Annotated in this window: 41 protein-coding genes (2 of these 41 running past the window's edge); 16 read left to right on the forward strand and 25 right to left on the reverse strand. The window is 62.4% G+C overall.

Annotation, left to right across the window (positions count from 1 at the left end; translation table 11 throughout):
- The 13 genes from BLQ70_RS15085 to BLQ70_RS15145 all read right to left on the reverse strand — a co-directional run.
- Positions 1-394, reverse strand: the start of a protein-coding gene (locus tag BLQ70_RS15085; protein ID WP_170843423.1) for a glycosyltransferase family 4 protein. The gene continues 2,108 nt to the left of window position 1, outside the view; the window shows 394 of its 2,502 coding nt (coding positions 1-394); it begins with the start codon at positions 392-394; its stop codon lies beyond the left edge, outside the window.
- A 295-nt stretch (positions 395-689) separates the two neighbouring features.
- Positions 690-1,205, reverse strand: coding sequence for a hypothetical protein (locus BLQ70_RS25370; RefSeq protein ID WP_139163552.1), 516 nt, complete (start codon positions 1,203-1,205; stop codon positions 690-692).
- 11 nt (positions 1,206-1,216) lie between these two features.
- A complete protein-coding gene (locus BLQ70_RS25375; protein ID WP_139163553.1) occupies positions 1,217-2,464 on the reverse strand; it encodes a hypothetical protein in 1,248 nt (415 codons plus the stop codon).
- On the reverse strand, positions 2,464-4,968 hold the full coding sequence (locus BLQ70_RS15100; protein ID WP_091858048.1) for a glycosyltransferase family 4 protein: 2,505 nt from the start codon (positions 4,966-4,968) through the stop codon (positions 2,464-2,466). The genes BLQ70_RS25375 and BLQ70_RS15100 overlap by 1 nt, the downstream gene beginning before the upstream one ends.
- Before the next feature lie 417 nt (positions 4,969-5,385).
- Entirely contained in the window at positions 5,386-5,835 is a 450-nt protein-coding gene (locus tag BLQ70_RS15105) for a hypothetical protein (RefSeq protein WP_091858052.1), read from the reverse strand.
- Positions 5,832-6,815: a class I SAM-dependent methyltransferase gene (locus BLQ70_RS15110; RefSeq protein WP_091858055.1), complete on the reverse strand. Its 984-nt coding sequence runs from the start codon at positions 6,813-6,815 to the stop codon at positions 5,832-5,834. The genes BLQ70_RS15105 and BLQ70_RS15110 overlap by 4 nt, the downstream gene beginning before the upstream one ends.
- Before the next feature lie 433 nt (positions 6,816-7,248).
- A complete protein-coding gene (wecC, locus tag BLQ70_RS15115) occupies positions 7,249-8,511 on the reverse strand; it encodes a UDP-N-acetyl-D-mannosamine dehydrogenase (protein WP_091858058.1) in 1,263 nt (420 codons plus the stop codon).
- Positions 8,511-9,626 carry a non-hydrolyzing UDP-N-acetylglucosamine 2-epimerase gene (gene wecB, locus BLQ70_RS15120; RefSeq protein ID WP_280140813.1) on the reverse strand — a complete coding sequence of 372 codons (1,116 nt, stop codon included), beginning with the start codon at positions 9,624-9,626 and terminating at the stop codon, positions 8,511-8,513. Before wecB ends, wecC begins: the two co-directional genes overlap by 1 nt.
- A gap of 425 nt (positions 9,627-10,051) precedes the next feature.
- Positions 10,052-12,946, reverse strand: coding sequence for a glycosyltransferase (locus BLQ70_RS15125; RefSeq protein WP_091858062.1), 2,895 nt, complete (start codon positions 12,944-12,946; stop codon positions 10,052-10,054).
- Positions 12,943-15,138 carry a tetratricopeptide repeat protein gene (locus BLQ70_RS15130; protein ID WP_091858065.1) on the reverse strand — a complete coding sequence of 732 codons (2,196 nt, stop codon included), beginning with the start codon at positions 15,136-15,138 and terminating at the stop codon, positions 12,943-12,945. Before BLQ70_RS15130 ends, BLQ70_RS15125 begins: the two co-directional genes overlap by 4 nt.
- An 8-nt stretch (positions 15,139-15,146) precedes the next feature.
- Entirely contained in the window at positions 15,147-17,147 is a 2,001-nt protein-coding gene (locus BLQ70_RS15135) for a heparinase II/III domain-containing protein (protein ID WP_170843424.1), read from the reverse strand.
- Positions 17,134-19,068, reverse strand: coding sequence for a heparinase II/III domain-containing protein (locus BLQ70_RS15140; RefSeq protein WP_170843425.1), 1,935 nt, complete (start codon positions 19,066-19,068; stop codon positions 17,134-17,136). Before BLQ70_RS15140 ends, BLQ70_RS15135 begins: the two co-directional genes overlap by 14 nt.
- A 91-nt stretch (positions 19,069-19,159) precedes the next feature.
- A complete protein-coding gene (locus BLQ70_RS15145) occupies positions 19,160-23,434 on the reverse strand; it encodes a methyltransferase domain-containing protein (protein WP_091858073.1) in 4,275 nt (1,424 codons plus the stop codon).
- A 313-nt stretch (positions 23,435-23,747) separates the two neighbouring features.
- On the opposite strand from BLQ70_RS15145, the gene BLQ70_RS15150 reads away from it, so the two are divergent.
- Genes BLQ70_RS15150 through BLQ70_RS15165 form a run of 4 tightly spaced genes read left to right on the forward strand, consistent with a single transcriptional unit; the run spans position 23,748 to position 27,710 of the window.
- On the forward strand, positions 23,748-25,157 hold the full coding sequence (locus BLQ70_RS15150) for a cytochrome P450 (RefSeq protein WP_244512032.1): 1,410 nt from the start codon (positions 23,748-23,750) through the stop codon (positions 25,155-25,157).
- Positions 25,158-25,159: 2 nt separating this feature from the next.
- The gene (locus BLQ70_RS15155) at positions 25,160-26,008 is read left to right on the forward strand and encodes a lysophospholipid acyltransferase family protein (RefSeq protein WP_091858075.1); all 849 of its coding nucleotides are present in this window, start codon (positions 25,160-25,162) and stop codon (positions 26,006-26,008) included.
- A 39-nt stretch (positions 26,009-26,047) separates the two neighbouring features.
- Positions 26,048-26,863, forward strand: a complete 816-nt coding sequence (locus tag BLQ70_RS15160; protein WP_170843426.1) for an SDR family NAD(P)-dependent oxidoreductase — start codon at positions 26,048-26,050, stop codon at positions 26,861-26,863.
- Between the two features lie 58 nt (positions 26,864-26,921).
- A complete protein-coding gene (locus BLQ70_RS15165; RefSeq protein ID WP_091858081.1) occupies positions 26,922-27,710 on the forward strand; it encodes a hypothetical protein in 789 nt (262 codons plus the stop codon).
- A gap of 25 nt (positions 27,711-27,735) precedes the next feature.
- Here BLQ70_RS15165 and BLQ70_RS15170 read toward each other — a convergent pair whose 3' ends face one another.
- The 4 genes from BLQ70_RS15170 to BLQ70_RS15185 all read right to left on the reverse strand — a co-directional run bounded on the left by BLQ70_RS15170 (position 27,736) and on the right by BLQ70_RS15185 (position 39,374).
- Positions 27,736-29,061 carry a glycosyltransferase family 4 protein gene (locus BLQ70_RS15170; RefSeq protein WP_091858084.1) on the reverse strand — a complete coding sequence of 442 codons (1,326 nt, stop codon included), beginning with the start codon at positions 29,059-29,061 and terminating at the stop codon, positions 27,736-27,738.
- A gap of 121 nt (positions 29,062-29,182) precedes the next feature.
- Positions 29,183-30,535 (reverse strand): aminotransferase class I/II-fold pyridoxal phosphate-dependent enzyme, encoded by a 1,353-nt coding sequence (locus BLQ70_RS15175; RefSeq protein ID WP_091858088.1) that lies wholly within the window; start codon positions 30,533-30,535, stop codon positions 29,183-29,185.
- Positions 30,532-37,968 (reverse strand): type I polyketide synthase, encoded by a 7,437-nt coding sequence (locus BLQ70_RS15180; protein ID WP_091858090.1) that lies wholly within the window; start codon positions 37,966-37,968, stop codon positions 30,532-30,534. The genes BLQ70_RS15175 and BLQ70_RS15180 overlap by 4 nt, the downstream gene beginning before the upstream one ends.
- Before the next feature lie 116 nt (positions 37,969-38,084).
- Complete coding sequence (locus BLQ70_RS15185) at positions 38,085-39,374, reverse strand: glycosyltransferase family 4 protein (protein ID WP_139163557.1); 1,290 nt, start codon at positions 39,372-39,374, stop codon at positions 38,085-38,087.
- A 181-nt stretch (positions 39,375-39,555) separates the two neighbouring features.
- Between BLQ70_RS15185 and BLQ70_RS15190 the strand changes: the two genes are divergently transcribed.
- Positions 39,556-40,218, forward strand: a complete 663-nt coding sequence (locus tag BLQ70_RS15190; RefSeq protein ID WP_091858096.1) for a CDP-alcohol phosphatidyltransferase family protein — start codon at positions 39,556-39,558, stop codon at positions 40,216-40,218.
- A 38-nt stretch (positions 40,219-40,256) separates the two neighbouring features.
- Here the strand turns inward: BLQ70_RS15190 and BLQ70_RS15195 are convergent, their stop codons facing one another.
- On the reverse strand, positions 40,257-42,032 hold the full coding sequence (locus tag BLQ70_RS15195; RefSeq protein WP_139163558.1) for a WcbI family polysaccharide biosynthesis putative acetyltransferase: 1,776 nt from the start codon (positions 42,030-42,032) through the stop codon (positions 40,257-40,259).
- Positions 42,033-42,276: 244 nt separating this feature from the next.
- Between BLQ70_RS15195 and BLQ70_RS15200 the strand changes: the two genes are divergently transcribed.
- The 4 genes from BLQ70_RS15200 (at position 42,277) to BLQ70_RS15215 (ending at position 46,216) form a co-directional block, all read left to right on the forward strand.
- Complete coding sequence (locus BLQ70_RS15200) at positions 42,277-44,028, forward strand: fatty acyl-AMP ligase (protein ID WP_091858101.1); 1,752 nt, start codon at positions 42,277-42,279, stop codon at positions 44,026-44,028.
- Between the two features lie 55 nt (positions 44,029-44,083).
- Entirely contained in the window at positions 44,084-44,329 is a 246-nt protein-coding gene (locus BLQ70_RS15205; protein ID WP_170843427.1) for an acyl carrier protein, read from the forward strand.
- A gap of 154 nt (positions 44,330-44,483) precedes the next feature.
- The gene (locus tag BLQ70_RS15210) at positions 44,484-45,380 is read left to right on the forward strand and encodes a metal-dependent hydrolase (protein ID WP_170843428.1); all 897 of its coding nucleotides are present in this window, start codon (positions 44,484-44,486) and stop codon (positions 45,378-45,380) included.
- An 11-nt stretch (positions 45,381-45,391) separates the two neighbouring features.
- A complete protein-coding gene (locus tag BLQ70_RS15215; protein ID WP_091858108.1) occupies positions 45,392-46,216 on the forward strand; it encodes a class I SAM-dependent methyltransferase in 825 nt (274 codons plus the stop codon).
- Positions 46,217-46,240: 24 nt separating this feature from the next.
- Here BLQ70_RS15215 and BLQ70_RS15220 read toward each other — a convergent pair whose 3' ends face one another.
- From BLQ70_RS15220 to BLQ70_RS15240, 5 genes are all read right to left on the reverse strand, one after another.
- Entirely contained in the window at positions 46,241-47,017 is a 777-nt protein-coding gene (locus tag BLQ70_RS15220) for a sterol desaturase family protein (RefSeq protein ID WP_210184305.1), read from the reverse strand.
- Between the two features lie 91 nt (positions 47,018-47,108).
- A complete protein-coding gene (locus BLQ70_RS15225) occupies positions 47,109-48,050 on the reverse strand; it encodes an FkbM family methyltransferase (protein ID WP_244512033.1) in 942 nt (313 codons plus the stop codon).
- Positions 48,051-48,310: 260 nt separating this feature from the next.
- Positions 48,311-50,215, reverse strand: a complete 1,905-nt coding sequence (gene cysC / locus BLQ70_RS15230) for an adenylyl-sulfate kinase (RefSeq protein ID WP_244512034.1) — start codon at positions 50,213-50,215, stop codon at positions 48,311-48,313.
- Entirely contained in the window at positions 50,212-51,105 is an 894-nt protein-coding gene (gene cysD, locus BLQ70_RS15235) for a sulfate adenylyltransferase subunit CysD (protein ID WP_091858114.1), read from the reverse strand. Before cysD ends, cysC begins: the two co-directional genes overlap by 4 nt.
- An 81-nt stretch (positions 51,106-51,186) precedes the next feature.
- The gene (locus BLQ70_RS15240; RefSeq protein ID WP_244512035.1) at positions 51,187-52,311 is read right to left on the reverse strand and encodes a polysaccharide biosynthesis/export family protein; all 1,125 of its coding nucleotides are present in this window, start codon (positions 52,309-52,311) and stop codon (positions 51,187-51,189) included.
- Positions 52,312-52,720: 409 nt separating this feature from the next.
- Here BLQ70_RS15240 and BLQ70_RS15245 point away from each other — a divergent pair, with 409 nt between their 5' ends.
- On the forward strand, positions 52,721-53,020 hold the full coding sequence (locus BLQ70_RS15245; RefSeq protein ID WP_091858121.1) for an acyl carrier protein: 300 nt from the start codon (positions 52,721-52,723) through the stop codon (positions 53,018-53,020).
- Positions 53,017-54,216: a beta-ketoacyl-[acyl-carrier-protein] synthase family protein gene (locus tag BLQ70_RS15250; RefSeq protein WP_091858124.1), complete on the forward strand. Its 1,200-nt coding sequence runs from the start codon at positions 53,017-53,019 to the stop codon at positions 54,214-54,216. Before BLQ70_RS15245 ends, BLQ70_RS15250 begins: the two co-directional genes overlap by 4 nt.
- Positions 54,217-54,369: 153 nt before the next feature.
- Here the strand turns inward: BLQ70_RS15250 and BLQ70_RS15255 are convergent, their stop codons facing one another.
- Positions 54,370-54,594, reverse strand: a complete 225-nt coding sequence (locus tag BLQ70_RS15255) for a helix-turn-helix domain-containing protein (protein WP_170843430.1) — start codon at positions 54,592-54,594, stop codon at positions 54,370-54,372.
- Between the two features lie 114 nt (positions 54,595-54,708).
- Between BLQ70_RS15255 and BLQ70_RS15260 the strand changes: the two genes are divergently transcribed.
- From BLQ70_RS15260 to BLQ70_RS15280, 5 genes are all read left to right on the forward strand, one after another.
- A complete protein-coding gene (locus BLQ70_RS15260) occupies positions 54,709-55,017 on the forward strand; it encodes a hypothetical protein (protein ID WP_091858127.1) in 309 nt (102 codons plus the stop codon).
- Between the two features lie 194 nt (positions 55,018-55,211).
- Complete coding sequence (locus BLQ70_RS15265; protein ID WP_091858130.1) at positions 55,212-55,952, forward strand: ERF family protein; 741 nt, start codon at positions 55,212-55,214, stop codon at positions 55,950-55,952.
- A 2-nt stretch (positions 55,953-55,954) separates the two neighbouring features.
- Complete coding sequence (locus BLQ70_RS15270) at positions 55,955-56,578, forward strand: lambda exonuclease family protein (RefSeq protein ID WP_091858132.1); 624 nt, start codon at positions 55,955-55,957, stop codon at positions 56,576-56,578.
- Positions 56,578-56,973, forward strand: coding sequence for a hypothetical protein (locus BLQ70_RS25380; protein ID WP_139163559.1), 396 nt, complete (start codon positions 56,578-56,580; stop codon positions 56,971-56,973). Before BLQ70_RS15270 ends, BLQ70_RS25380 begins: the two co-directional genes overlap by 1 nt.
- A 94-nt stretch (positions 56,974-57,067) precedes the next feature.
- On the forward strand, positions 57,068-57,364 hold the full coding sequence (locus BLQ70_RS15280; RefSeq protein WP_091858136.1) for a hypothetical protein: 297 nt from the start codon (positions 57,068-57,070) through the stop codon (positions 57,362-57,364).
- Positions 57,365-57,375: 11 nt separating this feature from the next.
- Here the strand turns inward: BLQ70_RS15280 and terL are convergent, their stop codons facing one another.
- Positions 57,376-57,671: the 3' portion of a phage terminase large subunit gene (terL, locus tag BLQ70_RS15285; protein ID WP_091858139.1), read on the reverse strand. The gene runs 1,141 nt beyond the window's last position; 296 of the gene's 1,437 nt are visible here — the last part of the coding sequence; its start codon lies off the right edge, out of view; its stop codon occupies positions 57,376-57,378.

A 57,671-nucleotide genomic window follows, 5' to 3' on the forward strand; every position in this document is an offset into this window, starting at 1 on the left:
GCGCACAAGGCCAGGCAAATAGCAGCCTCCCATCGCGCTCGATCGCCAGATGAACAGCCGCTCCCCACCGCCCGAGGACCCAGCCTTTGAGCCGCCCATCGGATACCGTTTCAATGGCCCCTCTCGACGCGATATCGGAATGCGTCAGACTAGTGGGCAGAGGAACGACACTTCCTGCGATATGCGCTTCGATCGCTCCCTTCGGAAGAAGGCCATCGAAGTGAAGAGCGAAGCCGTGCGCGCCGTCGCCCACCGCTGCGAGTCTCAGATCCTCACGAAACACATTTGCCCGGCCTGCGGCCAACAATCGATCGCCGCACCAAACTTCGACAGACAGCCTTGTCTCGGGATCATCCGGATCAAAAGCCCAACCGGTCCAAACGCCATCGACCAAGGCCTCGAGACGGCCGACAAGGCGCGCACGCGCCTGCCTGCCCCTCTGTCCGAAAGCAGGCGATGACGCCGAGGCTGAAGGCGTTGCTCGGCTCATGGTGCTTCCGTGGCAGGCACGTCCTTGTCTAGAAGTAGATCCAACTCCTCGCGGGCAATCAACATGGCCAGACGCCGTTGGGTCTCGAGCAGTTCCTGACAAGTTTCGACATCGACGGGAATTGGCTTAGCGGGCGCCGGCGCGTCCAGAAATGAAACGGTCATCGAGCCGGACGGAGCGGAAAGGTGAAGGCGATCAGTCATAGCCAATACGGAGAGAGATGCAGAAGACGAAGGCGATTGAGTTCGGCTTGGGCAACTATGCCTAGCTCCTGCTCCGGAGCTTCGGCGATAACGGCTTGGTAGAACGCCGCCGCTTCACCATGATCTTGGAGATTCAGCAATGCGCGAGCGCATTGCAAGCGAATGTCGGCACGCGCCAGCCCTGCCGGTTCAATGCACTCCGCGACACGATAAACAATAGTGGCTTCCTTCAATCGCCCAGCGTCCTTCAACATGTTGGCGCGTTGGACACGAAGATCGTTACGAACAGGCATGAGAAACAGAGCAGCAGCATAAGCTTCGGCCGCCTCAGCATAGCGACCAGCGTCACGTAAAGCGTCGGCCGTGATCACCGCGTCCTGCTCGCTGGCCGGACGGCTCCTTGAACCATCATCAAGCCCTTGACCATTGGCGGCGATACGCGCCGATTTCGGGATCCAGTCATGGATGCTGGCGCCAACCCCTCGGAAAATCCCAGCGAGCCAGCGATACATTCCAATCCCTTTCATCGGCCTTCGGCCAAGCCAAGCACACCGTTTGGTCGCCCCCAAAACAGGCCAAGCGTGACATCTTGTGTCCAGCTTTTGGGATCACTGGTCCGATCGAGACACAGCGCGGCAGAGGCTGGCAAAACCTGGCGCAGAGCGCAATGATAGGCCGCGCAAAAGGTTGCGCTATAAGGCCAGCGTCCACCGCCTTGGCAGCTTTCCGCTTCTCTTGAAGCGGCCGCAGCCATAACCTCGCGAATTTTAGCCGCACCGAGTCCCGCCCGCCGGAGAGCCTTCGGCGCGACAGCGCCGATCAACGCTAGAGCCCGTGCCTCCAGACCCAAATGCTCAAAACAGCTATTGCCGGACCCTGTATCGACCCGGCAACGCCAGCCCTTCGAGCCATTCACCTGAGCCACAGAAATATAGCCGCCACGCTCAGTAACGCGGTCATCGCCGCGTCCATAATAAGCTAGATTGGCAGAGCCCTGCGCTTCGTTCAGTTCGTCATGTTCTGCCCGCAACAAGGTCGCAAGGCGCTCAGCATAGCGCGGATTGGGCTCCTGTGAATTCGCGAGCGCCAGAACTGCCGCCATCATCATATTGATGTTCTTGACATGAAAGCCAGCGTCGCATGGCCCTTTCGTCTTGAAATAGTAGAATCCACCGCCAGGTATTGGCGCACCAAGGTTCCAGGTCGCTGTGAGCATCGCTTTCACCGCGTCCGAAAAGCGCGTTTCGCTAGTCACCTGATGCAAATCGAGCAGAAAGTGGCCGATCCGAGCATCATCATAGAGCTCATCGGCATATGGCCCGTTGCGTGGCAGAGTGCAGTTCCGCGAAAATGTCGTATTGGATCCGTCGCCCGGACGGCTTGTTCCTGCGGCGGGCGACCAAAAGCGCCCCCAGCCAATCTTGCCATCATTGTCGAGATCGGCATTGACGAGCAGATCATCGCCCGCTTGTCGGGCCATATTAAGGAATTTATCCCCACCGCCAGCTCGATAAGCTTCAAGCAGCAAATGGGCTGTAACGGCAACCGTCGAGGCAGCCCGTTCATCGGACCGCCTCTGCGGAGCAAAGCGATACAATGTCGGTCGCGCATATTTGCCGGCGCTCTCCAAAGCCCGAGCCAACAGTACGGTTTCAATCTCTTTCGCGCTCTGCCCTTTCGAGAGCTCCGGTGTCTGCCCAACAGCCGAAGCGGCAAGCGCGAGGCCAACTAGCCACGCAAGAGCACCGATCATGCCGCTTTTTTTGCGCATCACATTTTTTTTCCGGCGCGCAGATCGCGCCAGCCTTCGGCGATGCGGGCCGCGATGATCTTCCAGTCGTGTTCGGCCTCGACGAATGCTCGCCCAGCTGCCCCCACGACCGCAAGGCCGCCGCGATTCGCCGCTGCCTTGCGCAACGCCGCCTTCAGAGCCTCAAGGTTACCCTTCTCGAACAACCAGCCCGTCCGCCCCTCCTGGATGATTTCGGCGATGGCCGCGACGTCCGAGCCGATCACGGGCTTGCCCATCGCCATCGCCTCGAACGGCTTCAGCGGCGAGACCATCTCGGTGATCCGAGTCGGTGTGCGCGGGAAAACCGCAACGTCGATTAGGGAATAATAACGCGGCGCCTCAGCGAAGGGCACGCGCCCCGTCAATACGATCGACCCAGTCCGATCATTCGCGGCGACGAAGGCCCGCGCCTCCTCGTAGACCGGCCCGTCGCCGACCAGCAGCAGGCGGAAATCGAGGCCCTCCCCCGCAAGATCCACCGCCGCACGGCAGAGGTCCATGAGCCCTTCGTACTTGGCGAAGGTGCCGATATAGCCGAAGACGAGCCGTCCACCGATGCCGAGCTCGTCAGCCAGCGCCATGTCCCGCGATAGATCGTGGAAACGGGCCGTCTCGACGCCGTTCGGGGCGATCCGCATCCGCGAAACGTCAACCCCGCGCGATGCCATCTCCTCCCGAACCTGATGCGTGATCGTGAAGACCAGATCCGCGTGGCGCGCAACATGCGCCTCCATCGCTGAAAAGAGATCGAATTGATCGCTCTTCTCATAGGCGGGCTCGTACGAGGCGTGCGTCACTTCCCACAGGCCGCGTATTTCATAGCAGAACGGCAGACCGGTGAGCCGTGCAGCACGCAAGGCCGGCAAGGCCGCCAGCCAGTTCGAGGCCGAGTGAATGATGTCGGCACCGCTCGCAGCGGCAAGATGCGCAATCCGCTCCGCACATTCCTCGACATAACTCGTCAGCGGCATCGTGCCTCGATTGGCGAGCGGCCCTCCGAGCCGTGCATAGGTTACGCCGTCGCATTCCTCGACGGCTGCCTCGGCGGGCCGCTTTCCTTCCGCATCCCAGGGATAGCCGAAGCGAGTAACCGCCAGCACGTCCTCGCCGGCCGCCTGCAATCCCCGCAGCAGGTAATGCGAGCGCATCGCGTAACCGTTACTGTCGTAAGGCGGGCTGCGCCAGAGAACGTAGAGACCACGACGCTTGAGACCCGAAAGCCGAACCGCAGGTGCAGATGGCAATCTGGCAAGCCGCGAGCGATCCGTCCAAGACGACAGCAGGGCTGCGTGCCGTGACTGCTGCACGGTTACTGCCCCGGCGACGAGCAGCGATCTCTCGTAGGCGACAGCGGCCGCCTCCAAGAAATCGTAGCGACGCAAAATCTTCGAAAGACTTCGCAGTAACTTGATACGGCTCTCGTCTCCAAGAACAGCCTGCCAGCAGGCAGGCTGTTCAATGACGGCAAGCCAAGCCGGGAGAAAATTCTTATCAGCCCAGCTATCAAAGGCCTTATCGGTCAAATGCTCGATGGCATTGGCGAGATCATCGAGCACGCTGGCGAAATCGCGCTCTACTTGCGGTCGCACGCGCCGACCTCGGCCAGTCCGCCTCGGCTTCTGAGCGCCCCGACTAGCCCAGGAAGCCACGCCCGATGTCTGCTGCCTGGACTGTTCCAGCACAGACAACCGATCCAGTAAACTTTGCAGGAGAGCTGCCGAAACGCGCACAGGCTGCTCGCCAGCCGTAGACCGGCGCCCCAGTGCAGCCGAACGCAAGCCTTCGATCAGACCTTCGCGCGCTTCTCGCGGGCCAGGAAAACAGGGCTTGAATGACAGCATCGCGTCGCCGACCACGATGGCATTGTCGACCTCGACAAGATGGCTGGGAAAAGCCAAATCGACCCCTGCCCCTGCGATTGTCAGACGCAGCCGATGCGTCTCAACACGACCTTGGACAATATGCCCAATCGGTATGGAAAAGGCATGCTTACCCGAGCCGATGCCAGCCCGGCGCAGATCATCGCGCTCCAAGCCGCAGGGCCATTCCAGAAGGAGCACGCCGTCAAGGCGCAGTTCGATAGCCGCCGGCGCATAATCCTCGCCATGTGCCCAGCCAATCAATCGGCCAGAGCGTAACCCGTCGATTCGACCCTCCGGTGGCCGCGCTCGTCGAAGAATGGAAGGCAGGTTCGCAACGGAGCTTACGGGCCGAACCTCGACTGTCTCCGACTTAGAGAGAGCTCTTTCCAGCACGATCTCGAAAGCATGCGCGCCATCGCCGACGCAGGCGAAATCAAGATCCTTTCGATAACGATCCGCCCTCGCCCGGCCGATCACCTCGTCACCACTCAGCGCCTCCACCTCGATCCGCGCGTCAGGCCTGGCCTGGTCGAACGCCCAACCCACCACCTTCTGGCAGTCGATCCGCTCCAGACATCCCACGACGTCGGCACTGACGGACATGTCGATCGCCGCAATCAAAGGCTACCTCCCGATAGAATACGGTTGAACGTCCCATTCAGGATCCTCGGTGCCTTCATCTCGCGCAGCATCGAGAGCCCCAGCCAGCCGCTCCCGTAAAGCCTCGAGCCTCAGGCGCCGCTCGGTATTCAAAAGCTTGATTAGAACGCGCATATCGAGGGCAATCAGAGTATCGCCCGAAGGAGATTCGAGGAAATTTCTAGATAGTTCATCCGTCATGGTACGTTAACCCAGTATTCTCAGGCACAGCAGGGACCGCGCGATCGGCAGTGGCGCATACACCTGCCAAGGACATTATACCAGCCTCTGAACCGTTGTCTCATTTCTCCGAGGCGCGGCTATGGCTCAAGCACTTGACTTACCAGTTATCATCCGCGCTCCAGAGTTCACTTCAATCGAGGTGCTGAAGCCTCGTCTTCAGCCAAGAGCTGCCAACTCGACCGCAGCAACATTGGCACATTCGCCCTTGGCAATGCCGAGACATTGCCAATAGGCGTCCCGCGCCTCCCCTCTCCGTCCGCCTTGATCAAGCGCCCGAGCCATCTGCAACAAGACGTCAGCACGCACATCGTCGCCGACGCTGAACGCAAGCGCGATACGGTACACATCCGCTGCGCGCTCACAGCTTCCACTGTCTTTCAGCATGTTCCCCATCTGCACCCGTAGATCATTGCGAGCGGGCTGAATGCGGAGGGCAGCCTGATAGCCTTCAGCCGCCTGAGCGCAAAGCCCCGCATCTCGCAATGCATCGGCCTCAGCCACGAGGTTTTCGATTAGCGACAGCGCGTGTCGCAGCCTCCCATCACTGTCCAACCGGCGCGATGACGGCCGGCCGACCAGTGAACGGAAAACCTCGCCCAGACTCATGCCACGCCCTGATCAAGCTCCGCCTCTTCCGGGCTATGCACCGCCAGAGGTGGGAAGCTCTCAACTATCAGCCTCTGCTTGGGCCGGAACGCAGATTCACGACGAGCGGCAGCGCCTGTAAAAAAGTAGGAGCCGTACTTCAATTTAACAAAATCATCCGACCGCGTGGCGACGTCATTGTCAAAATCATCGCGGAACTTAACGATACGCTCTCGCGCCAGTCGAGCGATGTCTGTGCCCGGGTATGCGAAATCGCGGGACTTTTCAAAGATCGACTTAATTTGCCTACGAATTTTCTGGGCTGTGAAACGGCGCAAGACATCTTCGTCGTCAAACAACTCCATTTGCTTGAAGCCGAAATGTGAAAAAAGCGCCATAAAATACGGAAAAGGCCTGTAGAATATCGAAGCCCTCTTCGGGTAAAGGTAAAACCAACAATCTGGATCCAGCAGAGTTAACGCAAATATCTTACGATGCCCCTCCGAAAGGATGAACCTTGGCGACATCCCATTCGGAACTTTAAAGTATACAGCTCCATCATCGTCAAGAAGATAATCGAGCGTTTCAAACAGCGTTGTCGTATCGTATATATGCTCAAGAACATCGTTCAAGATAACAAGGTTGAACGACTTTGGCGGGAACGCTCTCCGTAGTGAGCTCCCGGCAGCATCGTGAACCTCGAAACGAATGTCGTGGACCCCACTGGCATTCGCCTTGGCATACTCGATCAACTTTGGGCTGACGTCGATGCCAACCACCTGCGCACCCCGATCGGCCAGCGCAAGCGCGTATCCACCATAGGCGCAGCCGACATCCAGCGCGCGTATACTCCGAAAATCGACATCGAATCGCTGGTCGAGGAGCGAGGCAAAAGCCTCACCGCGCTCATTGGTGCTAACCGGAAATGAAAGCGGCGTTTCAGAAAGCAGAATCTCGGGAGTCTTTTTGACGTCCCGAGCGTACATCTCAATGAAATTCATATAAGCCACGATAAAAGACCCCCTTTTTCGGATCTCGAGCGGATGCGGAGGTATGTCAACACTGTCACTGTCGACAGTTTGACCCGGCCCACGCAGCAACACGCAAAACACCACACCACGCTCGCGAAGCTAGCTCCCACTTTATAGCCTAATGGTCAAGCTCAAAGGTATGCCGCAACTCTTCCAAAAACCGAGCAAGCGAAGTCCTCAGTCGCAGGTTCTCACATTATATTTCGAAGGTTCCAGACACACTCGAACCCAGTCAAAACCTCATTTACAGGCTCGCCCCTTTTCGGTTGTGTCTGTGTTCCGGTCAGCCTTGCATGCGCAGCGTGGACAACCGGAAGCCGCATCGAGATTACAGCATAACCCGCTCGCTTACACCGCCCCAGTCCCGAACGTGGCAACACAGGCCCTTGCTCACATTGCGCGGTCAAGCGCGGTCATACATGAGTCCGATCGTATCGATCACGACCTTATTGAAGAATAGCTTTGGATCGAGGCGCTGGAAGGCACGGTGCCCCACAAGACAGACGATGATATCCGCCTCGGCGCGCGCTGTGTCGAGATCGACGAGCGAGACGTTTGCGTGATCGGCCAAGCTTGACGGCAGCACTTTCACCATCGGGTCACAAACGAGTATTTTCTGCTGCGAATTCGCAGCCAAGTGCCCGATAATCTCGAGGGCCGGACTCTCGCGCAAATCCTCGACATCATTCTTATAGGTGACGCCGAGGCAGGCGATCACGGGGTCGCGAAAGCGCGAGGCAGCCTTCTCAATCTTTTCCGTTACGTAACGGGTCTTTTCGAGATTGACCTCGCGACTTTGGCGAATAACCCGACTTTGCTCGGGTGCGCTGTCGATGACGAACCAGGGGTCGACGGCAATGCAATGACCGCCAACTCCAGGTCCCGGCCGCAGGATTGACACGCGGGGGTGCTTGTTTGCGAGGTTGATAGCCTCCCAGACATCAAGATCGAGATGATCGCAGATCATCGACATCTCGTTTGCAAAGGCAATATTGACGTCACGATACGAATTCTCGATCAGCTTGACGAACTCAGCCGTGCGGCTGTCTGTCAGAAACGTCTGACCTTTGACAAAACTATCGTACACCGACCGCGCCGCGTCGGCGCACATCTCGCTGATACCACCAACCACACGATCGTTGGCGACAAGCTCGCGGATCATCTGTCCAGGCAGAATGCGTTCGGGACAGTGAGCGATGCGCAATTGTCCCGGGGAACCCGCCTCCTTGAAGCGAGGGGTCCGCAGATCGGCGCGTGCTGCACAGATGCGATCGCAAATGCGCTCTGTTGTCCCAACCGGAGAGGTCGATTCGAGGATGACGATGTCGTCTGCCTTCAAGAGCGGAATGATCGAGTCGGTCGCCGCATCGACATAGGACATATCTGGCTTGTTCCCATCTTTGAACGGAGTTGGGACGGCCAGGATGTAAACATCGGCAGATTCCTGCGCCCCCAGGGTCGCGCGAAAGCGCCCGGTCTGAGCCGCGGCCGCCATCAGCATACCGAGGTCAGGCTCCTCGAAATGAGCGCGGCCGGCATTCAGGCTCTCGACAACATCGGGATTGATGTCGACGCCAACAACTTCGTGGCCGCGGCTGGCGAACATGGCTGCAGTCGGCAGGCCGATATAGCCCAACCCAACTACGCAGATCTTCTTTTGGCTCATTACGCCAACTCCATCTCAAGGCGCTCGACAATACGTTGCGCTGCCGCGCCGTCCCCGTACGGGAAGACAGGCCGAGCACGGCGGCTATATTCTTGGGAATCGTCAAGCAAACTGCCGACCTCCCGACGTATGACATCGGGATCCGTCCCAACAAGACGGGCAACTCCGGTCGCAACAGCCTCCGGGCGCTCGGTGACGTCACGCATAACGAGAACCGGTTTGCCGAGAGCCGGCGCCTCTTCCTGCATCCCGCCGGAATCCGTCAGAATTATCGCGGCCCGCTTCATCAAATAGATGATGTCGCGATACTCAACCGGGTCAATCAGATGGACCCCCGCGCGCGCACCTAGACGCTCCGAAACGATGCGGCGGACATTCGGGTTGAGATGCACCGGATAGAGAATCTCCACGTCATCACGCTCGGCGATCGAAGCCAGTCCTGAGCATATGCGCTCAAATCCTTCCCCGAAGCTCTCACGCCGATGGCCCGTCACAAGCACGAGACGCTTGTCAGAATCGAGGAAGCCATATCGTTCACTCAGCGTCATCCCCAACGCAGCGTCGGCCTCGAGGATTTTTGCCATCTGCAGCACAGCATCGATGCCGGTGTTTCCAGTCACCAGGATGCCATCCGGCCGCGTGTATTCCCTCCTAAGGTTTTCGGCAGCAGTCTCCGTGGGAGCGAAAAGCAGATCGGCGATCGCATCGATTGCGACGCGATTGAACTCCTCCGGCCATGGATTTCGAAGATCATGGGATCGCAGCCCCGCCTCGACATGGCCGATCCTGACGCGCGCGTAGAAGGCAGCAGTCGCCGCGGCCATCGCCGATGTTGTATCGCCGTGAACGAGCACCATCGCCGGACGCTCGGTCTCAAAGACCTCGCCCATCCGCGTCATGACGCGGGCGGTGATTTGCGCCAAGCTCTGGTTAGGCGTCATAAGATCGAGATCGACATCAGCTTTCTCGCCAAACGCCTGAAGTACTTGATCAAGCATGGAGCGGTGCTGCCCGGTGACGGCGACCCTGACGTCAAGAGCCGAAGAGGCACGCAAAGCTTTGACGACCGGCATCATCTTGATGCCCTCTGGCCGCGTACCAAAAACCACGAGCACCAATGGCCTCCGGGTCACTTTGCTCTCCTATCAAAGCCGATTCGAATCTCAGATGCTCTAGGTGACCGCTCTATCACCTGCATCAGGGATTTACGACATTTCGCTCAGCAGCGGCATTAAAAGTCACGCCGTGCCTTTTTGACCACAGCCTCATTCGAGATCAAAAATTTGGCCTTGAAACTCGATATGACTTTCCAACCAGAAATAATTCGGGGAATTTAGTTTCGCCTATTTTTTCGATTAGGTATCTTTAATCAAGACAAATTACATTCCCTTAATCGAAAAACAGCCCTATACAGCAAACCTTATCTTACAGAAATCTAGATTTTATTTCAATCATAGAACGACAACACATAGACGATGTCTCCCGACCTTTGACGACTGACTAAAGGAAAGCCCCGTCAGGAACACGAAGCTTCCGTACATTATCGGGTGCCGGCGATATCGAGTTTCGCGCCGATCTCGACATAGAGCTCGCCGTAACGGGCAGCCATCGCCGCCGTTGTAAGCCGAGCCCCTTCCCCCCGACACCAGGCGCGCGCCGCCTCAGCTGCCTCAGAAAGGCGTTCCGGTGCGCCAACAAGAGTAGAGAGCAGGTCCAAAAGGAGCTGTGGGTCGGGACGCTCGAGGACCCAGCCGGCACCGCTACCGCGCACCCGTTCCGCCGTAGCGCCGAAATCGAGCGTCACGGCCGGGAGCCCCGCTGCCCACATTTCGGTCAAGGCGTGACACCATGTTTCCGGCCAAATCGATAGGACGAGCCCGATATCAGCGTTCAACTCGTTGAGAAGAGCGGGCAAATCGTCACGACGAAACGGCCCATGTCGATGCAAACCAGGGCGCTCCGGTAGATCACACTCGCCCAATACATGCACTTCGAACTGAGCGCCTCGATCTGCTTCGAGCAACGCTTCAATCAGATCACGCCCCTTGGCCGGGGTCAGGTTGCCGATCGTCAGCAACCGCAGCTTCCGCCCCCCCGCATAAGCCAGGCTCGGATCACGAGCTTGCGCCAAAGGAAAATCCCGACCGTGAGGAATCAGCGCGAAGCGCGCCACTTCAAGTTGCGGAAGGGACCTAATCAGCAAATCGCGAGCCGAAGCGCTCGTCGTCACGAAAGCCGAGCAGGGCAACAGGGCGTGCGCGAAGTTTGCACGCCATTGATGGACGAAACGATGCTTCAGGGGAGGATGCGCCGCACCCGGCCAAAGGTCCGGCTCGCAAGGTGTCGAGCCATCGGTGCACAGACCGCCGCAATGACGCCCCTCACCATCAATCAGCTTCACCGTCGGGCAAACTGCGTAAAAATCGTGGAAAGACAAGACAACAGGGATACCGAGCCCTGAGGCAAGTCTGGGCAATGCGAGTCCGTGCCAAGCAAGATGGCGGATATGGACGATCTCAAAATGTCGCCTCAGAAGCCACGTCCAGACGATTTCGTCGTACTCGCTCGAACGGTGAGGCGCAAATGCAATCGGATTCGCAAGAGTATAGGAGTCTTCAAGGCGGTCATTTTCAGGAAAAGCTCTGAACAGTCGCAAAGTCCGCCCATCGCAATGAAGCAACCACGGCTCGACAATACCTTCGAGGCCGCCCATCAGGTCTCTATTCGTCAGCGGCGTACCGCCGGTCAGTGTGGACACGACGAAAAGTGCGCGCGGTGCGGTGCTTTCAGCGGATGCAGCCGATCGTAGCGCTCCGACAAGGCGCCTGCGCACATCAGACACGACGATATTGCTGGCAAACCGGTCGGCAGCACCGTCGAATTCGGCATGTCGGAGCGTAAGATCGCGCCAATCCGGCAGCATGGCGGGATCTGAGCCGGCCGCACGCGCAGGCGAAGCGTAGGTGCGATCGTCGAGAACGACGGGGCGCCCCCGCAAAAAGGCACGCAAGCACCAATCGAGATGGGCTGCGCCGATATCAGCGTGAAAAACTTCGGCCTCGAAGAAACCGATCTCAGCGAGCGCATCGGCGCGATAATAGAAGCACGAACTCTGGACAGCCGGCAGATCGGGCAGATGGGCGCCACTGGCGTGGCGAACGAGGCGGCTTGCTCGCAAGATCGCAGCGGCGTGAGAAGCTGACGATGGATCGGCAGCAGCAAGAGGGTCATCAGCCGGCGCAAGCAGCGCAAAAGGACCTTCAGCCGCCGAGACGGCGCCCGCTCCAGCTGCCTCGGCACGCGCGTAAGCGGCTGCCCGTAATCCGCCGAGCCAGCTTGGTCCAACTCTTGCTCCGGGAGCCAGCCAGACAAGATCTTTGCCTTGAGCCGCCAAGATCGCTCGATTTGCAAGTGCGACGGCCGCCTCGCCGGGATGGGCGACCAGATGAACGATGTTGTGGCTCCGCTCTTCAAAAAGATCGACAACAACGGCAGAGTTTTTGGCCTCGTCGGGCTCGACAAGGATCAACTTGGTGCGAAGCTCCGAACTTGTGGCAGTTGCCTGAAGCAGAGCTTCGATATCAGCGCGGGCAACCGCAGAGGAGCTATCCAGCACCAGGACCACGGCAATCTCTCGGCCCTCCATGGCGCGCTGCATCGCATAGGCTTGAAGATGGCGGCGCGCGGAGGTCGTGGCGCAGAAGGCCCCCCCGGCAAGAGTTGCCCCATCCGTCATCTGCAATTCCACGGTAGCCCCGTCAAGACCGGGAGGCAGACACAGCCGAAACCCTCCGCCAACAAGGCCAGGACACAGGGCAGTAAGATCGGGGCGCGGGATGTCGGCAAGGATACACTTCAACCGGTCGCCGTTAATGAGGACTTCGATCTCAAGCGGCTTTCCAGGCTCGGCCGCATTGAACGCGAACCCTGTTACGCATTCACCGTCGCGGTGCTCCACCGCGCCTTGACCTCGCACCGCGGAAGAGGCGTGCTGTGCCGTTTGCAAAGGCAGCTTAGCAAGTTCGATGACTGCAACGGTGTCCTCCGGATCAAGACGTGAAGCTTCGACAAGAGCCACGCGGGCGCGAGCAACCTCACCGGCAAGGCGGAAAGCACGCCCAAGTTGGAGGTGAGTGTCTGCGGTAACGCGCAGAGCCAGAGCACCGGCATAAGCTTCCACTGCCTCACGAAACTGACCTGCATCCTTAAGCATGTTGCCTAGCTGCACGTGAAGATCGTCACGATCCGGTAGCCGGGCGAGCGCCACCCGATACAACGTGGCGGCCTTGGCCGGGTCACCGGAATCCCGGGCGGCGTCTGCAGATGCCACAAGCGCTTCGGCAGTCCCTCGCGCTCGTCCAAACCAGAATGCAGAAAATCCGCGCCGAAACCATCGGCGCAGCGATCTCGCCCCCCCCTTTGCGTCAGGCTTCATGCAACTCTCTCAAGGCGCCATCGGCTTGGGTCTGCAGAAAGCGATAAATGATCCAGCAACCGCTCAGCGCTCGGAAAGCGGATCAGGCAGAACGGTTCGATCTCATCAAGAAAGAGCGGATGAACGCTGGGATCGATGTCGAGCCCCCTCCCCCACCGGCGACGCATGACTGCTAGCTCTGCTTGCTGCCGAGCAGCTTTCTCAGGGTGCTCATGATCGCGCCCCCTTGTCTTACCTTCATGGTGAACCAATTCGATCTCGGGCTGATAGACGACTTTGTAGCCCTGGGCACGAACCTTGAAACAGTAGTCGGTATCCGAGAGGGAGATGGGCAACTCGACCTGGTCGAAGCCGCCGATCTCCGTGAATAAGGTACGCCGGGTCGCGAGGAACGCGCCAATAACGGCGGCACATTCACGCGGCGCAGCCCACCGTCCACCAGGGCCCGCCTCGGAGCCAGGCTGTCCAACACCTTCGTTGGCGACCGAACCGCGCCAGCCGGCAATCGCTCCGGCATGCTGAATGGTGCCGTCAGGATAGAGAAGGCGCCCACCAACCACCCCGACTAACGGATCGGCAAAGGCCCGGCGCAGAGCGTCATCCCAGCGGGCGGTCGACATGCGCATATCGTCATTGGCAAAAACCAGCAGGCAGGCCGTTCCACCGAGAGCAGCCTGGGCGTTCAGGCGCGCCCAATTAAAGGCAGCGTCACTTCTTTGAATATGAACATTTGGGCGGACTGCGAGGCTTTCGAGCGCCGCCTTCGTATCGGGGCGGACACTCGCATGATCGACGACGTGGATCGAAACGTCCTGCGGCCTTGAGGCCAATCTCACCAGACTATCGACAAAAGGAACAAGATCCTGAGGATTGTCGCGACTCAGTATCATGACGTCGATACGGTCTGCAGGCGGGTCGTCGTGCATCCCGCGGTCGCCGGACCTGACCCACGGCAGCTCGGTTTTGCCGAGCCGGCGGACTATGGGTACCGGCAGGTAAGCGAGTTTACCTTCACGCGCCAACTGCAGGCGCAATGTATGAAGTTCTTCTGTTCCGCCCCGGACGCTGTCGGCGATCGCATCAAGCACCGGCGGGACGAAAAGCGAACGGCCGGCCGACGGGCAAACGGCCTCGAAAAGCGGATCGCACCCCGCACCAAGTGCAATTCCTTTAGGAACGAATTGCCCTGACGCCGCATCGAGCTCACCAAACTCCTCGTCACAATAGATGGCGACGGGTCGACCTAGCTGAGCTAAACGCTCACGCGCAGCGATCAGCCAACCGACCGCTTCGGGATGGAGGAAGCGGGAATGAGCCAAATGCAGCTTCCAGCCTCCCGCGATCTTGCTGGGTATCGGCGCGCCGCTCGCCAACCCAACGATGCGAGGGTCGAGTTCGGCCGCACGAGCAACCGCTTCGGCGCGCATACCGGAACCGACGCAGGCAACGAGATGCCATCGCTCATCCCGCTGGGCTCTCAGGCTTGCAAGTAAGGCAACGAAAGCTTCGGCGGTGGCCGCTTCGGCATCCACAAGCAGGACGATCGGGCCGCCAGGCGAAGCTGGCGGTGCCGGCAGGTCCTGAACCTGCCGCAGGATATCGTAGCGATGAAAGGGCACAGCGGACAGGGTTGCAATAGCAGGCAGTCGAGCGAGGACATCGTCGATGCGCTGGCGCAATGCAGTCAATTCGACCGCCATCTCCTGTGCGCTTACCATGCGTTTCCAGCGGAGATCGGATGCGTTGCCGGGCCCATCCGTCTCGAAGCCGAGAGCCACAAGTTCCAGGGCGGCATCATCCCCTGTCGGATCGATGGCAAATGCTCGTCGCAGCGGAGCCTCGGCTTCAGCCCTACGACCGGCAAGTTTCAATGCCCGTCCCAATTGAAGCCAGGTGTCGGCATCGTCAGGGCGGCGTTCAAGGGCGTAGCGATAGGCGGTTTCAGCCCCCGCCCAATCGCCTGAATCCTTGCGCATGTTGCCAAGCTGGACAGCGAGATCAGCGCGCTCGGGGGAAAGCGCCAACGCTCGCCCGTAATAACCCGCAGCTTCTGCCACTCGTCCGGCATCGCGCAGGCCATCGGCCTCCTCGATCAAGATAGCGCTTTCAGGCTTGTCGCTTCCCAGCTTCGGCCTCGACACAATGCCACGCGCGCTAAGCCTGCCCAGAAGGTGCCCGATCAAGTCCTTCATCAACCCCGTCAATATCTCTCCGACTCCCTTCGCGCGGACTGTTCCGCATAGGCGAGCTGCAGCCGCATGCTGGGTTCGGCGTCCGGCGCACGATCGATCGTCAGCCCGCGAAACTTGTCTCCAGCCGCCCAGCGAACACGGATGCGCCGGCGCGTGACGTTGAAGTCGCCCGCCACCCGCGACGGCTCGTCAAACGTCATCAGGCTCGCCATAACGACATGGGAACCGGTGGCGCGCAAACGCAAGGCCGGACAAGGTTCGAACTGCATATGACCTGAAGCATGCCAGCCCCAGAGCGCTGAAGCGTCGTCTTTCTCCGGATCACCCCGACCGAAAGCGTCATCATCGAAAACCGCTCCGTTGAAGACATTTGTCACATGTAGCATGGCTCCCTTTGTGTGACGAAGGCGTACTGCAGCGGGCTCGCGTGCACACACCCGCCAGGTCGGGGCGAACTGAAAATACTGATCGCCAAAGACCGGGGCCTCAGCGTTCGCCCGATAGCCATCGAGGCAGAGAAGCCAATCGGCCGGACGATAAACGAGGATGCGAAAATGCTGCGCACGCGGCAGATTGGCAATGCTCGTCTCACTAGCGAAGACACCATCGCCCTCCGCCCAGGCGATCAGCCCCGAGCCATACGGCACACTACGATAGCGTGGTTGGTCGAGGCCATTGAGGGAGAACGCATTGTGGGCGCGCGTCATCTCCACATAGCGCCGACGCGGATCGGCATACCAAAAGCCTTGTCGAAAAGCCGGATCGTCAAGCGCCGTGCGCCCGACATAACCATATGCGCCTGCATCGATCAGTATATCCTTCCCCCCCTCACGCCAGAGAAAGGCACCTGCATCCGCCTGCTTGTGAACGCGTGAATGAAAGGCCGCAGTCTGAGCAAGATAGACGCTATGTTCCCGCTGCCTACCCTTGACGATCCAGTAGCCGGTTTGCGGCAGCGCGAAAGCCGTGGGGGCTATAGCCTGGATCGGCGCAAGGAATATCCTTGGGAGAGGAAAATCGCGATCGGTATCGCCGATCTCAGCAATCTGGCCTGCACAATCGACCATCGTCATACCCGCCGCCCGCATCAAGGCAAGATCGGTGGGAGAGACGGCGCCATCGGCGCTCCCTCCCGCAGCAAGGCGCTCAAGCGCAGCGACAAGCGCCAGATGATAGCTCGGCGAATGCTCGAGATGCCCGCCATCGGAAGCAAATTGCGTCTCGATCATCGCAGCGAGGCGTTTACGCCCGCTTTCAGCATGTGCTGCAGCGAGATCGGACAAAACCGGCGAGGCCGCCTCCAGTCCGACGAGACATCCCGCACCACGAATCTGAGCCAAGGTTTGTAACATTCCGTGGTTGCTATGTGCACTGAAGCTCCTGTCTTCGGCGAGCATTTCGCCGTGGCGCAGCAAAGCTCGCAGTAGACGCGCATAGTCATGCTCGTGGATTGACGTCACGCTCGCCAGCCGGTGAGCAAGTTCAGCGAGTAGTTCGAAGCGGGCAGCCAGAGCTGCGTTATGACCCACAAAATCTTCGTCTTCACCCGATGTGGGTAGGGACACGCCAGCAGATGGCAGAGCAACATCATTGTCGTGACGGTCTAGCCAGTGCCGCGCAGCCTCCCATATGCGGACCAGGGGTTCATCACCACCCCTATCCGCTCCCGAGCCAGCCAGTGCCAATTCGATAGGGCGCCAGGAATCAACCCAGATGCGGCCCGTCCTCGTGCGCGCTTTGGCGGGTCGAACTCCAATTTCTCCGGAGAGATCGGAGAGTGCATAAATCTCGCCGCGTAGATTCGCTGTTCCGCCGGCCGCAACATTCATTCCCGCCGAACGAAACGCATCGCTGCCGAGCGTCAATGCCATCAAGCTTGCAGGAACAAATGGTGCAACCGGCCGATCCGCGAGCACGGCCCGCACAGCGCCGACCTCTGCGAGCATTTGCCGCTTAGAGAATTTGCGCCAGGCCTTTAGCCGCGACAGCCCCACGTCAATTGAGGGCATAGCGGGCCTCGAAGCCTCCTTCAGCCGCTTGGAGAACAATTGTGTTCGAACCTCGGTCATCGCTCCAGACGAAACGGGCCGCGCTCATCGACGCGTTCATGCGGCTCGCAACACTGTCGATCGCCAATGTTTCGCCGAATGTGAACAAAGTCGCGAAGCGCGCCGGCCGCCTCTGGGCAGTCTGTACGAAATGGATGCTGGTCGCTGGCGCCATGGCATAGGCTGCCGGGGACGCCCACCCCGCCATGACGGGATCGGTTTGACCGCGCAAGGCCGCGCCCGCTTCAGCTTCGGCGGAGAACGTGCCGACCTTAAGCGTGATCGGTGCGATCGACTCCCGGTATTCCTCGGGCAAGTCACGGCCTGGATGGCGTGCACAAAACCCCATCTTTTCGGCTTCGATCACCCATTCTGGCGCAAACTTGAAGTATTGTCGGTATGAATGCTCGGCACCTGCACCATCGTTCAGCCAGTCGAGCACGAGAAGGAAATGGCCAGGCCGCAGAATGAGGCGTCGCTTTTGACGGATTGTGCGGTTGTGGACAACGGCGGACTCGAACAAGGCGAGGCCAGCTTGCTCGACCGCGCTGACAAGCCCCGTGCCAAAGGGTCTCACCTCCGTGCGCTGATGGTCGCACCCATCGATTTCAACGCAATTATGGGCCCTCGTCGACTCGACATAGATGCGCTTGGGATCCGAGTACCAAAAACCTTTTTTATACAAATCAGTTTCAGGCCGGGTCTTGCCCGCATAGGCGTACCGACCTGGATCGATCAATATATCGCGGCCATGATCGAACCAGAGAAAGGTGAGGTGATCGGCATGCTTGTGAACGCGAGAATGAAATGCCGCTTTCTGGGCGAGGTATGTCGTGTCCTCGAAACGGGGCCCCGCACTCTCGCGCGGCAAGCGCGCAACGGCATAGCCCGCTTGAAGAAAAGCCTTCACCCCTGTTGGCGGCAGGGAGCCGATACGCCCTGCTGAGAAAATCGCCTGAAGCGCAGGTAACTTGTATCGCAGCGCCAAAAGATTCGAGTTGGCTCCGTCGGTAAGCTTGCCACGCGCTATACGTCTAGGGTCTGTATCGCCAAACTCCGCCAAGCTAAAGTCTGGCTTTGCCAGCCAGGCCAGCGCCGTTTCCATCGCGGCGATCCGCTCCTTCGTCTCAGTATCGTCGATCAGATCCGTCTGCTGAGCTCCGATCAAACTGCCGAGAATCATCCAGTGATAGCCCGGCGAGTGCTCCTTATGAACCTGGTCGGCGGTAAAGTGATGATCGAGGGTCTGCGCCAGGCGGCTGCGGGCAAAGGGACGCGCCTCTCGGCTCATCGCATCCACGGAGGCAAAACGGGCTGCAGCGGCCAACTGACCAAGAGCCTGATAGAGGCCATGGTTGGAATGGGCTCGGAAGAAGCTTTCAACACGCAGAACATCGTGATGGTAAGCAAGTGCTTGATACAGCTTTTCAATAACAGCCGGATCACCGTCGGGATCGCGACATTCCAGCTCCAGCAAATAAGCCAGCCGGTAAATTCGCTGCCCTACAGCCATGTCGTACCAAGCAAAGCCCTGGCGACCTACCCAATCTTCCGACAGCGTCTCCTCCGGAGCCACGCCGAGAACGGGGACTTGAAATTTATCCACCCAATCCAAAGCATAATCTCGAGAAACCCGGTGATATAATTTTGCCTTTTCTTTTGACCGAACGGTGCACACACCCTTCAATAAGAAAGTTAACGGCTCCCAGGCATGCAAATGAAACATAAAAGATCGATCGAAACCTGACCAATTAATCGGCCTTTTGAACGAAGGCATGTGTTGACCATGTCGTTCCCATCCGTTCTCGATGATCAAGTCAAGTTCAACTTCAAAACGCCCTGCGATATGCTTTGGCGTCGTGTCGAGCTCGTCGAAGGTCACTATCGGCATCGCGCGCACGCGCTCGCGAAATGCAAGAGCGTCAAAAGGCGGAGGTGACCAGCCCGGGGCATGCGCAAGCTGCGCAGTAACATCAGGCAAAATTGATCTCCCAGCGAAGGGCCTTCTGCCCGTCATCAAAAACATCTCGCGACAATTTGAAACTGTAGAAGGCACCGTCCTCCGTCAGCGCTCGCCCTGTGCGCCCGTATGTGAACGCGCTACCGACTCCTACTCCACCGTAGTGACGGACCTCAAAAAGATAACAAAGCGTATCCAACTGCTTGGATAAGAAAAATACCTTTGGATTGAGGCCGACTGCCGATGTCTTTCCCTCTGTCAGAACCAACCAACCAGGCCCAACATCGATAAATTTTCGGATAAGCTGTCCGACATATCCAATTTCTTTTGGCTGAAGCGGATTGCTCTTCTGAGACAAATAGATACGCGATCCAGATCGCTCCTGAAGCGGCTTCCTCGGCGTGAAATCGGCAACGGCTCCCAAAAGATCGTCAGCGCCCCATAGAAGAGAGTCGGGTGTGATCACGATATCCGTGTAACGAAACACCGCGCTTCTTTTCTCAGGAGGAAGCGGCAAGACGACATCCGGGCGAGGATTGGTAACGTCAGCCCACGAGTTTCCGTGATCTTGGGAGCTCCAGACATGGCATTCTCGTGCCATGTCACCCGAACTGGCCCACCACTTTCCTGATTGGTAGGGATCGGGCTGCACTGTGTGCATATGTCGAATGTCGAGCGGGCTGCGTTCGAAGACTTTCTCCCAACTATCTCCGTCATTGGTTGAACGCCAAAGCCCGGTCGGCTTCAATGTCTGCATATAGGCCGCGCGGCTCTGATCGAAATCAGGCTTATATCGTTCAGAATTATTATGATAGTCGCCGAATATTATTGCACCATCCGAATCACCTATAGAGGCGGTGCCGAGCCAAGATGCGATTGAAGCAAAGCTGCGTCCGAGAAATTTCCAATCCCGATCAAAAAGAAACAGCACACCGTGCCGCGCCGGATCCGGCACACCATCTTGCGGCCCCTGCCAGCCAACGGCTTGAATTATGTGGCGGCCGCTCCGCGTCGTGAACGCGTTCCACATCCGAATATCAGCTGCTCCGGGTACTTCGACGCGTCGCCAGCTTCTACCCAGGTCCTCGCTGACTCCGACCGCCCCCCGCCCGCACAGGATCACCGTATCGGTCATCGTCCCGCGCTCGGCATCATAGACATGTTCGGCAAAATCAAAGCTCGCAACGCTATCCAGCGGGCGGATAGAAGCGAGCGAGAGACGCAGCGTTCCCAGGTCCGGCCGCTCGGGGAACTTCGCTTCATATACCAACCGGTCGGGGGTTTCCTCGACGAGATGGGCCAAAGGTTGCGTCTGCGGGTCCAGCGGAGATTGCGGCACGCTGGCGCGCAGATTGGCATGCAGTTGGCCGACCTTCGGCCTTGATGAAGGCTCACTTTGCGACAGGTCAGCTGCCTTCTTGTCTCCTGCGGCAATCGAGCGGTCTTCAGGCTTAATTCCGATGAACCAATCCGCGGCCTCACCCGTCACAGGGTCGTCAAGCACGAAGTGCTTGGCCACGAGGCCCGCCCGCTCAATTGCTTTGACGAACCACTGCCGCCCCACTTTAACCGAAGGCATGTCGGCATTCGATGGCACATAAGCAAAGTAGCCGTCCCGCGGCTTGATCGTCGCCGTGTTAACCGGCGTTTCATTCCCGTCAGTCAGGCGATAGGATGCAATATGAGTGAAGAGTGCACCGCCGGGCTTCAATACGCGAGCTGCCTCTGCTAGAGCCGCGTCATGCTCCGTGAAATAATCGAACAATAGAATGCCGCATATTCCATCGAACTCGGCGTCGGAAAAGCTATGCAAATTCCGGACATCGACACCTTCAAGATGCCCTTTTCGATAATTGCCGTAAAGCGAAGCCGAAACGAGCGTATCGAAGTAGCGGCCGAGGACTTTCTCTTCAGTCGACGTCACGGCGAAGCCGAGGAGACGGCTTGGCCGCCCGCTCTGTGGAGCGATTGCCGCATCGCAGGCGAAAGGCAGTGTCCGCGTGCGCGGCCGTGACTTACAGGATGGGCAGACTGCTTGTTCACCGGAAGAAAAGACGATCGGCTCCCCACACAAATTGCATTGCCGCCCAAGCTCCCCCGCTGCCCCATCAGTGCCAGCCTGCGAAGCAAGGAAAGGGCGAACGATAAAAACGTGCTGGCCGTCATTCGCCTTGCTTACATCAACCGCGAGCCCTGCACGCGCAAAGGCCTGTTTCAACCAGCCGTCACCCACCGACAGGCTATGAAGTTGCGAGCCTTCAGGTAACCCAAAGCTGGTGTTGTCCGCGATATACGCTGTGCTCGGAGATGCTTCACCTCTGGTGAGGCGTTGCTCCTTCAAAGTGATCATCGCTGCCCCATGTGGCTTGAGCCGCGCGGCAACTGCTTCAAGAAAGGGGACGACGTCGCCCGCTGGCAGAAAATCGAGCACTGTCTGGGCCAGAATGACGTCGACAATGGGAACTCCAGCAAGCGTCCGCACTTTGCGCACGCTTTCTGGCATCGAAAGAGCGCGCCAGTTTTCGATAACGGCGGGCAGAGGCGGAACGTCCCTCTCCTCCGTAAAACCTGCGGGCGTGACCGGGAGCCAAGCGAACGTGCCCTGCGCGCTATCAGCGGCGATCTTCCGCAGCAGGCCTCGGGCTATTTCAGCGGCGGTAGAAAGCGGCTCGGAGGTCATAGCAACTCCATCATCCGACTGCTTGGACTGCAGCTTGCAAAAGAACGTATGCGTCAAGGTCCCGGTTATGGGGTCTGTCACAGCGAAAAGCCGCGTCTCGAATCTTTTTTCGAGCGCAGCCTGATAATCCCCGAGACCGAGCGATCGGAAAGACCCGACACGATACTTCTCTAGAGCTTCGCTACCGTACCAAGACGAGATTCTCTCCAAGTCTCGAGCTTCTAGGGTCCGCTCTCCCGCAGCCATCGGCTCCACTGAGATGAAAATCCCATCGGGAGCGAGCACCCGTGCCACCTCGTCGAGGGCAGCCTCCATGTCATGTACAACCGGCATCAGATAGCTGGCGAACAACATTCTCTGGGAACGGTCGGGGATCGAGGGCATGGCGCACATGTCCAGACACTGCTGTGCGCCGGCTTCGGGCCTGATATCAGCCGTAACAGCTTGGCCTAGGCCGCGATCTCGCAAAAACTTCAACTCACTCACGCTCGGACTGAAGACGAGGGCCGATTGCCCAGCGACATCGACAAGATCGCGGCCAGCTTGTTCGTAAGCGAGCGCGAAGCCGCGCTGGCGTTCAAGCGAACCGCAGCCTGGACAGCGACGTCCATTCATCGCCGTGAATGCTTCTTTGGGCGCAAAGCAGATCGAGCAGGCGGAAAATTCACCGCGTACCACCGGTGCTAAGGCAGGCTGTGCATTGAAATCACGCTTCGGATCGACGGCAAGAGAGCCCGCTCGCCAAAGGTCTGCAACCTCAGCAGCCGTGACGATCTGCGTGGTCGGCGCAATATGTTTGAGAAAAGCCTCGAAGCGCTCCACCAAGTGAGGAGCAGGGTGAGTAAACCAACGGCGGTCCGTCAGAACCAAGAACGACCAGGAGTGCATCACCAACACGGCGATCGCATCCTCGCCGCGTTCTGCGTGAAATACGTCAAGATATTCAGCCATGGCCTCTGCGTTCACAAAGGCACCAGCGTTAAAGTTGAAATCGAACAATCGTTTATGGTCGCGGAAGCCGCGCACATTACTGACCGGAACCTCGAGGACCCCGTTCGTCCATTCGAATTGTTTTTGCGGATCCAGGACGACCGGCTGACTGGAGCGTGACACGTTAACGCTTGTGTCCAAATTCACTCCTCGCCGCTTCAAAGCATCGAGCAGATGCTGATTGTAACGGTAACCCCCACCCCGAAAGGCCTTGGCGGGAACTCCGACTGCACGTTCATGACAGTCACAGATATAGTCGGCGACCAACCGCGCCTGGTTGGCATCGAGGAGACTCAGATTGAACTGTGATCCAAGACCAGCATCGCGCCAGGATTGAGCCGGCATGAAGTCCGCGTGAGCATGCAGCTGCGCATCATGGCCGCGTCCGGCAATCGCTCGTGCGACCGCATCGACGCCATCGCCATAGATTCCTGCTTCGCAATAGTCGACGAACATGGTCATCTTCGCGCCGTGACGCTCAGCTATGTCCATCATGGTTCCAATTCCCGACTCGGCAGCGCCGGGGAAACGGCCCCAGATCAAACGATCGACGTGATCACGCTCGGCACGAGCCGACTGCGCTTCGACATCGACCGTCAACATCAACTTGCGCTTCACTCAAGCCTCCGCCGACTTTCTTATCCAAGGCAATGCAACACTGTCCTAGGCACGATCAATCTGCTTGTCCATCGACTAGCCGGAAGCGGCGGCGCGCCGAAGAAAGCCTCTGCCAACTCGGAGTGGAGGGCGTTGTTCAAAATTTGGAGCGCATCTTTTGATCTTGGCAATTGCTCGCTCACAGGCCGCGGTGGCTGGCGGGGTGATTTGTTCGATCATTCTTGATACGAGGAAAGAGCCACCTCCTCGCATTTTTTATTATCGGCCACCTGTTTCGATGATCAACTTCCCGACCAGGCTTTATTGCCATCCTGTGACGATCGAAAAGCATAAAGCGGCCGAATTCGTTCCCGCCTATCCCGAGCCTCTGCAGCGCGACCCTAACCTTGTTCAGATGATCGTCGGCGCCCGCCGCAACCTGATCGCCGTCTGGCCTGCAACCTCCTACCGCGCCGGCATCGACAGCTTCCGCGTCCTGCGTCGGCAGATCGTGTTCGTGAACAGCCCCGAACACATCCGCTACGTCGTCGTCACCCGGCACGACAATTTCGAGCGGAAGAGCCCGCAGATGCGGCGCGCGCTCGAAACGCTGCTGGGGGACGGCCTGTTCATCAGCGAGGGCGAAACCTGGAAAAAGCGTCGGCCGCTGGTCGCGGACATCGTCCATAAGCGCCGCCTGCTCGAATTCGGCCAAACGATGGAAGATGCCGCGCTCGCCGTCGCGGCCGAATGGGCCGGCCTGCCCGCCGGGGCGGAAATCGAGCTCACCGAGGAAATGGGGCGTCTCACCGCGACGATCATTTCGCGCGCCGTGTTCGGCAACAACATCGCGCGCGACGCCGCCCAACAGGTCATCGACGGCTTCAGCGCCTATCAGCACCATGCCGATTCCTTCAATCTCGGCTATTTCCTCGGCGCGGACGAAGGCTGGCCGGCCTTTGGCGGCAAGCGCCGGCGCCGGGCGGTCGCGATGGTGCACGGCGTCGTCGAGAACGTCATCAACGCCCATCTCGCCGGCGAGGGCGATGCCGGCTCGATGGTCGACCTGCTGATCCGGCGCAATCAGAAGAGCGGCGGGGAGCCGCTGGATGTCACGGCGCTCCGCAACGAGGCCGCGACGATCTTCATGGCCGGGCACGAAACCACGGCGACGACGCTGAGCTGGGCCTGGTATCTGCTCGCCAACGCTCCCTGGGTCAGGCAGAGCATCCATGACGAGATCGCCGCGGCCTGCGGCGACAGGCCGCCGACGCTCGCCGACCTGCCGCAGTTGCGCTGGTGCCGGGCCGTGATCCAGGAAACGCTGCGGCTCTATCCGCCGGTTCCGTTGTTGCCGCGGCAGGCACGCGAGGCCGACCGCATCGGCCATATCGACGTCGAGAAGTCGGCCCTCGTGATGATCGCGCCCTGGCTGCTGCATCGGTCCCCCGATCTCTGGGACAAGCCGAACCATTTCCTGCCGGAGCGCTTTCTGTCCGGCGCACGGATCGACCCCTTCGCCTATATCCCGTTCGCGGTCGGCCCACGCATTTGCCCCGGCATGAATTTCGGCCTGGATGAAGCGACGCTGTGCCTGGCCATTCTCGCCCAGCGCTTCGAGGTTCTGCCGCGCGAGGGCTACAAGGTCGAGCCGGTCTGCCGCTTGACCCTGCGCCCCAAGGGTGGTCTGCCGGCGCGCGTGGTTGCGCGTGCGCCGCAGCAAGCGATCCGACGGGACGATTAGCCATGCAGGCCCTGGAGAGAGTGCTGCATCGCTCCCTGCGGCGCCTGCCGATCCCCCTCGTTTCCGATATCGGCGCCCGGCTGGCCTGGCTCAAGATCCGGCTCATCGATCCCAAGGTCGCCTGGAAGGCCCGCGACAATATCCGGCGCCATTTCCCGGACATGCCCGCAGCCGAAGTCGAAAGGCTCGTCTGGCGCTTCGTCGACAATGTCGGGCGTCTCATGGCCGAATTCTCCATCGTCCACCGTTTTGCGGAGTCGGGGCGACTGGAATTCGTCGGCGCCGAAGCGGCCCGTGCCCAGGTCGGCAAGGTGCCGACGATCGCGCTCTGCCTGCATCTCGGCAACTGGGAGGTGCTGGCTTCGGCCATGCAGATGATCGGCGTCCCGGTCGCCTCGATCTCGGAGGTGCCCGAGAATGCAGCCCATCGCGATATCGCCGATGCGACGCGCAGCGGCTTCGACGTCAAGGTCCTGCCGCCCGACCGGAACGGGGCGCTCCGGGCCTTGTCCATCCTGAAGGGCAACGGCGTGCTGGCCCTGTTCCCCGATGAGAAGCGCGGCGGCACGATGATGGCGCCCCTGTTCGGGCGGCCGCCGCACGCCAAAGGCAATCTCGCGCTGGCGGCGAAGCTCGCCCGGCGTACCGGGGCGCAGCTCGTGGTGGTCTATTGCGAGCGACTGGAGGGCGTGCGCTTCCGGCTGCATTTCGAGGGGCCGTTCCACATGGATGCCGGTCCGAGCGATCCGCTCGCAGATGTCGCCTTCCTCAACAGCCGGATCGAGCCTGCGATCCTGCGCCATCTCGACCAGTGGTACTATCTGGACGACTCGATCGGCCCGATCGCGTAGACCGGACGCACCGCAATCCCCCCAAACGGAGAACGCCCCGTGCCAGCGCCCTCCCCGCCGAAAGTGGCCGTCATCTCCGGCGGCTCCAGCGGTATCGGCCTGGCCTGCGCGCGTACACTTCTCGGGCGCGGCTACCACGTCGCCCTGCTGGCCCGCGACCCGGGCCGGCTGCACGATGCCGCCGCCACGCTCGGGGCCCCAGCGCGCGTCGATCTCCTGCCTGTCGATGTCGCCGATGCGGCAGCCTGTCAGGCAGCCATCGCCGCAATCGCGTCCCGGCACGGACGGATCGACTGGCTGATCACCTCGGCGGGGATCGTCGAGCCCGGCCTGTTTCGCGATCTCGACCTCGCCGCCCATCGGGTGCAGATGGAAACGAATTATTTCGGGACGCTCCACCTGATCCAGGCCGCCGTTCCGGTCATGCGCGGCCATGGCGGCCGGATCACGCTGGTCTCTTCCGGCGCAGCCTTCATCGGGATCGCCGGCTATAGCGGCTATGCGCCCGGCAAGTTCGCCGTGCGGGCCCTTGCGGAGATCCTGCGCCTCGAGCTTGCGGAGGACGGCATCGTCGTCAGTTTCGTCGCACCGCCCGATACCGAGACGCCGCAATTGGAAGGCGAGAGGCCGAAGCGCCCCGCCGTGACCCGCCTGATCTCCGAACAGGGGGGCACGATGAGCGCGGGAGAGGTCGCCGAACGGATGATCACCCAGGCCGAGACGGGAGCGTTCTTCCTGTCGCCCTCGCGGACGATGGCCTGGCTGGCGCGGTTTCACAGCCTGTACAGACCGGTCCTCGCATGGCAGCAACGGCGCATCCTCAAGCGAAGCCGCGGGACCGACCAAAAACCATGAGCGTATCGACAGCACGCCACCGCCGGGCGATCGGAACGCGCGCTCCGCGAGCGCTCGCATGATCTATATCAGCTACGGCATCACGAAATCGGCGAGCACCTTCCTCTACCAGATGACCGAAGAGGTCTTCAGGGCAGCCGGGCGGCCGGTCGTGCGGCTCGGCAAGCCGTTCCGGAAGGCGGATTCCGTCGAGAACTATTTCAACTTCATCGATCATGAGCTGCTGAGCCAGATCCAGGCCCGGATCGGCGACAGGGACATCGTCCTCAAGACGCACGGCCCGCCGCGCGGGAACGTGGCGCAGATGGTGGCCGCGGGCGAAGTCCTCGCAAGCGCCTCGATCCGAGACCCGCGCGAGATCGCCTTGTCGATGGTCGATCACGGCACCCGCTCGCGGCGCTGGCGCAACAATGCGTTTTCGGAATTCGTCGATGTGGCGGATACGCTGAACTCGATCGATATCCAGCTCGGCTGCTTCCAGGACTGGGCTGATACCGGCGCGCTCAAGGTCTTCACCTACAACGCCATCTGCTACGACAGCCCAGCCGTGATCCGGACCATCGCCGAGCAGATCGGCGCGACCATCGATGCTGCGGCCGTTCTCGGCAAGTTCCGCGACAAAGGCGTCATCGGCCAATTCAGCAAGGGCAAGGCGCTGCGTTATTCCGAGATGAGCGCCGCCGATCAGGCCGTGTTTCGCGAGCGTTATGCCGCGCTTTATGCCGCCTACGCCTTCGACACTGATGAGGCCCGCCGCGTCGCCGCGGAACAGGCGTCGCTCACGCTGCGCGCCTCAGGTGAGGTCGCGCAGTTCATCACCATGCTGCGGCGGCGCTTCGGCTTCTGAAGGGCGCTGGCCGAACCGGATCGCCTCAGCCGAGAACACGATCGTAGACGGCCTTCACCCGCTCGGCATGTCGTGCCGGGGAGAAGAATTCGGCACGCTTCCGCCCGCGTTTGACTAACTCCGCGCGCAGGTCGGCATCGGCATCGAGGGTCCGGATCGCATCGCGGATCTCCTCGATATGGTAGGGGTTGACCAGCATGGCCGCATCCCCGGCCACCTCCGGCAAGGAGCTGGTGTTGGAGGTGATCACCGGGGTCCCCAACATCATGGCTTCCAGGATCGGTAGCCCGAAGCCTTCATAGAGCGAGGGGAAAAGGACGCCCCGCGCGCCGCGGATCAGGGACAGGAGCGAGCCCAGTGGGACATAGGGCAAGCGCTGGACGCGCCGTTCCGGCCGGATATGCGAACCGTCGAACCGCCAGCTCAGCAGGCGCTCGTCCTTGAGCATCTCGACATCCTGCTCGTAGAGCCAGCCGAGGCCGCCGACCAGGATGAGCGGCCGGGTCGACCCCGATGCGGCATAGGCCTCGACCAATCGCGAGATGTTCTTCTTGGGCTCAATGGCGCCCAGGAACAGGAAATACTCCTTGAACGCCAACCCGTAGCGATTGTCGACGTCGCGCGCCGCCTCCTCGTCCGAAACGGACAGGGCCGCCTCGCTCATCGAGACCGATTGCCAGGTATTGGTGATGCGATCGTCCGGTATCTTGAAGAATTCCTGGACGTCCTTGCGCGTGAACTCCGAGACCGTGACGATGTGATCGGCCTTCTCCGCAAGATGCTTGATCATGGAGTAGAAGTATTTCTTCTTGTCCAAAGTCGCGTAGGGCAGACGCAGCGGCACGATATCGTGGATCGTGTAGATATTCGCCGCGCCCTTGACGAAGGCCGGCGTCGGGCGCGTCACATGGAACAGGTCATGCCGCCCCTCGGACCGCACCGGCATGCGATGCCCGAAGCGGTTGAAATGCATGGAGGCACGCTCCCAGAGCCGCACCGCGCCATAAGTCGGATGGCTTCGCTCCGTGGAGGCGCCGGAACCTCGGTCGACAACGATGCGCGGGGCCGGGAGGCGCTGCGCCTTGACGCCACCGGGGACACCGGTCGTCCAGTCGATCGCGCGGGCGACCTGCTTCAGCGGATCGATGGCCTTCGGATCGACGGCATCGTTGAGGACGACTTCCGACAGAAGCGGGTCCCGGCGGTTGATGCGCTGCTCGGTACCGATCAGCAGTTCCACATCGTAACCCAGGCCGGTCGCCGTGCTCGCGAGGTTGCGGGCATAGGTCGCGATGCCGGTGCCCTGCTTGAGCAGGGTCGCGTGGGCTTCGAGGAGGATATTCTTCGGCACCGGCTCTGGCCCCTTCTTTGACGGTCTCGTTTCAAGCGGTCGCCTGCAGAATGGTGCGGCCAGGCACGCTTCATCAAGCTCCGATCCGGAAAGACCGACCGAGCGCCGCTCGATGTCCGGCTCAGCCTTGCAGGATCTGTTTCAGCGACGCATCGCCGAGATTGCGGATTTCCCGGACAAGACTGTCGACGGCATCGTCGATCTGGCTGTCGGTATGGCTCGCATTGATGAAGAAGCGCAGACGCGCCGCCTTCTCGGGCACGCCCGGCGGAACGATCGGAAAGGCGTTGATGCCCTGATCGAGCAGGCTCTGCGCCAACATGACGGTCGGCACGGTCTCGCCGATGACGATCGGCACGACGCCGAAACCCCAGCTTTCGCCGGTATCGAGCCCGGCATTCTGCGCCCGCGTACGAAACCGCTGTGATTGCTGCTGAAGCCGCGCGATGCGATCCGGCTCGCGCACCATCAGATCGAGCGCGACAGTGGCCGCTACCGCATTCGATGCGGGCATGCCGACGCTGTAGACGAAGCCCGGTGCCTGATGCTTCAGCAGATCGACCACGGCGGCGCAGCCGGCGACATAGCCGCCGCAACTGACGAGTGACTTCGACAGCGTCCCGAGCCAGAGGTCGACGCTATCCGGCGCGACGCCCTGATGCTCGAAAATGCCGCGCCCAGTGGCGCCGAGCACGCCCAGGCCATGGGCGTCGTCGATCATCAGCCAGGCGGAGAAATCCTGCTTGATCGCGACGAGGCGCGCCAGATCGGGGCCGTCGCCATCCATCGAGAACAGGCCTTCGCTGACGATCAGCACGCGCTCGAAACGATGCCGGTCCGCCGCCAGCATGGCTTCGAGCGCATCGAGATCGTTATGCGGGAAGAACCGCCGCGTCGCGCCGGACAACTGGGCGCCGACCACGACGCAGTTATGGATCAGGGCGTCATGGAGGATCAGATCCTTCGGCCCGAGCAGCGTCGCGATCGAGGAGACCGCGCCTGCATGGCCGGAGACGAAGGCGATACAGTCCTCCGCCTCGTAATTGCGGGCCAGCGCCTGTTCGAGATCGCGATGGACGCGGCGCTCGCCGGCCGTGATCCGGCTGGCCGAGACCGAGGTCCCGAACGCCGCCACGGCCTCGCCCACGGCATCGGCGATCTCGCGGTGGCCGTTCAGGCCGAGATAGTCGTAGGAGGCGAAATTGATGACAGGCTTGCCAGCGATCACCGAGGTCGCGCCGGCCTGGGCATCGTGCAGGCGGTAATAGGGATTCTGCAGCTTGGCGAAATCGGCAAAGCCCCTCTGGAACTTCATCTGCTGGTAGAGCGGATGATCCTCGAAGGCCATGCTGACGCGCGCTCGCGGCCGCGCGGTCCGCGCAGCCGAAGCCGTCGCGGTGAGCGGCGCCTGCTTCATCTGCATCAGCAGATCGGCGAGGGCGCCATCGGACAGGGGCTTGTTCTCGTCACTCATTCTGCGGCGCCGCGGCTGGGCCGGCGAACCATCTCCTCGATCTCACTCGCCTGTTCCGGGGAGATGTCCATCTTCGAATGGGCAGTGGCAAGCCGGATGATGGTCGCCTGCATGTTCTCCGAAGAGGCGGGCTCGGCCGCTTCCTCTCCCTCGGTTTGATCGAGCTGGTCGACGATCGTGCCGGCCAGGTCGAGCAGGCTGCGATCGCCGGTGCCGACCACGGCGATCTGGACGCCGATGGCAGCCTCCAGCGCCATGTGAAGCTCCAGCGCCATCAGCGAGTCGAGGCCGAGATCGGCGAGCGGACGCGAGAGGTCGACCTTGCCCTCCGCCATGCGCAGGATTTCGGCAACCTCGCGGCGCAGCACACCGGTGACAATCCCGACGGCCTCCTCGCGGCTCTTGCCGCGCAAGCTGGAGCCGAGATCCTCGGCATGCATCGTCCGTGCCTCGCCTCCGGGCTGGGCCAGTTCGAGGAAGGCCGCACTCTTGAGCAGGTCGAGCTTATCCGCTCCTGAGCCGGACGAGAGACCGGCATAGAACTGCACGGGATCGGCCGCGTTGCCGAGGCTGAGCAGCCGGCCGAGATGCGCCAGCGCCTCGAAGGCGCGCATCGGGACCACGCCCGTCGCCCGGCGCAGGCGCTGTCCAAGCTGCTTGTCGCGCGCGATCAGGCCGACATCGGAGATCGCACCCCAGCCAATGGCGAGGCCGGGCTTGCCCCGGCTCCGGCGGCCGCGCATGAAACCTTCGAGGAAACCATTGGCGGCGACATAGGCCCCCTGTCCCGGGCTGCCGATCAGCGTCGTCGCCGAGGAATAGGCGACGAAGACGTCGAGCGCGTGTTCTTCGGTAGCATCAGCCAGGTTGATGATGCCGTCCACCTTGGTCCGCAGCACGGCCCGCAGGCGCTCCGGCGACAGATTGGCGATCAGCCCGTCATCGAGATGCACCGCCGCATGGACGACCCCCCTGAGCGGGCGATGCTTCCCGGCCAGGCGGCCGATCGTTTCCGCGACGGCGGCCTTGTCGCAGACATCGAGCGCCTCGACGACGACTTCGACGCCGCTCGCGCGCATCTCGGCGAGCTGGGGAGCGAGATCGTCATCGACGGCGCCGCGGCGGGACAGAAGAGCGATCTGCGAAGCACCCTTCCGCGCCAGCCATTGCGCCGTCGCGAAGCCGAAGCCGGTCGTGCCGCCGACCACCACATAGAGACCGGGGCGGGCGGCATAGTTCAGCGAGGCCAGGTCGGTCCGCGCGGCACGGGGCGGGCGGATCACGATCTTGCCGACATGTTCGGAGGCCTGCATGGTCCGGAAAGCGGCCCCGACCTCATAGGCCTCGAAGCTGCGATAGGTCAGCGGCCGCAAGCCCTGCCTGCCGAAAGCCTCGGACAGCTTCGCCATCATCTCGCGCACCAGAGCAGGGTCGGCAGCCAGCAATTCGTCGAGATCGACACCGCTATAGGCGATGTTGCGCAGGAACGGCCGCAGGGCGAGCTGCGTATTGTCGAGGAAGTCGCGCTTGCCGAGCTCGAGGAAGCGCCCGAAGGGCTTGAGCAGGCGGAAGCTCGCCAGCATCGCCGGCCCCGCAAGCGAATTGAGCACGACATCGACACTGCCGATCTGCCTGCGAATCTCGTCAGCAAAGCGCTCCCGCCGCGAATCGAAGACGGCATCGGCTCCGGCAGCCATGGCGATGGCGCGCCGCGCATCGTTGCTTGCGGTGCCCAGGACCTCAGCGCCGTGCAGCTTGGCGATCTGGATCGCGGCAAGTCCGACGCCTCCGGCCGCACCATGCACCAGCACCTTCTCGCCGGCGCGGACATGGCCGCGCTCGACCAGCGCATACCAGGCCGTGGAGAAGGCGACGGGGATCGTTGCAGCGGCCTCGAGGTCGAGGCCTTCGGGGACCGGGAAAAAATGCCAATCGGGGCAGATGATGTGGGAGGCGAAGGCGCCGGCGGCGAAGCCCATTACGGGATCGCCCGGCTGCAGGCGCGTCACGCCGGGCCCGACCCGGCTCACCCGTCCGGCGCATTCGAAGCCGAGCGCCGCGCGCGTCAATCCAGCGCCGAGCAGGTCGTCGTCGAGGAGACCAAGGCCGACCATGAGGTCGCGATAGTTCAGACCGGCGGCAACGACCTCGACCTCGATCTCACCCTCGCCCGGCTCATGGCGTGCTTGCCGCAGCCATTCGAAGCCGTCGAGGCCGACGCCGTCGGCAAAGTGCAGGACGGCACGCTCGTCGGAGCCGAGTGGCGCATCGCGCTCCATGCCGCGCCGGACACGGCTAACCTCGATCCCGGAAGCGGTGATCCGCAATTCCCGCTCGGCGTTTTCTGCCTCGAGAATGTCGGCGAGCCCTGCCGCCGGCGAAGACGAGGCGATATCGACGAAGCGCAAGTCGATCTCGGGGAACTCGTTGATCGCGACCCGCATGAAGGCGTGGATACCGGCCTCCTCTCCCGCACGGATGTCGTCGCCGGCCGAGGCAGCCTCGGCCAACACCAGCATCCGGCAAGGACGCTGGGCGGCGGCCAGCAGCTTCAGGACGACGATGAGCGTGTCGATGCGCCCGGACAACCGGTCGAGCGATGTCGAATTCGCGGCTTCAGGCGCCACGACGACCGTCGCACGCGCGCCTTCCGGCAAAGCTTCGAGCCAGGCGGCAAGCTGCCCGCCCCCGTCATCCATGAAGAGCGGAGCCGCCATCAGGCCGTAGTGGCCGCGCGGATCGGCGGCCCCCTGCCCGGTCACGACGGCGACCGCGTTCGGAGCATGATGCGGCGCCTCGACCGAAGCGCCCCGCGCGCTGATCAAGGCCAGCGCCCCATCCTGACTCTGCCCCGACTCCACTGCGGTGGCGCCGGCCTCCTCAAGCTGACGGCACATGCCCGCCAGCCCACCATGAGGCAAACTGCCATGCCCCTGCCAGATGGCAGGCGTTGCCGCGCCGAGCAGGAATGAAAGGTGAAGGTCGTCGCCGGGCTGGGCGAGCAGGATCGGCGCATCACCAGCCAGCAGCCCCAGGGCACCGCGGATCGCCAGCGCATTCGTCTCGTGGAACGGAGACAATGGCATGTCGAAGCCGATCAGCGCATCGAAACGACTCGGGGCGGATTTCTCGATACCGTCAATCACGAGCATGTCGAAGACACTGCCCATTCCCGGCCCATGCCTCTGCTCGTCGGCCCTCTCGACATTCGCCACTGCGAAAGTCACCTGGATGCGCCCGTCCTGGACGGCCTCCGCCAGCGCCTCGGTCAACCCGCCATTCCAGCCGCCGGCGACGAGCACGCGCAAGGGCCGTGAGGCCGCCGCGGTCCAGCCGTCGAGTACCTGCTTTGCCACGTCGCGCATCGACGCACAGATGCCGCGCAGATCCCACTGGTCATAAGCGAAACCGGCGGAGCGGGCGTCGATCTCGCCCCGCCGCAGAAAGGGGCCGGCTTGGACCAGCGCCTGTGCGGCCAGGCGCAATTCACGATTTGCCGCCGGGAAACGCTGCTGGAGCGTGCCGAGCAGGGCCTGAGGCGACGGCATGGCGAATGTCGCGGAGAGCCGCGTGCCATCCTCCGTGCTGTCCAGACCGCCTGCCCTCGCGAGAATGTCCCTGGCCATGCCGAACAGCGGCTCGGCAACGGCTGCGACCTTGCCCTCGATGACGACACTTTCGAAACTATCGCCACGCTCCGATGAGAGCAGATCGCGGCTGAGGCTCCGCGCCAGGGAAATGGCGAAGGCCTTCAGCAGCAGCGACAGCTGCTGCGCCTCCTCGGACGGGCCGCCAGCTTCATCAAAAGCGGGAGCCGGCAAGGTGACCGGAGCGATTGCGAGACGGTCCTCGCGGAAGGTCCGCTCGATCATGAAAGGCTTGACGAGATGCACGGAGCGCAGGACCGCGGCCTCGATCGAGGCGACGCGTCCGCCATCCTCGTCCATCAACGCGACGGAAAGCGTCTTGAAGCGGTCGGTCTCGGTCTCGAGCTTCGTCACCGAATGGGCGACACCCACGCCCGGCTTCCAGACGCGGATATGCCGGAAACGGATCGGAAGATGCGCCTTGCGCTCTCCGTCACGCTGGGGGCGGGCCAGGAAGAGCCCGTGGAAGCTGGCATCCAGCGAGACCGGGTGCAGCACATGCCGGTCGTCGTAAGCGCCGGTTCCGCCCTCGGGAACCCGCAGACGGCTCTCGCCGACGGTCTCGTCCCGGAGCGTCGAGATCACCGCCCGGAAGTGCGGGCCGTAATCGAGCCCGGCCCGCTCGGCCGCGGCATAGATTTCCGCCGCCTCGCTCAGGATCGGGTCCTGGACCGTCGGGAGCGGCGGTAAGGACAGCGTTGCCGCATTCTGCAAGGGAGCGAGCGCGCCCCGCGCGTGCAGGATCCAGTCGCCGGTGGCGAAGCGGCGCCGACTCCAGATCTCAACGGTGCCGGTATGCTCGAAATAGCGGGTCGAAACCTCGCGGGTCTCGTCATCGCCGAAGGTCATCGCCTTGGTAATGTCGAATTCCGCGATCTCGAGCGGCACCTCTCCAAACAGTTCGCGGCCGGCGGCCAGCGCAAACTCGATCAGCGCTGCGGCCGGCATCACCACGCCACCATCGACGCGGTGATCGTCGAGATAGGGCAGCAGCACGGGATCGAGCAGATTGCGCCATTCCGCCGAGCCGTCCGAAACGCGCGGCCCGAGCAGCGGATGCAGCGGCTGGCTCGCGATCAGGCGGCCATGGACGCTGATCGCCTCGACCGTTTCGTCGAAGCGATATTCCTCCGGCTGGAAAGGGTACGGCGGCAGAGATTCGACCATCGTCGGGGCAGACCCGAACACCGCCTCCCGGTCATGGGCGACACCGTTGACCACCAGGCGTACGACGACGCCGCGGATCGGGTCGCGGTCGGCAAGATCATTGGCCGCCAATGTCGGCAACACCGGATTCTGCGCCTCTCCTGCTCGCAGGATATCCGAGATCGGCCCGACCAGGAGCGAACGCGGCGCGATTTCGACAAAGGCCGCATCCGGCTGAGCAGCCAGTACGGCCGCAACCGCATCGGCGAAGCGGACGGGCCGGCGGATATTATGCCACCAGTAATCCGCATCGAGCTCACCGGGGACCAGCAGTTCCCCCGTCACCGTCGAATAGAACGGCACGCGCGGCGCCTGGACAGCTATCGTGCCGAGATCGGCGACAAGCGCCTCCTGAATCTCGTCGAGCGCCCGCGAATGGAAGGGATAGTCGACATGCACCGGGACACCGGCGATGCGGCTCTTGCGTGCGAGGCGCGCGAGCGCCTCAAGCTGGCCGGCAGGGCCGGAGACGGTCGTCGAGGTCGCGCTGTTATAGGCTGCGATATCGACATCCTGCATGCCGGCTTCGGCGAGCAATTCCTCCACTTTCAGTGCGGGGCAGGCGAGGACCAGCATGCGCCCCTTGCCACGCACCGTTTCCTGATGATGACTGCGCTTGTGCATGATCCGCAGCGCGTCACGCCGGGAGATCAGGCCGGAACATTCCACCGCCGCGATTTCCCCGACGCTATGGCCGAGGCTGCCGACGGGACGAATGCCGTATTCGGTAAGAGCGACCGCGAGCGCGGACTGAACCGCGAAAATCAGAGGCTGTGCGATCGAGGTCTGTTCGAGCTCATCGTCCGAAACCCCGTCGCGCAACCGATCGGCGATCGACCAGCCGGCAATCTCCGCATAGATGCGGTCGATATCGTCGATCTCCCGCCGGAAGGTCGCATTGGCGCGATAGGCTGCACCCCCCATCCCCACGAATTGCGCGCCATTGCCGCTGAATACGAAGACCGCAGGCCGCTCGGCGCCATGGACCACGGCGGCAGAACTGTCCTTGCGGGAAGCGGAACCTTGCGCGAAGGCCCGCAGGCTTGCCGCCACATCCGCTGCGGCGGGCGGTTTCTCCTGGATGGGAACGGCGAGCCGATGCGGCAGCAGCTCGCATTGATAGGCGAGCGCATTTGCAACGCGCGCGACAGACAGATCGCCCGAAACCGCCCCTGCAACCTGCAGCGCGCGCGCTTTCAGCGCATCGGCCGTGCTTGCCGAGACCAGCAGCACCTCGGCCGGACGGGAAGCCGCGCCATTCGCTCTGCCCTGCTCTCCGCCGCGCGCCGAGCGCAGGATTGCATGGCCATTGGTGCCGCCGAAGCCGTAATTGCAGACACCGGCGAAGAGATCGCGCCCATCGGACGGCAAGGCGAGGGGCTGGACGAGAGGCCGCAGATTGAGATCGTCGAAAGGAATCGCCGTGTTGGGCGCTTCGGAAAACAGCGATCGGGGAACGAGACGCTGTTCCAGTGACAGGCTCGCCTTCAGCAAGCTCGCGAGCCCGGAGGCCGCCTCCAGGTGACCGAGATTAGACTTGATCGACCCGATCGGCAGTGGCGCCGCGCGATGCCGGCCGAGCGCCTCGCCGATGGCAGCCGCCTCGATGGGATCGCCGATCTTCGTTCCGGTCCCGTGCGCTTCCACAAAGGCCAGGGCCTCGGGATAGAACCCGGCATTCCGATAGATCGTCTCGATCAGATGCTGCTGGGTTTCCTGCGACGGCAGCGAGATGCCGTTGGTCCGGCCATCTGCATTCGTGCCGGCGGCGACGACGACGCTGCGAACCCGGCGGCCGGCTGCGATCGCCTCGGTCTCCCGCTGCAGCACCAGCACGACCGCCCCCTCGGAGCGCACATAACCGTCGGCGGCCTCGGAGAACGGCCGGCACAGCCCCGTCGCAGACAGCATGCGCGCCTGCGAAAAACCGATGAAAGGCACGGGCGAGAGCAGCATGTTCACGCCACCGACGATCGCAAAATCGACTTCGCCGGCACGAAGCGCCGCCACGGCCTGCGCCAGCGCGATGAAGGAAGAGGAACAGGCCGCATCGACCGTGAAGCTCGGCCCCTTCAGGTCGAACACGTAGGATAGCCGGTTCGCCAGAATCGACAGGGCGTTGCCGGTCATGAAGTGGCTGCCGATGACGGCCGGATCGAAGGCGCCGGCACTCTGGTAGTCGGCGAGCGAGGCGCCGACATAGACGCCGACATTCCCGCCGGCCAGCGTCGAGGGCGGCAGGCCGGCATCCTCGAAAGCGCGCCAGGCAGCCGTCAGCAGCAGGCGCTGCTGCGGATCCATCTGCTGGGCTTCGCGCGGGGAGATGTTGAACGGCGTCGGGTCGAATCCGAACGCATCGTCGAGATAGCCGCCGGCGAAACTATAGGAAAATCCGGGAGCGGGATCGCCCGGCCGCAGGAAGCGCTCGACATTCCAGCGCCCGCGAGGCCGCTCGGAAACAACGTTGCGACCTTCCAGCAGCAGCTTCCACAGCGCTTCGAGGCTATTCGCACCGGGCAGAATGCAGCCAGCGCCGATAATGGCTGCCTCTGCGTCAGTTGATTGCTTGTGAAACGACATAGACTTCGACAATCCCAGTGCTCTCACGCAATCATGGCCGATATGTTACGGCACACTAGTCTCGCTCCCATCCTTGCTCGCTGATACGGGGCATTGCGGAAAAAAACAATCCAAACTCAGTCTAAAGCTGCTCCACCGTCTTCGATCCTTCGAATGAACGACGACAGCGCGGCGAAGTACTCGGTCCAGGTCAGGCTGGCATAGTCCGTAGAAGGCGCCAAACGACGCGGCCCGGCCGGCAGGAACGAGGCAATCGCCGCCTCCCAGCCGAGGCCGTCGATGGGATCGACAAAAACCGTCTCGGGATGTCCGACTTCACGATGCGCCGGAATGTCGGAGGCGACGACCGGCGTACCAAGCGCCGCCGCCTCCACAACCGGCAAGCCGAACCCCTCGATGAAGGACGGCATCAGCAAGGCACGCGCGCCGCTGATCACCCGCTTCAGTGCCGGCGTGGAAAGGCCGTGGAGCGCATGGATATAGGTGCTCACATCGCCGGAACGCCGCAGGCGATCAAGAATCAGATCGCCCTGCCAGCCCTTGGCGCCGGCGATCACGAGATGCGGCGTGGCCGCGCCAAGTCGGCGGTGCAGCCGCTTCCAGACCTCCAGCAGCAGGAGATGGTTCTTCCTGAGTTCGATCGCGCCGCAAACGACGAAATATGGAATCGCGGCGAGCGTCGGATCGGGGTCGGGTGGCTCTCGGAAGATCGAGGGAACAGGAAGAGGCAGCGCCAGCGTCGGCAGCGCTCTCGCACCGCGGCGCTCGAGTTCAAGTTCGATCGCCAACTGGGCCGTGCGGGTCGTGACGATCAACCCGGCGGCATAACGCGCCGTCTGATCGACCATCGCCGCGTGAGCCTTGACCGCACCGGGCGAGACATATTCCGGCATCTCCAGCGGGATGACGTCATGCAGCATGAAGAGCGGGCGCACGTCGGGGCGCTTGTTCAGCCAGCGCAGCAGGTACGGGACCGCCAGGCCGATCTGGCCGACATTGACGTAGACCGTCCCGGGTTTGAGGGTTTTCACGACGTCTTTACCGAATCCGATGCCCGTTGCCTTGAGCAGCGAGGTCATTCGGGTGGACACGGCAAGACCGCCGTTCCGCGGAAGATGCCAGGACGACTTACCTGCCTGCATCGTCGGCGCGAGTGACATCCAGGCACCGTCGGCCGCCGGCTGCCTGTTCTCGGCCCAAAGCTCCTCGAGCCGCGTCAGTCCGCGTAGAGCTCTCTCCCGGGGGAACGCGCGCGTGCCCCAAGCCGTGGGCAGGATCGCCCAGCAGTCATCGTTCGAATGCTCGAAAAAATGGCGTGCATAGGCGAGATCGACCCGATCGATCCCGCGAGGCGTCAGGGACAGTGGCCCCAAGAATAGCCGTGTTGCATCATAGGCGATCGGCACAACAAGACCCTGGCACAGTCAGCTGAAATCGGTTGCCGATCGTCACAATCTTTACACAGCACAACGAGCCGGAATGCCCAACAGTCGCATGGCATACGTTTCTCGCAACCGCAACACTTGAAACGCATTGCTAGCTCGGCAATAGCTAGCCAACCTCTTCCGCACCGAGCAGTCGACTTCATTGATACGCATCAACAACAGCCTCGTCGGCGCCATCGAGCGCAGGGCCTTGGCCTGGCTCGTCCGGCGGATGCCGCGGAGCGTCACACCCGACAAGCTGACCGCCTTCGGCATCTTCGGCGCGGCACTCACGCTGGCGGGCTATGTCCTGACGGCCTGGTCGCCAAGCTTCCTGTGGCTGGCCTCGCTCGGCCTCGTCTTCCACTGGCTGGGCGATTCGCTCGACGGCAACCTCGCACGCTTCAGAAAGATCGAGCGGCCCAAATACGGCTATTTCCTCGACCAGACCATCGATGTCGTCGGCAACCTGCTGATCTGCGCGGGCATGGGTCTGTCCGCCTATGTGCGCATGGACGTCGCCCTGCTGGCGCTCGCCGGCTATCATGCCTTGTCGATCTATTCGCTGGTCAAGGCCTGCGTTTCCGGCGAGCTCCACATCTCGCTGGTCGGCTGGGGGCCCACAGAGATGCGCCTGCTCATCATCCTGATGAACACGACGATCTTCTTCTTCGGCGCACCACCCTTCACAGTCGTCGGCCTGACCATGACCTGGTGCGACGTCACCATCCTGCTCATGGCAGCCGGCCTGTTCACGACCTTCGTCTGCCTGCTCGGGAGCTATGCGGCCCAGCTTGCGCGCGAGGAAGCCGCCAGCCACAAATAGGGCCAAAAACGGCCGGGAGAGGCCGTTTTCGGCGCCTCTTATCCGTAATAGGCGATGTATTTCCGGAAATAATCTTCCCAGGTCAGCCATTGGCCGCGCACGAGATATTTGCGCCTGGCATCCGCCCAGCCGATCCCCAGGGCGGCCGCCACCTTCGGATGGATCGGCACCTGCAGCCGGCGCAGCGAATTGAGCGATCCCGGCAGCCAGAAATTCAGCGACAGCCCCAGTTCCTTCGTGACCTGCCTGACCAGCATCTTCATGATCCGGCCATTGGGATGGGCCGTCGTGTAGAAGGTCTGCTTCGTCCTGAAATTATCGAGGATATAGGCGCCGATTCCCGCGGGGAATTTCCGATCCATCTCCTCGAGCCTTGTCTGCTCGAACTGATGCAGGCGCTTGAAATCGATCAGCCGCTCGATCGCCAGCGATTCATAGGTCCGGAAGCGGAGTTCGGGGTCGGGAATCTGGCGCCGCAGCCGCCCGAGCAGCCCGTCGAAATAGGTGAACTCGAAATTGGGGAGGTCGCGGTTGCGGGCGAGCCTGTCGTCCGGCCCGTTGAAGGCGTCGAAAGGCCAGGGCGAGGCGAAGCGCACGCAAGGGTAGCGCAGCGTCGGCAGGTCGCTCGGCACATCGGCGCGCAATGGATATTGCTCCCATTCCCGGATGTCCTGGATCAGGAGGAGGTCGCATTCCTGCAGGTCGCGCCGGCCCTGCTCGTGCAGGTTCACCGGCAATTCCATGTAGTGGTGCTTGACCGAGAAATGCCGGGTGAAACCGGAATGATAGCGCAGCGCCTCGGCCAGGAGATTGCCCTGGCAATTGCCGAAGATGACGATCTGCTTCTTTCGGCTCTCGGAGGAAGCGGCCCGCCCGGTCGACGCCGGCGACGCCACGGCCGGGGCATCGGCCGAGACGCGACGCAGATCGAGTGAGCGCAACAACAGGCTCGCATTGCGGAAATGGCGCAGGCGGATATCGATCGTGCGCGGCACACCGGCATCGAGCCCGATATCCTGAGGCACGGTAAATTCGAACGAAACACGGCCTGTTTCCAGCTCGCTCGCCAGGAAGCGGCCCTTTCCGAGCCGAATGCCGTCCCGGGTTTCGACCTCGACCGCCAGAGCAGCCTCCGACGGACGCCGGGCCCGCTTCAGTTCGCAACCGATCTCGGCGCGATAGAGCCCGTCCGGGAGCCGCAGGATCGCCGAACTGCGCCACAGTTTCAGGGGCGTGATGGAAAGCGGCGACAGACGAACCGCGCCGGGCAACGGCAAGGTCCGCAGCCGGCCGAGCAGGCGCCAGGGTTCGAGCTCGGCCGCAACGTTGTCGAGCCCCGTCGCTGCCGGTTCTCTATGCAACGTCACCGCGACCATGGTCAGCAGGGCGTTGCCGAAATGCGTGAAGCGGAACTCGAAGGGAACATCGGCACCGCCTTCGATACCCAGCTCACGCGGCACCTCGAAGGCCAGGCTCTGCTCGCCACCGCGCAGCTCCGCCGCGCTGTAGTCGCGCCAGGCGCGCAGGATGCGGTTCTGCGCGACGATTTCGAGTCCCATGACCGGGTGGTCGCCCTGAAGGGGCATGCGCACCCGGCAATGGAAGGACAGGCGATAGCGCCCCTCCGGCAAACGCAGGAAGGGGCCGTAGAGAAAGGCCTGGGCCGGCACCAGCAGGACGACGGAGACCGAGCCGTCCGCCCAGCGCCGGGCCGGCTCGCGCACCTCCATGACGGGCAGCAGCGAGCGGGAAGCGCCGTCATCCGGTTTCGGCATCGGGTCCAGCGGCGTCTCCGCTTGAGCTAGCGTATCCATCCTCGGTTCCAGCGAGTCGCTTTCGGCTTTCATGCGTCCATGACGAAGCTGATCGGCGCATGCTCTAGCATCACTCGCGCGAACATGCAGCCGGCACCTTCGCACCGATGCAGGTTGATCTCGCCGGAAGTGCACTCCATAGAAGGCAACACGCTTTCTCGACCTCATCCTGGCACGGAAGAGCAAGCGACAGTTGCAATATACTCCCGGCCACCGGCGATGCTTGTTCCGTAGATCGATTGCGATGAGCCATTTTTCGTCACTGGCCGAGGTTCTGCAGCACCAGGCCATGTCTCGGCCGGATGTCGCCGCCGTGACGGTCTATTCCGATCGCCCCGGCGAGCGGCCGAGCCTGACCTTCGCCGCGCTTCACGCACAGGCCGCGCATCTCGCGCGCCAGCTCGCGGCCGAAACCGCACCGGGCGATCGCGCGCTGCTGATCTTCCCCTCCAGCGTCGAATTCGTCGTCGCCTATTTCGCCTGCCTGATGGCGGGCGTGGTCGCAGTGCCGATGATGCAGCCGCGCCGCAACGCAAATCACGACGCCAGCGCGGCGATCATCGCCGATTGCACGCCGCGCCTGGCACTGAGCCCGGCTTCCGATCCCGATCCGCGCGGCCTGCTGCGCGAGCGCCTGGCCGCGCATGGCATCCGCCACCTCCCGGTCGCGCTGGCGCCGGAGCCTGCGCCCCTCGACGCCGTCCGACCCAATGCCGACGGCCTCGCTTTCCTGCAATACACCTCCGGCTCGACCTCATTGCCCAAGGGCGTGATGGTGAGCCACCGCAACCTGATCGACAATCTCGCGATGATGCGGGAGCGGCTGGGGAACCACGCGGATTCGGCGCATGTGAGCTGGATTCCGCTCTACCATGATCTCGGCCTGATCATGAACCTGCTGCAGCCGATCTATCTTGGCGCGCCCTGCGTCCTGCTGACGCCGTCAGGGTTCATGCATCGCCCGCTGAACTGGCTTCGCGCCATCCACGAGCATCGCGCCGAGGTCGGCGCCGCCCCGAACTTCGCCTTCGATCTCTGCGTCGACCGCTTCCGGCCGGAGCAGATGGAAGGCATCGATCTCAGCAGCTGGAAGATTGCCCTCAACGGCGCCGAACCGGTGCGGGCCGCAACGCTGGAACGTTTCGCCGCGACCTTCGCCCCCTACGGCTTCGCGCCAGAGGCGATGCGCCCGGCCTATGGGCTGGCCGAGGCAACGCTGCTCGTGACCGCCGCCAAGCGGGGCTCCCTGCCCCGCACGCTCGACGTCAGCGCGAAGGCGCTCAAGGCCGCCCGCATCGCGCCGCCCGAGGACGCCGCCGATCGGCATGTCAGCGCCAGTTGCGGCTCACCCATGACCGGGCTGACGATCGCCATCGCCGATCTGGAGACGCGGCGCCCGCTGCCGCAAGGGGCGATCGGCGAGATCTGGATCCAGGCGACGAGCGTCGCCGGCGGCTACTGGCAACGCCCCGAGGAGAGCGAACAGACCTTTCGGGCCAGGCTGGAGACAGATGCCCCTGGCTCCGGCGGCTCCTGGCTGCGAACCGGCGATCTCGGGCATCTCGACGAAGCCGGTGAGCTCCATGTCGTCGGCCGCATCAAGGACGTGATGATCATCCGCGGCGTCAATCACTACCCGCAGGATATCGAAGCGACGGTCGCAGCCAGCCATCCCTCGCTGCGACGCGACCATGGCGCAGCCTTCACGATCATCGACGAGCATGACATCGAGCGCATCATCGTCGTCCAGGAAGTCGAGCGCACGCAGCGCCGTGACATCGCCGAGGCCGAAGTCGTCGCGGCCGTGCAGGCGGCGGTGGTCAACAATCACGATGTCGCCCTGCATAAGGTCGTGCTGATCCGGACGGGCTCCCTGCCGAAGACGACCAGCGGAAAGGTCCAGCGCAGCCTGACCAGGCTCCGGTGGCTGGAGGGAACGCTCGAGCCCTGGAACCTGTCGGGAGATGCCGAGGACCGCAGCGCGGCCTCCGCTTGACGGAAGTCCGCCAGCGCGGCAAGCGAAAGCCCCGCGCCCAACCCGACGGATCATCATGCCGCCCGCTTCCGAGATCGAACGCTTCTGCCGATCCAGTCTGGCCGCGATGCTCGACATCGACGAGGCCGGGATCGTGCCGGCGACGACGTTCGCCGGCCTCGGCCTCGACTCGGCCGCCGCCGTCCATTTCGTCCTGGAAGTCGAGCAGGAATACCGGGTCGAGCTCTATCCCGGCGTCACGCAGGACTACCCGACCGTCGCCCAGTTCGTGGACTATCTCGGCACCTTGAAACCACTCTAAGCTACGGGCGTTTCAATCGAATTTTTGCAGGACAATCCTGCATCAACTGCCCTTTTCTGCGTGATCCGACCTCGACGGCACCGATGATCGGCGGTAGGTAGGCCCGGCCGACGGACCGATGCGGCAGGACGCTCCACCGGATGGACCAGCGCTGATGGCACATGCTTCGAACACGGCAGGCAGCCAGCACATGGGCAATGCCGAGGACATCATCCCGCGCGATATCCGCTTCGGCATCCTGGAGAACGCCCAGCGCCACTGGCTGGAAGACGACATCATCAAGACCGTGCTGATCGACGGGCTGTCGATCTTCCTGCCCGAGGGCGAGCGCTTCTTCATCCGCTCGCTGAAGCATTACGGCCCCAAGCTGCAGGACAAGGAACTCGCGGCCGAGATCAACGGCTATTCCGTGCAGGAAGCCTATCACACGCGCGAGCACGAGGAATACAATCGCGCGATGATGAAGCTCGGCTACGATGTCGAGAAGATGGAGAAGCCGATCCGGCAGGGCTTCGAGATCGTCAAGAACCCGCTGCACCGGCTCTCGATCACCTGTGCGATCGAGCACATGACGGCGACCCTGTCGACGCTGACGCTGCGCCATCCCGAACTGATGGAGAAGGCCGCGCCGGCCTATCGCCGGCTGTGGATGTGGCATGCGCTCGAAGAGCTGGAGCACAAGGCCGTCGCGCTCGACGTGCTCAAGGCGGCAACGCCGGGGATGTCGAGCTGGAAGCGCTATTTCGTCCGCGTCCTCGGCATGAACGGCACGCTGTTCCCCTTCCTCGTGCTCTTCCTGCGCAACGTGCCGATCTATGCGAAGAATGACGGCGTCAAGACGGGCCTGCGCTTCTGGCTGCGCTTCTTCTGGGTGACCATGGTCTATCCCGGCTACTGGCGGCGCTGCCTGCCGAACACGCTGCGCTACTACCTGCCGGGCTTCGACCCCCGCAACAGCGACGACCAGGAGCTGATGCGCAAGGGGCGCGACTGGCTGGCGGCCAATCTGCCGCCGCCGCCCGCCACGCCTGCCCCCAAGCCCGGCGTCTGAGGCGCAGCACGGTGGCGAGCCAAGCCTTCTCCCGCCTGCTGGAGGCCATCGACAGGGGCGCCTTTCCGCGAACCCGGAAATGGCTCTGGCGCGGCCTCTACAACATCCTGTCGCGGCGCTGGCACGACGATGACTGGCGCTTCATGAATTACGGCTTCCTGCCGCCGGGAGCAGCCTTTCCGCTTGAGCCAGACGACGAAGCCGACCGCCCTTTCATCGGTCTCTATGCCCAGGCCGTGGCGGGCCTGCCAATGGAAGGCGCGCGGGTTCTTGAGATCGGCTCGGGCCGCGGCGGCGGCGCGCGCTATATCGCCCGCTATCACGGCTCCGCGGCTGTCACCGGGCTGGATTATTCGCCGGCAACGGTGCGGCTGGCGTGCCGCCTCAACCAGGACACGGCGAGCCTGACCTTCGAGATCGGGGATGCGGAGAAGCTGCCGCTCGCCGATGGCTCGGTCGATATCGTCGTCAATATCGAATCCTCGCATTGCTATGGCGATGTGCCGGCCTTTGCACGCGAGGTCGCGCGCGTGCTGGCGCCGGGCGGCTGGTTCACCTTCGCCGACATGCGCGGCAAGAGCGCGCTCCCCCTGCTGCGCCAGCAGCTGGCGGTACCCGGCCTCGCGCTGCACACCGAGACCGATCTGTCGCGAGGCGTCATCGCCGCGCTTGACGCGGCCGAGCAGCGCAAGCGGGCGCGCATCTCCAGGATCCGCTTCATGCGCGGCTTCATCAGCGAATTCGCCGGCGCGAAAGGGTCAGTGCTTTATCGCGAGCTGAGCGAGGGGGGTGTCGTCTATCTCGCCCAGCGCTACCAGAAGAACGGCGGCGCCTGAACGCAGGCCTCCAGCCGTGATGCTTCACGGACGCTCCGGAGCACGCGACTCGGGCGCATCCGGCTCATTCCCGCTCGGCTCGAAGCTTTTCAGCGTGTTGTCGTAGCGCGGATGCAACGTGCCCATCCAGCGATCCCAGAGCGAGAAGGTATGGCCGTAATTGAACCTGAACGTGCCGTGATGCTGGTCGTGGAACACCGTGCTGGCGAGCGGCCAGGGCGAACGGCCGGCCGGTGAGGCGAAATGCTCGAAGCCGGCATGGCCGAGCATCCCGCTGATCTGATCGTAGAGCTTCTGCAGCACGAGCATCTGCCACGGGACCGGCAGGACGAAGACGATGATCGCGTAATAAGCCTGGTTGAGAAGCGCCTCGACGAAGCTCTCGTGATGGTTGCTCCAGACCGTCGGCGCCACGCTCTTATGGTGAAGCGCGTGGAAGCGATAGAAGACGCGGCTGTGAAGCAGGCGGTGCACCCAGTAGAACCAAGCATCGTAGAGCACGACCGAGATCATCAGCATCAACGGTCCGGACCACCAGGAGAGCTCCAGCGGCACCAGAGACCAGCCCTGCTGCTGCGCGAACAGCCCGAAGGCGAAGCAGACCGAGAGCGTGAGGATCGAGATCGGCGCCTGCCGCAATTCCTTCCATTTACGCCGGTTGACCCGGTCCTTCTGGATGCGGCGCTCGGGATGGCGGGCATTCATGATCTCGAAGAACAGCCCAGTCAGCAGCATGACCGCAACGACTGCCCCGACCATGAGGCCGAGAAGGCGAAGAAAATCGAGCAGCAGCGCCACCATCAAACCCTATCCCGATCACCAGCCGCAGCACCACGACGTCCACAGTTGACGAACCTGCCCGCGTTGCAGCGCCGCCGGTCGAGGACCGTGCCTATGCAACACCATCCAGGTAAAGCAGGCGATCCTCGCGATTGGTCGGATCGAGCAGCTCCTGGTCCGAAACCGGAGCAACCTGCGCATAATAGTCGAGGCTCCTCAGCACGGGGTAGGAGGCCCGCAGCCGGACGAGCAGCGCCTGGGGATCACGACACCGCCCCGGATTGAACTCAAGCACGATCCGCGGCCGCCAACGCTCGATGACCTGGCTCAACCCAAAGATGATGTCCTCCTCCGCCCCCTCGGCGTCGATCTTGAGGAAATCGACGCGGGGAAAGGCGCGGAGGAGCGAGTCGAGGCTATGGATAGGGACCGCGACCGTTTCCGCATCGTCGTTCGGCAAGGCCTTGCTGACCAGCGTCGCATTCTTCGGCTCTCCCGCCGGGACCATGAGACGTCCCTCGCCCTCCCCCGAACCCGCCGCAGCCGCCACAATGGTGCTGCGGCTGGCAAAGCCGTTGAGCTCGAGAGTCCGCTTCAGCGTGTCGGCAACGGGGGGGTTGGGCTCGACAGCCAGCAAGCGGCCATCGGGGCCGACGAGATCGGCCAGCAGCAACGCATAATAACCGAAGTTGGCACCGATATCGGCGACATGCATCCCGGGCGCGACGAGGCGGGCAATGAATTGCGTCAGCCACATCTCCCAATAGCCGTCGAGCATGACATGCGCACCGAAGCCTCGATCCCGCGTGTCGAGGAACATCTTGTAGCGCCCCAGAACGCGGACGAGGACCGCATGCTCGCCAAGATAGACGGTCTGGCTAGCCGCCCGGCAAACACACTCGGCGCGGTAGCGATCCGGCCCGCGCAACTCGTCCAGCGACAGGAGATTTCCGGGCTGGATCGGCAATGGTGCCGGGATGTGCTTGTTCTTCATAAACCTGCCTACTCCGGCCAGACATCCCGGCACATGAAGGGCTTCGACGGGTGGCCCCATCAGATCATTTTCTTCATGTGGGCGGACCCCGCTTCGCTCGACGGCGCCCCGGAATCCGCCAGGGACCATCGGATGATCCGACGCCGACGTCTGGTGCTAATCCAAGGTGCCAAAGGACGCAAACCTTACGGAGTGTGACGAAGAGCGATACGACAGCCTCGCAAAGGCGCGAGCCCTGCCGATAAGGTCAAATTGCATGGCCCGTAACAGCCTCCGGAGCCGGATGCGAAAAAACGCTTCCGACTTTTTCGTATCCGGCTCTAGGTGGCAATACCCTGCTCCACCAGGAAGCGCACGATGCGATCGGCCAGCTCGTCCGCTCCGTATCGGCTGGTATCGAGGTGAAGGTCCGGCGCGCTCGGCTGCTCGTAGGCGGAATCGAGGCCTGTGAAGTTCCGAATCTCGCCGCGCCGGGCCTTGGCGTAGAGGCCCTTGGGATCGCGCTGCTCGCAGATGTCGAGCGGCGCATCGACGAATATCTCGAAGAACGGCGTGCCGGCCAGACGCTCGCGCACCATGGCGCGATCGGCTGCGAAGGGCGAGATGAAGCTGCACAGCACGATCAGCCCCGCATCCACCATCAAACGCGCGACTTCGGCGACCCGGCGCAGGTTCTCGACACGGTCGCCCTCGGTGAAGCCGAGATCGCGGTTGAGCCCGAGGCGGACATTGTCGCCGTCGAGCAGGATTGTCAGCTTACGCTTCGCATGCAGCCTGCGTTCCAGACCGTCCGCAATGGTCGATTTCCCCGCCCCGGACAGGCCGGTCAACCAGAGCACCGCGCCCTTCTGCCCGAGCAGATCCTCGCGCGCCTTGCGATCGATCGTCAGAGCCTGCGCAAAAAGGTTGCTGCCGCGGTCGAGGGCGTTGCGCACCATGCCTGCCGCGACGGTCTCGCCCGTCGCCCGGTTGATCAGCAGGAACCCGCCGGTGGCCGGGCATTGGGCATAGCTGTCGAAGGCGATCATCCCGGGCGTCGCCAGGTGACAGATCGCGATCTCGTCGCGCGTGATCTCGGTGGCCGCGATGCGGGCTCCGCTGATGATGTCGAGCTTGCCCCGGATCGCGGTCACCGTCACCGCACTCGTCAGGGTTCCAAGGCGCAACTCGTAATCCCGCCCGGCGAACAGGGACGGCTCGGCGAACCAGACCACATGGGCCGAAAAATGACTGGAGCAGGCGGGGGCGCCCGGTCCGGACCAGAGCAGGTCGCCACGGCCGAGATCGATCTCCGGAGTCAGGGTCACGGCCACGGCCGTTCCCGCTTCGGCGCGCTCAACAGGGCCTTCGCTGCCGATCAGGCGCTGGATGACAGCTTCGGCACCACCGACGGCAACCTTGATGCGGTCGCCCAAGGACAGCCCCCCCGCCGCGATCGTGCCGGTGTAGAGGCGCTCGCCCTCCGGCGTGCGGCTCATGCCCTGGATCGGCAGGCGCAAACTCGCTTCGCCGTCGCTCCGGGGGACCTCGAGCTGTTCGAGATACTGCAGGAGCGTGACACCCTGGTACCAGGGCATCGCGGCACTGATGCTCACGACATTGTCGCCGCGGCGGGCGGATATCGGAATTGCGACCATATCAAGCTGCAGATGCTTCGCTGCCAGAGCGAACTCCTCGACGATTTGACCCAGGCGCGCTTGCGAGAAGCCGACGCCGTCCATCTTGTTGACGGCCAGGACGACGTGCCGGATGCCGAGAATGCTGCAGATCGCAGCATGCCTGAAGGTCTGCGGCCGGAGGCCGCGAACGGCATCGACCAAGATGATCCCAACCTCGCATTGCGAGGCTCCGGTAGCCATGTTGGCGGTATATTGCTCGTGGCCGGGCGTGTCGGCGATGATGAAATCGCGTCTCGCGGTCGACATGTAGCGATAGGCGACATCGATCGTGATGTTACGCTCGCGCTCGGCTTCCAGCCCATCCGTCAGCAGGGCGAAGTCGATCTCGCCATCGGCGGCACCGTAGCGGCGGGAATCCGCCGCAAGAGCCACGCGCTGGTCGTCGGGAACGGCACCCGATTCGTAAAGCAGGCGCCCGATCAGGGTCGACTTGCCATCATCGACCGCTCCACAGGCCAGAATGCGCAGCGCCGGCGGGCGGGCGGTGGGCAAACCGTGTTCGGTCTCACCGAAGACGGCGTGGTAGGCCGCGGAAACGGGGTTCAAAAATAGCCCTCCCGCTTCTTGGCTTCCATCGAGGCGGCGCCCGCGCCGTCGATCAGTCGGCCCCGCCGCTCGGAAGTCGTGGCCGCGTCCAGCTCCGCGACCACCTCGGCGACAGTCGCGGCCGGCGATTCGACGGCTCCACAGAGCGGATAGCAGCCGAGGGAGCGGAAGCGGACGGAACGCATCTCGGGGATCTCGCCCGGCTCCAGCGGCAGGCGCTGGTCATCCACCACAATCAACGAGCCGCCTCGTCGCACCACGGGGCGTGGGCGCGCCAGATAAAGAGGTACGATCGGAAGGCCTTCGGCGAGCGTGTAACGCCAGATGTCGCGTTCGCTCCAGTTCGACAGCGGGAAGACCCGCATGGTCTCGCCGGGTCGCAAATGTGGATTCGCCAGCCGCCAGAATTCCGGGCGCTGGCTGCGTGGCTCCCAGCCATGCTGCGGGCTGCGCAATGAGAACATGCGCTCCTTCGCGCGGCTCTTCTCCTCGTCGCGTCGCGCTCCGCCGATCGCCGCGTCGAAACCGCCCTGCTCCATGGCCTGCTTGAGCGCATCGGTCTTCATGATGCGCGTATAGGTGTTCGCGTCGACGGAGAACGGCGTGACGTCGCGCGCGATCCCGTCCCGATTGATGTGCACCTTCAGGTCGAAACTCAAGGCAGCGGCGAACCGATCGCGAAACGCGATCATCTCGCGGAACTTCCATGTCGTATCGATGTGAAGCAGCGGAAACGGTGGCTTCGCGGGCCAGAACGCCTTGGCAGCCAGATGGACGAGGACCGTCGAATCCTTGCCGATCGAATAGAGCATGACCGGGCGCCGGAACAGCGCGGCCGTCTCCCGCAGCAGGAAGATCGCCTCCTCCTCGAGCCTCCGAAGCTGGTTCACGTTCCGTCTCGTCCAAACACCGCGCGTGGTCGTTCGGCAGCACCGCCGCGAGGCGGCGCCCAAATGATCCGTTCAATCCTGCTACTTGAATCCGGACGCGATGCTAGCGCCTTGCACGACAGGCGAGGTCAGGCTTTGGAAGATGGAGAGCGCCTTCTGCATATCAGTCAGCGGGGCGTTCGAGACGTAGAGAATATCGCCTCGCTGCATCCGCAGCCCCTGCGCCACAAAGAGGCCGTTGGGGTCGCGCAGGTTCACGCGATAAACAACCGGGATCAGGCGGCCCTGGCCGAGAAGCGGGCTATCCGGCTTGATCCTGCGCAGCATCTCGGCAGATTCGAAGCGGTACAGGAACACGCCTTCCGGATTCGCGCGGAAGTCGAGCAGTCCACCGGATTTGGCGATCGCCTGCGCCAGATTCATGGCGTCGGCGTTGAACGGGATTTCGGCGTTCTGGCCCGTGGCGCCCGCAGCTATGAAGGTCCGCGGATTGCGCACCAGCGTCAGCGTATCGCCACCGCGTAGATAGATATTCTCGCGAGGATTGTTGACGATCGTGATCATCGGTACAGCGAGCGTGCGCGAGCCGCGGGTGAGTCGGATTTCCGTTTCATTGACAGGTGCACGGATGCCGCCAGCGGCAGCGATGACCTCAAGGATTCGGTCGCCTTTGTTGGATAAGGGAATCCGCCCACCAGCCGCCACCTCGCCGGTCACGGCGACCGTGCTGCTGATCGGCCGGCTGAGCGTCACCAGGATCTGGGGCTGGATCGCCTTGCCAGCGAGGCGATCCTGGATCGCCGCCTCTACCTGGGCGGTCGTCTTACCGGCGACGCTGATGCGCCCGGCATATGGCACGGAAACCGTCCCGTCGCGGGCGACCGCCTGCTCGGGAATGGTCGCGGTGCGCGATCCTGGCGTGAAACGATCCGTGGTCAACGGCGCGGAGAAGAGCCCGCCGGCTCCAGCTTCCCAGATCGTGACGGCAATGAAGTCACCGATGCCGATTCGGGTCTCAGTCGCTCCGCTGCGATCACCGAAGCTGCCGTTGAAGCTGTCGATTGCGCGCCCATTGATCGCAACCAGCGAAGCGGGGGTCAGATCGACTAGCTCGAAACCGAAACGCTCGCCGTCGGCAGGTTGAGCAATGATGTCGGCTGCGGACGGACCGCTCGCTGGCAGATTGGAGCAGCCTGTCAACGCCATGACCGACAAAATCGCAATTAGGCCAACCCGCACTGATCCCATCTCCCACACACTCCGGCGACTACCATCAATTCGGCCCGCTTGAAAACGGAACGATGACACTAGAACGGTTTTCGCCTTGAGAGTGTGCTCTCTCGGCATCTCAAGTCGGTTACGAGCACCTGGGTTTGCAGAAACATAATTACTAAAATGCCAAGAGTATTTTGCAGCCGGTTCAGCCGGCTTCAGCGCCGCTATTCGACGACAGCAACCCGCGGTAACCAATCCAGGCGGCATAACCATCGCCAGCGCGGATCAGAAATAACGATCTCGTCGTCAAGTGGCCGACATCCCTTTAAATTGGTTTACGGTCTCAGCAAAGCTAAGCAAGGGTGTAGCAGCTCAGGTCCGATGAGGAGACCGTTCAGTCATGACAGGCGAGACACCCAGGCTCACGCTCGATTTTTTGATCGGGATGCTGAAGCAGGTTATCGAGCAAAATTCATCGCGCGATTCCAGAAAAATCACGAGCGCGACTTGGGGACCGGAGACCTTGCTGGAGGACACCGGCTTCAACTCTTATGATTTCGTCGAAATGATATTCAAACTTGAAGATCATTTCGACATCGAGATCGACTACAATGCCAACAACAACATCAACGACGTGAAGACGATCGGCGAGCTCTACAACGAAATCCTAAAGCTGCTGGCAAACAAGCAGGCGGCATGACGCGTATCGTCGTTTCAGGCCTCGGCATCGCTTCGCCAATCGGCAACGACACCGGCAGCTTCTGGCAGTCTCTGCTGACCGGAAGCGGGAATTTCAAGGAAGCCTCGGCCTTGCCGGGCAAGGGCATTCGCGTCGCGGAAGTCCAGGGCCAAAGCTTCATGGAGGGGTTGGGCCTTTCTCCATCGGCTTGTGACCGCAACGCTCTGTTCGCCGTCGCAGCGGCGCGCCAGGCCCTGACAACCGCCGGCCTGGACGCAGGCTTGCCGCGCCCCGAGCGCGTCGGCGTCATCCTCGGGAATTCCGCCGGCGGGCAATGCAGCACCGATGAACAATATGCCCGGCTCTATACCCAGAACAAGCGACCGCACCCGATGACTGTGGCCAAGGTGATGGTGAGTTCTTCCGCCAGCTGGGTATCGATGACATCGGGCGCAACCGGGCCCTGCTTTGTGACGTCAAGCGCCTGCGCCTCGTCCAGCCACGCTATCGGCACGGCCATGCAGTTCCTGCGCGCCGGCCTTGTCGATATTGTCATTGCCGGGGGTACGGAAGCCCCACTCTCAGCAGGAACCCTGCTCGCCTGGGACGCCATGAAAATCATGTCGCGTACCGCCTGCCGGCCGTTTGCCCTCGGCCGCGACGGCCTCATGCTCGGTGAAGGTGCCGGCATCCTCGTGTTGGAGACGGAGACCCATGCTCGCGACCGCGGGCTCATTCCGAAGATCGAGGTCGCTGGCTTCGGCTTCAGCGCCGATGCAGGCGATATTGTCGCGCCCAATCTCGACGGCATGACGCGCGCCATGTCCCTCGCGCTGGCCGATGCCGGGCTACAGGCTGGCGACGTTGCCTATATCAATGCCCACGGTACCGGGACCCGCGCGAATGACCGTGCCGAGACGCAGGCGCTGAAGCGCCTGTTCGGCGACCGGCCCGTGCCCCCGACATCATCGATCAAGGGCGTAACCGGCCACGCGCTTGGCGCCGCCGGAGCCTTCGAGGCGATTGCAACGATTATGGCGATCGAGAACGGCATCGCCCCGCCGACTGCCAATTTTGACGCACCAGACCCGGAGTGCGACATCGACTGCATACCTCATCAGAGCCGTGTGATGCCAATTCCGGTCGCCATGTCGAATTCCTTCGCATTCGGCGGCCTCAATACCGCACTGATCTTCAGGGGAACGCGCTTAAGTTAATAGCTTTCAACAAGCGAGCACCAAACACACGTAATTGGGCGCCTAGAAGAATTTCTCGGCGCCCAAATCTTAGAGCCCAACCCGAATAGAGCTCAGCGGTTTCAGCGGATTGTGTTTCCGTCAGGTTACGAGATCACCCACAGAAAGCCCTGGTTAGCGTGTATGTCTCAACGCGACGCTGGACTTTTCCATCCCGATCTCCACACCCCCCTCCTCCAGTGCGAGTTTGATTCCGCGCAGGTTGTTATGGGTCGGCACGCGCCTGCTTTTCTCGAAGTCGCGGATGGTTGAAAGGCCGAGATGAGCGGCCTTGGCGAGCTCTTGCTGGCTCCAATCGAGGAGCGCACGGGCAGCGCGACACTGGGCTGGTGTGATCATGCTTCCGACATAGCCTGATCAGCGCTTTTCGTCGAGCGTCGACTTTTCCAGTTGACTGATAGCCCCATAGGAAGGGAACCGTCCTTTACCGACGATTTTCGTTGCTGGAGGACGATGATGACCCTGATCCTAGAGTTCGAGCGCAAGCTCATTTTCTACAAACCCGGCATCCTGCGCTACGCCATGCGGCAAGCGGGGCCAGAGTTTTCTGCTGCGCAAAATCAGACGCAACGACGCCAGCTGCTCTCGCATTCACTCAAGCGCGGATGGGCTGAGGCTCGAGCTGAGCTGGAGGCGTTCCAGCGGCTGCAGGCGCTTAAACCAGAACGCCATGCCGAGCCGTCTTCCCATCACACGAGCTTCGGGGCCGCTTCGTCGCACACAGCCTCCCCAATAGCCTCCGGCTATTGCCGGCTTCACTGAGGGATGGCCATGAACTCCGCATTGCGACCCCGTTTGCTCGTGACCTCGCAGTCGCCGCCGAGCGAGATGAAGGTTGAGCCCCTGCCCTCAACCTCTCGTCTCAGCCCAGCCGAGCTCGCCCAATCCTACCGAACCTGGTGGTTCGGCCCGGCGCGCACCGTATCCCGCGATCATCACACCGCGAGGGCCAGGCGATGACGAGCGCATCGCGCCATCGGCGCTCTTCCGCAGGTGTTCGGCTGACCGAGTTGCGCCCTGCCCCTACGATCACCCCATTGAGCCTATTGAGTTCCGCGCTCGACCGCGGCGCGGACGAACACGTCCTGGCACATTTGATCGGTTTGCATGAACGCAGCCGCGCGGATGATGCGCGCTGCGCATTTGAGGCTGCGCTCGCGGCGGCCAAGGCCGAGCTCCCGGTGATCGCCAAGACCCAGATCGCCAGCATCGGCATCAAGCACTATCGGCATGAGGATCTGGCCGAGATTGCCCGCACCATCGGACCGGTCCTCGGTCGTCACGGTCTGGCCTACCGGTTCCGGTCGAGGACCGAAGGCGAACTGGTGACGCTGACCTGCGTGATCTCGCATCGTGATGGTTACAGCGAGGACAACAGCCTTTCGGCCGGAGCTGATCACAGCGGCGAGAAGAACGCGATCCAAGCGATCGGCTCGACGCTGACCTATCTGCAGCGGATGACGCTGAAGGCGGCGCTGGGTCTCGCCGCTGCTGATGATGATGACGGCAAGGCCGCCGGAACTGGCCAGACCATCACCCGCCAGCAGGTTCGCGAACTGCTGGGTCTGATTGAAGAGGTGGGAGCCGAAGCGGACGCCCTGCTGCGCTTCTTCAAGATCAAAGCCTTTGCCGAACTACCAGCACGCCGCTTCCGGCAGGCGCTGGTGATGCTCAACGACAGGAAGGGACGGGCCTGACCATGCTCGAGATCATCAACTGCACACAAGGCTCACCTGAGTGGCTGCAAGCGCGCCTGGGCATCCCGACCGCCTCCGAGTTCGCCTCGATCCTGACCAAGGGACGTGGCGGCGCCGAAAGTCGCACCCGGCAGACCTACCTCTACAAGCTCGCTGGCGAACGACTGACCGGTGAGGTGATGGAGAGCTTCATCTCTGCGCATATGGAACGCGGCAAGCTGATGGAGGAGGAAGCACGCAGCGCCTATAGCTTCGTCACCGGCCTGGATTGCGAGACCGTCGGGTTCTTGCGCCGCGGGCAAGCCGGCGCCTCGCCCGATGCGCTGATCGGGCAGAACGGCCTGCTCGAGATCAAGACCAAGCTGCCGCATCTCCTGATTGAGGCCTTGCTCAAGGGCGAGTTCCCGCCCGAGCACAAGGCTCAGTGCCAGGGACAGCTCTGGATCGCCGAGCGCGAATGGCTCGATCTCGCGATCTATTGGCCGGGTTTGCCGATCATGATCACCCGGGCTCATCGCGACGAGACATTCATCAACGAACTCAGCGCGGCCGTCGCCCAATTCAATCAAGAACTCGATCGAGCCGTCGCGCAGGTTGCCGCCTACGGTCAGATGGAGGCCGCCTGATGAGCGGGCGCCGCGAGTTCACCCGCAGCCAGAAAGTCGCCATGCTCAAGCGCGCCATGGACTTGCGCGGCTGTATCCGCTGCGAGGGTTGCGGCCTTAATGTATCCGGCAAGGTCGTGGAATTCGACCACGTCATCCCGGAAGCTCTCATCCTCGACAAGACGCGAGAGCTTTCTATCGACGACGGTCGTGTTCTCGGCCGGGACTGCTGTCATCGCGCACCAGGTGCCAAGACCGCTCGCGATCTGGCCGCGATCGCCGAGGCCAAACGTCGAGAAGCCCGCCATCTCGGGATCAAACCGATTGCTTCGCGCGGGTTCAACCGAGCGCCGCCGCAGATGAAGGCCTCCCGCCCCCTCGCCAAGCCAGCGAATTGGCGCCGCGACGATCACTGATCCCTATTACTTTAAGGAGCTCGCTTCCGTGTTCTCTCCTGCTCTCTGTCGACATCTCGGCCGCCGTCGCTGGCCTTCCCTCGTCACCGCCATCATGCTGGCCAATGCCGTCAGCGCCTGTACCTCTCGCACCATCATGCGCTTTGATCGATTCGACGGACGTAGCGATGCCGGTGCCGCCTTGCAATTCCAGCAGGATGACGCCATCTGCAAGGGCGAGGTCGCCAAGGCTCAGGCTATGGCGGCACCGATCTATTCCGGCCGCAGCCTCACTGACGCGATGGAAGCCGGCATGCTCGAAGGTCAACGGAACCAGGCGCTCAGCCGGATCATGGTCGGCTGCATGGCCGGCCGCGGCTACAGCATGACCGTTGTAACGGTGCAGCCCTAGGCAGCGTCGTGTCAGCCTGGAGGCCGAACGCGACTCTGCGGACGCACGATGCGCTGCGGACGCTCGCGGATGGTGGGGGTCTTCGCCGTGAGGTATTTGAGCGCCTGGCTCGTCGCATCGACCTGGTCATCGTTGCGCGCGAGCGGGAAGGCCAGGAGCTCACCGAGATAATCGGCGAGCCAGCTGGCTTCGCGCGGCAGGAATACCTGCCCCGCCTCGAAGCGGGCTGCCTGCGCCATCAGTCGGGCCTGCTTGTCGAACCGCGACCGCTGAAGCAGCGTATATAATGCACCAGTACGCTGCAGGT

The sequence above is a fragment of the Allobosea robiniae genome, from assembly GCF_900102525.1.
Taxonomy (GTDB): Bacteria; Pseudomonadota; Alphaproteobacteria; order Rhizobiales; family Beijerinckiaceae; genus Allobosea; species Allobosea robiniae.

Bases quoted from the DNA above. Each gene is read 5' to 3' on its own strand.
- BLQ70_RS25370 (WP_139163552.1), bottom strand. From the start codon at position 1,205: ATGTATCGCTGGCTCGCTGGGATTTTCCGAGGGGTTGGCGCCAGCATC.
- BLQ70_RS25375 (WP_139163553.1), bottom strand. From the start codon at position 2,464: ATGCGCAAAAAAAGCGGCATGATCGGTGCTCTTGCGTGGCTAGTTGGC.
- BLQ70_RS15105 (WP_091858052.1), bottom strand. From the start codon at position 5,835: ATGAGTCTGGGCGAGGTTTTCCGTTCACTGGTCGGCCGGCCGTCATCG.
- BLQ70_RS15110 (WP_091858055.1), bottom strand. From the start codon at position 6,815: ATGAATTTCATTGAGATGTACGCTCGGGACGTCAAAAAGACTCCCGAG.
- wecC (WP_091858058.1), bottom strand. From the start codon at position 8,511: ATGAGCCAAAAGAAGATCTGCGTAGTTGGGTTGGGCTATATCGGCCTG.
- BLQ70_RS15125 (WP_091858062.1), bottom strand. From the start codon at position 12,946: ATGAAGCCTGACGCAAAGGGGGGGGCGAGATCGCTGCGCCGATGGTTT.
- BLQ70_RS15130 (WP_091858065.1), bottom strand. From the start codon at position 15,138: ATGAAGGACTTGATCGGGCACCTTCTGGGCAGGCTTAGCGCGCGTGGC.
- BLQ70_RS15135 (WP_170843424.1), bottom strand. From the start codon at position 17,147: ATGCCCTCAATTGACGTGGGGCTGTCGCGGCTAAAGGCCTGGCGCAAA.
- BLQ70_RS15155 (WP_091858075.1), top strand. From the start codon at position 25,160: ATGCAGGCCCTGGAGAGAGTGCTGCATCGCTCCCTGCGGCGCCTGCCG.
- BLQ70_RS15165 (WP_091858081.1), top strand. From the start codon at position 26,922: ATGATCTATATCAGCTACGGCATCACGAAATCGGCGAGCACCTTCCTC.
- BLQ70_RS15175 (WP_091858088.1), bottom strand. From the start codon at position 30,535: ATGAGTGACGAGAACAAGCCCCTGTCCGATGGCGCCCTCGCCGATCTG.
- BLQ70_RS15180 (WP_091858090.1), bottom strand. From the start codon at position 37,968: ATGTCGTTTCACAAGCAATCAACTGACGCAGAGGCAGCCATTATCGGC.
- BLQ70_RS15195 (WP_139163558.1), bottom strand. From the start codon at position 42,032: ATGGATACGCTAGCTCAAGCGGAGACGCCGCTGGACCCGATGCCGAAA.
- BLQ70_RS15200 (WP_091858101.1), top strand. From the start codon at position 42,277: ATGAGCCATTTTTCGTCACTGGCCGAGGTTCTGCAGCACCAGGCCATG.
- BLQ70_RS15205 (WP_170843427.1), top strand. From the start codon at position 44,084: ATGCCGCCCGCTTCCGAGATCGAACGCTTCTGCCGATCCAGTCTGGCC.
- BLQ70_RS15210 (WP_170843428.1), top strand. From the start codon at position 44,484: ATGGCACATGCTTCGAACACGGCAGGCAGCCAGCACATGGGCAATGCC.
- BLQ70_RS15220 (WP_210184305.1), bottom strand. From the start codon at position 47,017: ATGGTGGCGCTGCTGCTCGATTTTCTTCGCCTTCTCGGCCTCATGGTC.
- BLQ70_RS15225 (WP_244512033.1), bottom strand. From the start codon at position 48,050: ATGGGGCCACCCGTCGAAGCCCTTCATGTGCCGGGATGTCTGGCCGGA.
- BLQ70_RS15240 (WP_244512035.1), bottom strand. From the start codon at position 52,311: ATGGCGTTGACAGGCTGCTCCAATCTGCCAGCGAGCGGTCCGTCCGCA.
- BLQ70_RS15245 (WP_091858121.1), top strand. From the start codon at position 52,721: ATGACAGGCGAGACACCCAGGCTCACGCTCGATTTTTTGATCGGGATG.
- BLQ70_RS15250 (WP_091858124.1), top strand. From the start codon at position 53,017: ATGACGCGTATCGTCGTTTCAGGCCTCGGCATCGCTTCGCCAATCGGC.
- BLQ70_RS15255 (WP_170843430.1), bottom strand. From the start codon at position 54,594: ATGATCACACCAGCCCAGTGTCGCGCTGCCCGTGCGCTCCTCGATTGG.
- BLQ70_RS15260 (WP_091858127.1), top strand. From the start codon at position 54,709: ATGATGACCCTGATCCTAGAGTTCGAGCGCAAGCTCATTTTCTACAAA.
- BLQ70_RS15265 (WP_091858130.1), top strand. From the start codon at position 55,212: ATGACGAGCGCATCGCGCCATCGGCGCTCTTCCGCAGGTGTTCGGCTG.
- BLQ70_RS15270 (WP_091858132.1), top strand. From the start codon at position 55,955: ATGCTCGAGATCATCAACTGCACACAAGGCTCACCTGAGTGGCTGCAA.
- BLQ70_RS25380 (WP_139163559.1), top strand. From the start codon at position 56,578: ATGAGCGGGCGCCGCGAGTTCACCCGCAGCCAGAAAGTCGCCATGCTC.
- BLQ70_RS15280 (WP_091858136.1), top strand. From the start codon at position 57,068: ATGCTGGCCAATGCCGTCAGCGCCTGTACCTCTCGCACCATCATGCGC.